Source organism: Gorillibacterium sp. sgz306347 (assembly GCF_059735245.1).
On the sequence record NZ_JCAPET010000041.1, the window covers coordinates 1 to 42,577 of the forward strand.

25 protein-coding genes and 4 CRISPR repeat arrays are annotated in these 42,577 nt (G+C 53.3%); of the genes, 21 read left to right on the forward strand and 4 right to left on the reverse strand.

Going from position 1 to position 42,577, the window contains the following annotated elements; translation table 11 throughout:
• Positions 1–180: 180 nt before the first annotated feature.
• A CRISPR array of direct repeats spans positions 181–1,497; the repeat unit is 33 nt; unit sequence GTCGCACCCCATGCGGGGTGCGTGGATTGAAAC.
• Positions 1,498–2,093: 596 nt separating this feature from the next.
• From cas6 to AC6I6H_RS18060, 15 genes are all read left to right on the forward strand, one after another.
• A complete protein-coding gene (gene cas6, locus AC6I6H_RS17990) occupies positions 2,094–2,999 on the forward strand; it encodes a CRISPR system precrRNA processing endoribonuclease RAMP protein Cas6 (protein ID WP_497955383.1) in 906 nt (301 codons plus the stop codon).
• A gap of 17 nt (positions 3,000–3,016) precedes the next feature.
• Positions 3,017–4,090 carry a DUF6602 domain-containing protein gene (locus AC6I6H_RS17995; RefSeq protein WP_497955384.1) on the forward strand — a complete coding sequence of 358 codons (1,074 nt, stop codon included), beginning with the start codon at positions 3,017–3,019 and terminating at the stop codon, positions 4,088–4,090.
• Between the two features lie 248 nt (positions 4,091–4,338).
• Entirely contained in the window at positions 4,339–5,781 is a 1,443-nt protein-coding gene (locus tag AC6I6H_RS18000; RefSeq protein WP_497955385.1) for a Cas10/Cmr2 second palm domain-containing protein, read from the forward strand.
• The gene (locus tag AC6I6H_RS18005) at positions 5,778–8,012 is read left to right on the forward strand and encodes an RAMP superfamily CRISPR-associated protein (protein WP_497955386.1); all 2,235 of its coding nucleotides are present in this window, start codon (positions 5,778–5,780) and stop codon (positions 8,010–8,012) included. Before AC6I6H_RS18000 ends, AC6I6H_RS18005 begins: the two co-directional genes overlap by 4 nt.
• The gene (locus AC6I6H_RS18010) at positions 8,009–9,502 is read left to right on the forward strand and encodes an RAMP superfamily CRISPR-associated protein (protein ID WP_497955387.1); all 1,494 of its coding nucleotides are present in this window, start codon (positions 8,009–8,011) and stop codon (positions 9,500–9,502) included. The genes AC6I6H_RS18005 and AC6I6H_RS18010 overlap by 4 nt, the downstream gene beginning before the upstream one ends.
• Positions 9,499–10,122, forward strand: a complete 624-nt coding sequence (gene csx19 / locus AC6I6H_RS18015; RefSeq protein WP_497955388.1) for a type III-D CRISPR-associated protein Csx19 — start codon at positions 9,499–9,501, stop codon at positions 10,120–10,122. The genes AC6I6H_RS18010 and csx19 overlap by 4 nt, the downstream gene beginning before the upstream one ends.
• Before the next feature lie 3 nt (positions 10,123–10,125).
• Positions 10,126–11,994 carry a TIGR03986 family type III CRISPR-associated RAMP protein gene (locus AC6I6H_RS18020; protein WP_497955389.1) on the forward strand — a complete coding sequence of 623 codons (1,869 nt, stop codon included), beginning with the start codon at positions 10,126–10,128 and terminating at the stop codon, positions 11,992–11,994.
• Positions 11,995–12,207: 213 nt separating this feature from the next.
• Positions 12,208–15,387: a CRISPR direct-repeat array (repeat unit 32 nt; unit sequence GTCGCACCCCATGTGGGTGCGTGGATTGAAAC).
• Between the two features lie 142 nt (positions 15,388–15,529).
• Positions 15,530–17,956 (forward strand): CRISPR-associated helicase Cas3', encoded by a 2,427-nt coding sequence (gene cas3 / locus AC6I6H_RS18025; RefSeq protein WP_497955390.1) that lies wholly within the window; start codon positions 15,530–15,532, stop codon positions 17,954–17,956.
• Between the two features lie 200 nt (positions 17,957–18,156).
• Positions 18,157–18,879: a type I-C CRISPR-associated protein Cas5c gene (gene cas5c / locus AC6I6H_RS18030; RefSeq protein ID WP_497955391.1), complete on the forward strand. Its 723-nt coding sequence runs from the start codon at positions 18,157–18,159 to the stop codon at positions 18,877–18,879.
• 1 nt (position 18,880) lies between these two features.
• Positions 18,881–20,818: a type I-C CRISPR-associated protein Cas8c/Csd1 gene (gene cas8c / locus AC6I6H_RS18035; protein WP_497955392.1), complete on the forward strand. Its 1,938-nt coding sequence runs from the start codon at positions 18,881–18,883 to the stop codon at positions 20,816–20,818.
• Positions 20,819–21,685 (forward strand): type I-C CRISPR-associated protein Cas7/Csd2, encoded by an 867-nt coding sequence (gene cas7c, locus AC6I6H_RS18040; RefSeq protein WP_497955393.1) that lies wholly within the window; start codon positions 20,819–20,821, stop codon positions 21,683–21,685.
• On the forward strand, positions 21,672–22,331 hold the full coding sequence (gene cas4 / locus AC6I6H_RS18045; protein WP_497955394.1) for a CRISPR-associated protein Cas4: 660 nt from the start codon (positions 21,672–21,674) through the stop codon (positions 22,329–22,331). Before cas7c ends, cas4 begins: the two co-directional genes overlap by 14 nt.
• Positions 22,328–23,359, forward strand: a complete 1,032-nt coding sequence (gene cas1c / locus AC6I6H_RS18050; RefSeq protein ID WP_497955395.1) for a type I-C CRISPR-associated endonuclease Cas1c — start codon at positions 22,328–22,330, stop codon at positions 23,357–23,359. The genes cas4 and cas1c overlap by 4 nt, the downstream gene beginning before the upstream one ends.
• A gap of 12 nt (positions 23,360–23,371) precedes the next feature.
• A complete protein-coding gene (cas2, locus tag AC6I6H_RS18055) occupies positions 23,372–23,662 on the forward strand; it encodes a CRISPR-associated endonuclease Cas2 (protein WP_497955396.1) in 291 nt (96 codons plus the stop codon).
• 3,601 nt (positions 23,663–27,263) lie between these two features.
• A CRISPR array of direct repeats spans positions 27,264–29,780; the repeat unit is 32 nt; unit sequence GTCGCACCCCTCGCGGGTGCGTGGATTGAAAC.
• A gap of 108 nt (positions 29,781–29,888) precedes the next feature.
• Complete coding sequence (locus AC6I6H_RS18060) at positions 29,889–30,848, forward strand: phosphotransferase enzyme family protein (RefSeq protein ID WP_497955397.1); 960 nt, start codon at positions 29,889–29,891, stop codon at positions 30,846–30,848.
• Between the two features lie 238 nt (positions 30,849–31,086).
• Here the strand turns inward: AC6I6H_RS18060 and AC6I6H_RS18065 are convergent, their stop codons facing one another.
• Positions 31,087–31,455, reverse strand: a complete 369-nt coding sequence (locus tag AC6I6H_RS18065) for a hypothetical protein (protein ID WP_497955398.1) — start codon at positions 31,453–31,455, stop codon at positions 31,087–31,089.
• Between the two features lie 266 nt (positions 31,456–31,721).
• Between AC6I6H_RS18065 and AC6I6H_RS18070 the strand changes: the two genes are divergently transcribed.
• Positions 31,722–32,405, forward strand: coding sequence for a hypothetical protein (locus AC6I6H_RS18070; RefSeq protein ID WP_497955399.1), 684 nt, complete (start codon positions 31,722–31,724; stop codon positions 32,403–32,405).
• Positions 32,406–32,581: 176 nt separating this feature from the next.
• Here AC6I6H_RS18070 and AC6I6H_RS18075 read toward each other — a convergent pair whose 3' ends face one another.
• The gene (locus tag AC6I6H_RS18075) at positions 32,582–33,010 is read right to left on the reverse strand and encodes an Lrp/AsnC family transcriptional regulator (RefSeq protein WP_497955400.1); all 429 of its coding nucleotides are present in this window, start codon (positions 33,008–33,010) and stop codon (positions 32,582–32,584) included.
• A 130-nt stretch (positions 33,011–33,140) separates the two neighbouring features.
• On the opposite strand from AC6I6H_RS18075, the gene AC6I6H_RS18080 reads away from it, so the two are divergent.
• On the forward strand, positions 33,141–33,899 hold the full coding sequence (locus tag AC6I6H_RS18080; RefSeq protein ID WP_497955401.1) for an MBL fold metallo-hydrolase: 759 nt from the start codon (positions 33,141–33,143) through the stop codon (positions 33,897–33,899).
• A 102-nt stretch (positions 33,900–34,001) separates the two neighbouring features.
• Here AC6I6H_RS18080 and AC6I6H_RS18085 read toward each other — a convergent pair whose 3' ends face one another.
• The gene (locus tag AC6I6H_RS18085) at positions 34,002–34,541 is read right to left on the reverse strand and encodes a GNAT family N-acetyltransferase (RefSeq protein ID WP_497955402.1); all 540 of its coding nucleotides are present in this window, start codon (positions 34,539–34,541) and stop codon (positions 34,002–34,004) included.
• A gap of 276 nt (positions 34,542–34,817) precedes the next feature.
• Entirely contained in the window at positions 34,818–35,039 is a 222-nt protein-coding gene (locus AC6I6H_RS18090; RefSeq protein ID WP_497955403.1) for a helix-hairpin-helix domain-containing protein, read from the reverse strand.
• Positions 35,040–35,827: 788 nt separating this feature from the next.
• Here AC6I6H_RS18090 and AC6I6H_RS18095 point away from each other — a divergent pair.
• From AC6I6H_RS18095 to AC6I6H_RS18110, 4 genes are all read left to right on the forward strand, one after another.
• Positions 35,828–36,691: an Rpn family recombination-promoting nuclease/putative transposase gene (locus tag AC6I6H_RS18095; RefSeq protein WP_497955404.1), complete on the forward strand. Its 864-nt coding sequence runs from the start codon at positions 35,828–35,830 to the stop codon at positions 36,689–36,691.
• 242 nt (positions 36,692–36,933) lie between these two features.
• Positions 36,934–40,356: a CRISPR direct-repeat array (repeat unit 32 nt; unit sequence GTCGCACCCCTCGCGGGTGCGTGGATTGAAAC).
• A 202-nt stretch (positions 40,357–40,558) separates the two neighbouring features.
• Positions 40,559–41,437: an aminoglycoside 6-adenylyltransferase gene (gene ant(6) / locus AC6I6H_RS18100; RefSeq protein ID WP_497955405.1), complete on the forward strand. Its 879-nt coding sequence runs from the start codon at positions 40,559–40,561 to the stop codon at positions 41,435–41,437.
• 47 nt (positions 41,438–41,484) lie between these two features.
• Entirely contained in the window at positions 41,485–41,721 is a 237-nt protein-coding gene (locus AC6I6H_RS18105; RefSeq protein WP_497955406.1) for a hypothetical protein, read from the forward strand.
• A gap of 133 nt (positions 41,722–41,854) precedes the next feature.
• A partial coding sequence (locus AC6I6H_RS18110; protein ID WP_497955407.1) for a response regulator occupies positions 41,855–42,577 on the forward strand: 723 nt, incomplete at its 3' end.

Genomic DNA, 42,577 nt, shown 5'->3' on the forward strand with positions numbered 1-42,577 from the left:
GCGAATGGGAAGCTCCCATGAAATTCCCGGTTCCTTCGCACCTCAAATTTTGTCGAAAACGGGAGTTTTTTCGTTAAAGTGCGAAATGTCAAGGAAAATGCTATGCTTTTTTGTTATCATAGAGACTGGAAGACGAGTTGAATTTATCTTGGTATAAGATGAATTCGGCAATTTTTCGCTGTCGCACCCCATGCGGGGTGCGTGGATTGAAACCCGTGATATCGCTGCAAAGAATCTCAATTTGCATGTCGCACCCCATGCGGGGTGCGTGGATTGAAACTGTTCCTCTTTACAACGATTTACCACGTTACATGTCGCACCCCATGCGGGGTGCGTGGATTGAAACGGGAACATGTAACGCTCTTCCTGAAGGTCCATCGTCGCACCCCATGCGGGGTGCGTGGATTGAAACATGAAGTACGGGGAAAAGAAAAACATCCCGCGCAGTCGCACCCCATGCGGGGTGCGTGGATTGAAACATCTTCAAGCACAATGCCATCCTGCGGGGGATTAAGTCGCACCCCATGCGGGGTGCGTGGATTGAAACATCCGACGATGATAGCGACGACGACGAAACGTCTGTCGCACCCCATGCGGGGTGCGTGGATTGAAACACGTGGAGCCGCTCTGGAATGGTCCGGGCACGGTTGGTCGCACCCCATGCGGGGTGCGTGGATTGAAACTGGACTCATGACATCCCCCACCCCCCATATACCCGTCGCACCCCATGCGGGGTGCGTGGATTGAAACTATCATGCAAACAAGGATCGGATTAACCCGGTCCGCAAGTCGCACCCCATGCGGGGTGCGTGGATTGAAACCATTTCTGCCTGCGGCGCAGCGACCGGCTCCTCGTCGCACCCCATGCGGGGTGCGTGGATTGAAACATACGTAAACCTCCGTTAAACGTAGTATAACGCTGTCGCACCCCATGCGGGGTGCGTGGATTGAAACGTGTGGGCGTTGCGATCAAGCTCATACCCTCGAGTCGCACCCCATGCGGGGTGCGTGGATTGAAACGTTGATTTGGTCGATCAGATCATTGTGGGATTTTGTCGCACCCCATGCGGGGTGCGTGGATTGAAACTCCGTTAATCTGCACCCTGTTATCAACCTTAATCGGTCGCACCCCATGCGGGGTGCGTGGATTGAAACCTTTTCATGGAAGTTAAAAAAGACGACAATTGCTGAGGTCGCACCCCATGCGGGGTGCGTGGATTGAAACTCGTTTAACGCCGGTGCCGCTCGATCGACGTACCGGGTCGCACCCCATGCGGGGTGCGTGGATTGAAACCCGGATGCAGGATCTTCGCTGCGGTCATATCGTATACGTCGCACCCCATGCGGGGTGCGTGGATTGAAACGTTAATATCGCGTTAGTATAGCCGACGAAAACCGTCGCACCCCATGCGGGGTGCGTGGATTGAAACTGAACGATGATGTTTTTCTTCCGGCTATTCCGGCGTCGCACCCCATGCGGGGTGTGTGGATTGAAACGATGCCGAGGATCTGGCCGAGCTTGCGCGCCGCGGGGGCGCACCCCGCGCGGGTGCGTGGATTGAAACACCTTCAGCGGTCTTTCGAGGAATTTAGGACGTGTGCGTCGCACCCCATGCGGGTGCGTGGATTGAATCCGACGCAGCTGCTCGACTGGCCGACGCCGAACCGGGTCGCACCCCACGCGGGTGTGTGGATTGAAACATCGCGCTCATTGTCTCAAAGTTTAGAACGAATTGAGTCGTACCCCTCGCGAGTGCGTGGATTGAAACCAAGTAAAGAATATGTTTTGGTCGCTCTCATAGCCTGAAGCCCCCCACACGGGAGCATGATTAATTTCTAAGTGAAAATAGTGGAAGACCAAATACCCCCTTTTTACCACATCATGTTTGTTGTCCCAACTAAATGTACGCATCTTTTGAACAGCCCCGCGAAATTTCTCGCAGGGTGTTTTTGCATTTGCAGATTTCCTCAGAACTAGGCAGGATATCCCAAAATGTTTGGCGAATACTTACATAACTGTGCGATTGCATCAAGAATCAGTCGAAATTTGCGTGTGGGTATGCAACTTTGTGCCTGGCAGATAGGATGAGGACATGTTTGAACACATCGAGACGTTGACCTTGCGAATTACATTTGCAGCGAAAGCCGAGGGGACTTTGCCGCCGTATCTGGGCTCTACCCTTCGCGGAGTGTTGGGGCATTGCATGCGTGAGTTTGTTTGTACGTTCCCGGATCTCCGTTGTCACCTCTGCCATCGAGCAGCGGCCTGCGCGTATGCGGTTCATTTTTGCTCGCCGGGCCATGAGGCGGGTGCGGTTAACCCGTTTGTTTTGCGAGTCCTGACACAAGGGAAAACCCATTGGAAAGAAGGGGACCTGTGCGAGTTTGAGCTGGTTTTAATCGGACGCTCAACCCAGCATACGGGTCTTTTTTTGGATGCGCTTCAGGAAATGGGGGCACGGGGATGGGGAGCTTCACGAGTTCCTTTTGAATTGGTTCAGGTCATCGATCCGCTCCGTGAAACGTTGATTTGGAACGCCGGAAAGGCCTGGATGCGAAATTGCCAATCTGAACCTCTTCTCGTTCAAGAGAAAAAAGCAACGGCCGCCATTGTTCGGTTCCATTCCCCTGTGCGGATTTTAGTCAGCCGCAAACTTTGCAATCGTTTGGCCTTTTCGGACTTGATGCAGTCGGTGATTCGGCGGATCGCATTGCTTTCAGCGGCTTATACCGATGTTCGTCTGAATTGGGACGAAGAGGCGGTTATCCAGGCGGCCCGAACCATTCAAACCGCGAGCGAATCCTGGAAGGTGGTCCCTTTCGAGCGTTATTCCATGACCCAAGGGGGGAAATTGCAATTGGCCGCCATTCAGGGATGGGCACGCTATGAGGGGGATTTGACTCCATTTACGCCTATCCTGGAGGCCGGGAAGGTGCTGCATGCGGGCAAGAACGCGACTATTGGATTTGGGCACTATTCGGTAGCTTATGATCGATAATGGAAGGAGACATTGTGATGGCGAAACACAAAAGCGCATCCAACCAAGAAGAGAAACTGATTAATAAACAAATCAAGACGATACAAAAAATAGATGAAAACTACATCGATTTAAACAAATCCATAGTGAATCAACTGCGTTTGAGTACCCCTAATCACCAACTGACAACAGGTACTTATCGGGAAGTTGTTTGGATGAATCTTTTCCAGCAAATCATTCCACGGAAATTTTGTATAGATCAAGGGGTCTTTATTATAGACTCATTCGGTCAAATTTCAGCTGAGATCGATATTGCGATCTTTGATGAACAATATACACCTTACATATTCAATTATGGAGAAATCAAATTCATTCCTATTGAAGCCGTTGCTGTTGTTGTGCAATGCAAAAGCGACAATTTAAAAGTAAAGAATCTCGTAGAATGGTCAAAAAGTGTGTCTCGATTGAAAACTGCTTATAACTCTGTTGCTCGCATAAACACTGGCTTGATTCGAAACGATCTTGAGAATGATTTTTTGAGTTATAAACTAGCGAAGGAGGCTGTTGCAGCTAAGGAAAAGGGGGCCAGAGAATTGCCACCCAAATCCCAAACGGCTACACGTCCGTTACAAATTCTTTGCACTACTTCAACTGATCAGGTTGTTAAAAAAATTGAAGAGCGCTTTGACATGATATTGCAAATTCAAGGAGATTCTCTATCTAAGATTATTAGAAATGAAGAAGCTTGGGACTACCTGGATTGGTATGATCAATTAAATCACTTTCACCATAAGCGCTATGGGCAAGACGAAAAAAAACTGCAGGAAGTAAAGCTTGATATCACAAAATTAAAAAATGAACAACAATCTCCAGCAGGTTCAGCAAAACAAGAGAATCATAATTGGAAACTTAGTGATTTGAAAGTCACTGACGTTACGAACGGTCAGGAAAATGTATTACTCTCTTTAATCTTTCAAATGAACCAATTGCTGATGCTAATCAATAACCCCATGCTATTTCCGCACAAAGCCTACGTGGAAATGTTCAAGAATAATTATGCGAATTACAGAACACTGAACCCACAAAAAGCGGAGGAAGGTGCAGCCAAATGAAAACCGAGCAATCAACCCAACTCCTTGCCATTTACGACGTCAGCGGGATTCAGGAGTACATTTTCTCTTCCAGCGAACTGAGGGAAAACATCGGAGCCTCCCGGATTGTCGGGTTTGTCCTTAAATATCATCTGGTTGAGGTTTTGCGTGAAACGGCCGAGCGGCTGGAGATGAAGGTTTGTCTGGATTGGGAGACCGAGGAGACGTTCCGTATCGCCGATCCCGATTCCGGGATTCAGGCGGAAATCGTGTACAACGGTGGCGGCAGCGCCGTCCTTGCGTTTCGGGACGAAGCCTTGTACCGGGCCGTGAATGTTGCGTTTGCCAAAAGGCTGATCGAAATCAGCTACTCCCTCTCTTTTGCTACTGCTGTTATACATACGGATTTTGCCAAGAACGGATATGCAGCGGATCGGGACGAGTTGAACCGTAAGCTGGAAGCGGCAAAAGCCAATATGCTGCGGCCTCGGCCAATAAACGGTTTTCCGATTTGCGAGCAGGAGGGGGTTAGCGGGCTGCCCATTACCCGATACGACCCGCACCTGGGCAGTCTCTCCACCGTTCAGGCTTTAAAGCGACAAGCGGCGGAAAAAGAGAGCGCCGGACCGAATGATCCCGATTCCTCTGCGACCTCCTTGCATAACCCATCTTCTCCAAAACCGCAAAATCGCTTGTTTTCTCCTCCGGTTGGTCTGGAAGCGTATTACAAGTATGCATTTGAGATGAGCGAGCTGGCGGATCAGCCGGGTGAGGACAGTTATGTGGCAATTGTGCACGTTGATGGAAACGGCATGGGGGTGCAACTAAAGGAACAGATTGCTGCATTCGCGCATGAGCCCTATGCCGAGCAAGTTAAGCGTATGCGCCGCCTCTCTTCTGCCATTACAGCGGAGTATCGCAAGCTTTTTGACGAGATGGTCAGGGAATTGGCAGAATCGGAAGACTTACAACTCAAAGAAGATCAAAAGGACGGAAAACGGATTTTGCCCATCCGGCCCCTCATTTTGGACGGAGACGATCTGACTTTTATTTGCACGGGTTGTCTGGGCATCCCCTTTGCTGCCCGGATGCTTCGGCTTCTGGAGCGTCAAAGCCGCTCGGAAGGAAGGATGACCTTATCCGCTTGCGCCGGAGTGGCGCTGGTGCATAGTCACTTTCCGTTTAACCTGGCTTACGAAATTGCGGAGGCTTGCTGTCAGGAGGCCAAGAAAGAGCGCCTGAAAAATGACAGTCAAACCGGCTACCTGGATTTCCATCTGGTCCGGGGCAGCTATGTTCGGGATTTGAAGCAGCTGCGCAGTACGGTGTACAAAAAGGACAACTTGCTGAAGCGGCCATACCGGGTTTCCGCCGAACGGGACTTTACGAATGCCGACTCGATGGATTGGCTGGATGCTTTTCTTCGGGAGATGGATCGCAAGAATGAATTCGGGGAGTATACATTGCCGCGTTCTCGTCTTAAAAGTCTGTACGAAGCCTACTTGTCGCAGTCGGAGGAGCAGGTTGGTGTATTGCTGGAGGAATCGGCGTCGCGCGGAATTCGCCTGTGCATTCCCAAAGAAGACCCTCGGGCCTCCGGTTTGAAGGAGGACCAGCCATTTTCTTTTGATGCGCTTGAGTTGATGGAACTGTATAAAGCAGCGGCTTTTGAACCGCTTGACGAACCGGTTTATGAAGGAGCGACACCATGAACAGAGCGTGGCTGAAAATTGAATTGAAAAGCGACTTGTGTGCGGCCTCCGGCGACGGAGTTGCGGGAATGGTCGATGCCGACCTGGCTCACGAATCCGGGTTGCCGATCATCCCGGCAAAGCGGCTGAAGGGTTGTTTGCGTGACGCGGGACTGGAGCTCTGCGCTTGGAAGCTGCTTGATGAAGACGTCATGAAACGATTGTTTGGCGAACCGGGTCAAGCAATAGGGGGAGCTATGCTTCTCTCGGATGCTCGCTTGGCGAAAGTGAACGGTTTTGGCGATCTCGCCGATTATAATGAATTGCTGCGGCAGGTAAAGCAGCCGGGAGGGTTAGCGCCGGATGAGCTGCTGCATGAGCTGACAGCCTTGCGCACGCGCACAGCCATTGATGATAAAACCGGCGGTGCCGCAGACGGAACCCTGCGAACCCTGCGGGTTCTGCCCAAAGGAACGGTTTTGCGCGCGGAAGTAACCTTGGAGGCAGGTGCAGCATTCCCTGAGCTTCAGCAGGCACTTGAGTATTGCGTCAAAGGGCTGCGGCATATAGGCCTCGGGCGCACACGCGGGTTGGGAGAGGTCAGTTGTGAACTGGAATGGGAGAGGGACGAACCCCGTCTGAAACTGACGGAGGATACTTCGCCGGTCGCGTCGTTTGATCCCGAAGAAGAAGTCGAGTGGCAGTTTCAGCTTCGGCTTGATTTTCCCGTGTTGATTGCCGGTAGCGATGGTATGTATCAATCAAGCGAAGACTGGATTCCCGGAAGCGCCTTGCTTGGCGCACTTGCCGGCATGTACATAGCGGATCATAAGCTTGGCGAACGCGCCCACGAGGATGACGGGTTTGCGCGTATGTTTCTGCGCGGCGGCGTCTCTTTTGGGTACGCTTATCCGCAACAGGACGGTGTTATATTCACGCCATGCCCGGTTTCCTGGCATCGGGTTAAAGGCGCCGATAAAGGGTTTGATTTGCGCGACGACAGACCGAAAGGGGAAGTGTTGCGCACGATTCGAGGGCTTGGAACTTTGCAGAAGAACGAAACGGGAAGCCTGAAACTCCGTCTGCACGAACCGTTAAAAGAAGTCCGGATGCACCATGCCCGCCCAATGGACCGGGGGATAGGACACGCACTCGGCCCGGACGGCGGACCCAATCAAGGGCAATTTTATCAATATGTCTCGTTACAGGCCGGGCAGCAATTCGGAGGTTCTTGGCGGGGAAAAGCAGGCGATATTGCATTGCTGGAGACGTGTTTACGCAAACGGGATTATCGTCTTCGCCTGGGGCGCTCGCGAACCGCGGAGTATGGGCAAGTGACGCTTTTGCCTGTTGGGGTTCGTTCTCTTCAAGCAACGTCTTCCTCCGACGCGCGGGAAGCAATGCTTTTCGATGTCGAATTGGTCTCCCCTATGCTTTTGCTAAACGAAATGGGACAAGCGGAACCGGACCCGCGTTGGCTGGTTCAGGAAATGGAGGCTGTCCTCAAGCCATCCGCCGGAGAACATATGGTTTGCCAATTGAAAAATGCTTTTGTCGCCTACACCTCGTTGTCCGGCTACAACGCCAAATGGCGCATGCCCAAGCCCCGGCATCAGGCGCTAGCCGCCGGTACGGTCATCCGGATTTCCACCACACAACCTGTAAAGTTGGCTGAAGTGGAGTCCCGTTCGTGGGGACTGCTTACAGGCGAAGGCAATGGCCGGATAAAGACGGTAGTGGTAGAGGCATCGGACGGAAAACAAGGACAGAAGCAGACGGACTTTATCATTGGGAATGAAAAAGGCGATGAGGTTCTTGCAAAGCCGGGGGCTACAGAAGAGCATACAAACGGTGAGCCCTCGCAGCTTCATCCTTTTCTCGTCCATGTTACCGACCAAAAAGCGGCGGAAGCGACACGCTTGAGCGAGATGAAGGCGGGGAGAGATGCGGCACAACTGGAGATCCAACAAACCCAAACGAATCTCCCCTGGAATTCGACCAAACTTCATCAATTGCTGGAACTGAACCGAACCGCGGAAGACGGCAAGGCGTGGGTGGAAGCGATTGAGCGCCTGACGAAGAAACAAGCGAATCAAGCGGAAATCGATGGGCCAACGCAACAAGACAACGATCCCTATCTGGAGCTGGCATTGAACTACAGGCATGTTAGCCGCGACTTCCGGACGGGCCTGCTGGAGCGCTTAAAATTGGCGGTACGCAAGAACAATCAGGAAAGGGGAGGCGCTCAATGAGTGCGGATAACGTCATGACTACCAATCCTATTGATTACCGGATGTGCCTCCAGGCGACAGGAACCCTTGCTTCTCCGTTGCTAATCGGCTCCGGTGAACAGGAAGAGACGGATCACGATGTAATGGTCCGAATGAATGGGGACCAGAAAGAGCCTTTTGTACCCGGCAGCGCTTTGGCAGGCGTGTTCCGGCACTGTCTTCTGGAACGGTTGCACAAAGAGCATGAGGAAAAGATACGGCCCATCATTGATACGTTATTTGGCGCACCGGTCAGCGGAACAAGCAAAGAAAACGAACACGCACGGCAAAGCCCTCTAATTATCTACGACATGGAGCTTGCCGGTGCCCGTTTCGGTGAACGGGACGGCGTTCGCTTGGACGAATACAAAACGGCTGACCATACCGGAAAATACGTGGTGCAAGTAGTCGAACGCGGAGCCAGGTGGACACTGCGGATGGAATGGCTTCGCCGGGCGTCTGATCAATCGGATGGCCGTCCTATTCTTTTTGAACTGGTGCGGGCTTTGGCAGATGGAACTGTAACGCTGGGAGCCAAGAGCCGGCGAGGGTTCGGGAAACTGCGGGTGGAGCAAGTTTCTGCCCGCGAATTTGACCACACCAACCCGGAAGACAGCGGAAAATGGCTGGATTGGCGATGGGGAGAAGATGCTTTTGCCGATGGCGAAACCTGGACCTTTGATGCCAACGGACAGCCAGTAGGAGCCTACTGGCCTGGTGAGACGAAGCTTTCTTTTTCCCGTACGATCACCGTGCCTCTCCGGGTCAACCAAACGTTAATGATCCGGCGTTATGCAAGCTTTGGCACCGACGACGTGGATTATGAGCAGTTGACTGGCATAGAGCAAGGCACGAACATCAAAGGCAACGGTGAGGCGCAACCCTTTGCCATTATCCCGGGCTCCAGCTGGATGGGGGCCATTCGCTCCAGAATAACGGCGATTATGGGAGATTTGGGTGTTCCTCTTCAACAAGCCAGGGAACAATTGCAGTCTATACTTGGCACATGGCTGCCAAAACCGGGGGAAGCAAGAGGCAACAACAGCAGCAGCAAATTGCTTGCCTCTAAGGTAAAGGTGGAGGAGTCCATTGTACGCGGCGGGCATCCCTTGCTCATGACCCGAGTTGCGATTGACCGATTTACCGGGGGGACGATAGATGGAAGACTTTATTCCAGCAAGCCATGGATCGGAGGAGAAACCGACCTGGTTTTTCATGTCATGGAGGAGAGGAAAGAGAGTGGGAACGTGGGGACGGAAGTCATTCTTGGACTCCTGCTTTGGGCAGTGAAGGATCTGTGTTCCGGGTTGCTCGCCGTTGGCGGAGAAACCGCCTATGGACGGGGCGTTTTTGAGGGGCGTGGAGCAATCATGGCGGACGGAAAAGAGCTTGCTCCCGAAGAGGAGACATTTTACATGAAGGCAGCTTTGAAATGGTGCCGGGATTTGGCGGAACCGGGGGGGACAGCATGAAGGTGATCGATCAGGATGGTCTGAGGATAATAACGGTAGAGTCCGATGTTATCCGCAGTGGAGTTGCCGAGGCGGCTGAAGTGGGTTCTCTTTACCACGCGTTGCTAGAGGAAAAGGCATGGGTGTATGCCGTGCTGGATGATGCGGTTTGCCTGGGCAAGTTGGCGGGTGGAGAAATTTTGCTTGGCCTTGGTCAGGAACAAAGGGTAGCTGTTTTAGACGACATGAAAACCGTCCAGGAATTGCGCATCTTTACGGCAGAAGAGGAGTTTCGAGCGATCCGGCTGTCCACCGGGCTGTATCAATGGCGGCATCGAGCTGACAAACCAGGTGCTCAAAGTAGCGGTGTGGATGTTCTGGATGAAACGCAGAAACTTTGGGGAGCTGCCAAGACAGGTCCCGATTCCAATGGGTGGTCCCTGCTTTCCACCGACCGGGGCAGCCGGCTTTATCTTCCCGAGCAGGTGAACAAGGGGGAGGAACGGGGCATTCGGATCCGGCATTATCTTTCTTTCAACGAGCAAAACGAGTCAAGCCGCTATCCCCTGTATCGTTTTTACGACAACCGGATGATGGATTTCACGAAATGGCCGCCGGAAGCGCCGGGAAAGGAGCAATAGAGTATGAGAAGCGATGGCTGGAGGGAAATAGAGGGTGAGCGCTTTGTGAACCCCTATAATTTTGTGCCATTAGAGAAGAATTGCGAGCGGCGAAATCCGGCGTCCGACGAGACCTCCGCTGAAAAACGCTATACCGGCTACATGGAGTGCACACTGGAGCCTTTGACGCCGCTTTTTATCCCTAACACCTCCAACGAACAAGCGTTGCACCGTGAGGGAGATAATGCGGAAGGGCGAAGCTATAATTTTTTCAGTTACGAAGATTTAACCCGTTCTCCCAAGGATGGCTATTATGAACCGGTTATTCCCGGCTCTGAAATTCGCGGGACGGTGCGCAGCGTATTTGAAGCGGCGTTTAACGGCTGCATGTCTTCGGTGATGCAGGACCGGCCGTTGCACAGGCGGACGAATGTAGTGAAGGAACCGGGTATTCTCAGAAAATCCGAAAGTGGATGGGTTATCATCCCTTGCAAGCGATACAAGCTTGAGACAAAAGGAAAACAAAAAAAACAGGAAGGAAAGTTTTTGTCTATATACATGCAGTCAAAAGAAGGCGAGCAGCTGCATCTGGAAGTAGACAGAAAGAGTAAAATTATTAATATAAGCAAGTCAGGGTATAGAAAAGGTTTTTTGCACAAAGGAGAACCTTTTGAGACCAAACGTTTTGAATCGGTCTTTGAAAATCCCAAAGAAAATAATTTTCTCCATGTTCCGAACGAAGAAATCCAGCGCTTGAGCGAATTGCTGTCTTTATATCGGAATGAAAAACATAATGGTCATCTTTTCAAAGAGCACGAAGGATATCCTGATTTCAACTTCTCAGAATCCTCGGAATCGTTTTATTTAGTGTACTATTCACCCGTTCGCATGAAGGGTGGGGGAACAGAAGCCAGATTCTTATCACCCGCGATGATGTCCAATGAAGTATTTCATCGGAAGATTGGTGATTTGTTAGGAGAGCATCAACCATGTACCAGTAGAGAATGCCTTTGCCCGGCTTGCTCGCTGTTCGGGATGATCACGACCGAAAGTACTGGGAAGTCGCAAGCCTCCAAGCTTCGCTTCGAAGATGCCCGAATCGTGGAATACCAAGAAGGAGAGGATTGGGGCAAACGATATCTTTCCGACACGACCCTGCCTGAAATGGGAGTGCCGAAACCGGCAACAGCAGAGTTTTATAGCTTTTTGAAAAGCAATCGTGTGCCGAATGCACGAAAGACCCTGTTGGATATGTGGACGTATGACTATAAGGTCTCCGGTGTAAGAACAATGCTGGAAGATCATGAACTTCAGCTGCGGGGAAGAAAATTTTACTGGCATAGCGATACTTGGAGAAAGTATGAAAACGTTCAAGAAGAGCTAAGCGCCATGAGGCAACGGATTCGACCTCTGAAAGATGGAAAAGCCAATGCTTTTCAATTTCGCGTATATTTTGAGCAAATCGGTGAAGAAGAACTTAAAAAATTGAGGTGGGCGCTTGGCTTTAACGGCGACCAAAGTCTGGCGCACAAGATTGGCAGAGCCAAACCACTCGGCTTTGGCAGTGTTCGAATTTCTGTCGCTGATATCATGGTGCGGTCTATTCAGCCGGATAAACCGTGGTCTTTAAGCTCACTTGAACTACCAGCAAATGAACCGAGTGTCCCGAAATCTTTGAGAATTATGCTGAATTGGGAGGGGAAGCCTCAGTTTGTCTCTTATCCGCTTGGAGAAGGGGATAACAAGGATGCAGCTAATAATGAAGCATCTCATCAATGGTTTAGCGGGAATCGCTCCCAAAGCAGCAAGTTTGCTAAGATATTGCCAACGCCAGAAGATGAAGTGGACAAAACCTGTTCGAATGGCTGGCTATATAAAATGAAGAAAAGATGAGATTGTAGATAGAATCTATGGAGCAACGGCGGTGCGAATGGGAAGCTCCCATGAAATTCCCGGTTCCTTCGCACCTGTCAGATTTTGTCGAAATCGGTAGTTTTTCGTTGTAGTGTAAAATGTCAAGGAAAATGCTATGCCTATTTGTTATCATTGGGATAGAAAACAAGTAGAATTTATCTTGATTCAAGATAAATTCGGCAATTTTCCGCTGTCGCACCCCATGTGGGTGCGTGGATTGAAACCTTGACGGGTGCGCATGTTCAATCCTCCTTGTTAGTCGCACCCCATGTGGGTGCGTGGATTGAAACTTACCCGAGGTTGACCGTGAGGCGTTACAGAAAGGCGTCGCACCCCATGTGGGTGCGTGGATTGAAACGCGACAACCAGCGGAAGGAGGCGTAATCACCGTGGTCGCACCCCATGTGGGTGCGTGGATTGAAACTTGGCGAAAAGCCTTTTGACGGAGCGCAAGTTAAGTCGCACCCCATGTGGGTGCGTGGATTGAAACGGAGAGGGCGTCCTCAATCAGTTCACTTGATACCGTAGTCGCACCCCATGTGGGTGCGTGGATTGAAACCTCCCGCACCACGCATTTCTTATGGCCTTTTATCCGTCGCACCCCATGTGGGTGCGTGGATTGAAACTCGGATTTCATCGAAATCACGTTCCTGCATAAAATGTCGCACCCCATGTGGGTGCGTGGATTGAAACGGGATGTGGACGGATAGTGTTAAACTTTCCGGGGCTGTCGCACCCCATGTGGGTGCGTGGATTGAAACACGCCCTCGCCAAACCCCAGCGGGTAGAGGCGCGTGCAAGTCGCACCCCATGTGGGTGCGTGGATTGAAACTGAAGCGCAGATTGTCAGCTTCGCGGCCGCGCTGTGTCGCACCCCATGTGGGTGCGTGGATTGAAACTTTGCCTAATTGGTCCTCGAATGTCCACGCCCGGTCGCACCCCATGTGGGTGCGTGGATTGAAACTTCGTCCACTGATGCCAAGCTTTTAGCGTCAGAAGTCGCACCCCATGTGGGTGCGTGGATTGAAACTGGCAAGTTCCCGAAGCTTAGGGCTGACCTTTTGCGTCGCACCCCATGTGGGTGCGTGGATTGAAACGGACGCCTCTTGCTGCGCATCGCTGATAATTGCTTGTCGCACCCCATGTGGGTGCGTGGATTGAAACGCCACCTCGATCCGGTTTTGGTCATTGGTGTCCGGCGGTCGCACCCCATGTGGGTGCGTGGATTGAAACCTTGAGGAAAACGGCCGGTTTTTGGCCAGCGTTCGTCGCACCCCATGTGGGTGCGTGGATTGAAACAATATTGCCTGCAGCATCGAGCGGTTTGACTGGAAAGTCGCACCCCATGTGGGTGCGTGGATTGAAACCGGAGCTGTTTCGTAACCGTGAATATTCTCGGGCGGTCGCACCCCATGTGGGTGCGTGGATTGAAACCACGACTTTGTCCCGAGGTCCATGGAGTCCCGGGTCGCACCCCATGTGGGTGCGTGGATTGAAACAATATCCGATTCAAACCCTTCATCTTTGCGATTGGTCGCACCCCATGTGGGTGCGTGGATTGAAACTCGCGGGTCATGATCGACATGTCCAGCGCCGTGCAAAGTCGCACCCCATGTGGGTGCGTGGATTGAAACCGGACCAAATGCCTCTCCATTTTGGCGTACGCCGTCGTCGCACCCCATGTGGGTGCGTGGATTGAAACACCGGAAATGGCATCGGCATGGACATGCACCAATACGTCGCACCCCATGTGGGTGCGTGGATTGAAACGCGGCATCCGCTGGTCCTCTTGCGGAAGCGCGAAGTCGCACCCCATGTGGGTGCGTGGATTGAAACATCAACAGATATCGAGATCATTGCGAACCCCCCGTCGCACCCCATGTGGGTGCGTGGATTGAAACAGATCGTCGATAAAATCGCGGTCGATTTCACGGCCCGTCGCACCCCATGTGGGTGCGTGGATTGAAACTCGACCGGCAGATCGAGAACATGGAGAAGACCAGTCGCACCCCATGTGGGTGCGTGGATTGAAACTTCACTCCTTCGCTATATACGTCTACCGCGAATCACGTCGCACCCCATGTGGGTGCGTGGATTGAAACTTCGATCCATTTCCGTTTTTCCGCAATCGGTAGCGTCGCACCCCATGTGGGTGCGTGGATTGAAACGTCCATGCGCGTCACCCTGAACTGGCGTGTTCTGTCGCACCCCATGTGGGTGCGTGGATTGAAACCGCATGTTGACGTATCCGCCCTTGGCCCGCTCCTGGGTCGCACCCCATGTGGGTGCGTGGATTGAAACCCCGCCTGTTCCCGTAACCTCGCCCAAATACTCGGTCGCACCCCATGTGGGTGCGTGGATTGAAACTAACCGAATCCTACCATGCCAGCGGCTGGAATCACCGTCGCACCCCATGTGGGTGCGTGGATTGAAACCTTTATTTCTTTGCCCTCAAAATCAAACGGCCGAAGTCGCACCCCATGTGGGTGCGTGGATTGAAACAGGCGTTTTCGATCTATGAGCGGTTGAGCCCGGGTCGCACCCCATGTGGGTGCGTGGATTGAAACTGCGCAAACTCCTTTTTGACCAAGCTGTGACATCGTCGCACCCCATGTGGGTGCGTGGATTGAAACATCCACCTCCGCCGTTGTACACCGGCATTTGATTTGTCGCACCCCATGTGGGTGCGTGGATTGAAACATAGCACGGGACACAAAACCCGGCTTGACCGCAAGGTCGCACCCCATGTGGGTGCGTGGATTGAAACATAGCACGGGACACAAAACCCGGCTTGACCGCAAGGTCGCACCCCATGTGGGTGCGTGGATTGAAACTGCCCGGCCCCGCAATCCATGCCCGCGCTGATGCACCGTCGCACCCCATGTGGGTGCGTGGATTGAAACAACCACGGAAGCACAACCGCTTTACGCTTGGGCTGTCGCACCCCATGTGGGTGCGTGGATTGAAACAGTAAGAGCGGATTACGACCCGTTTCCGCGTGTCAGTCGCACCCCATGTGGGTGCGTGGATTGAAACCGGTACGACAAGCACCCGTCGTTTGTTTGTCTTTTGTCGCACCCCATGTGGGTGCGTGGATTGAAACTAACCCTCCCTCTACCGTATACTCTCCGCCGCACCGTCGCACCCCATGTGGGTGCGTGGATTGAAACTTATGCGATTTTGTTGTAGGCGTCCCGGCGGACGCGTCGCACCCCATGTGGGTGCGTGGATTGAAACTGGGTATGTCCGGTGTTTTTTCTAAATCATAATCTTGTCGCACCCCAAGTGGGTGCGTGGATTGAAACTCTCGAAGATGGGACCATGATCGCCAGCAAGTTCCGTCGCACCCCTCGCGGGTGGGTGGATTGAACCCGCCTGGGTGACTGGCTGAATTCTAAATTCCTGTCACCCAACAAAAAAAGATCCCTATTCAGGAGGATTTTGTAAGCCCTTGTCGAACTTTCTACCTAAGTCTTTCTCCCCGGGGAAGACGTTGCGTAGGAAGGAGATCTCCATGAACTTTATTGCCCACATTCGAGAAAAGGACAAAGCGGAACAGCCGGTACAAGCCCACTTGCAGGAAGTCGAGGCGCTTTGCCGCCGATTCGGGGGGTCCATCAAGGCTTCAGCATTAGCCGCGTTGGCAGGCCTTTTGCACGATCTTGGCAAGTACACGCATGCATTCTATGTCTACCTACAAAAAGCAGTCGCTCAACCGGATGACCCTCCGCGAAAGGGGTCCGTCGATCATTCAACGGCCGGTGGGCGGCTGCTTTATTTGCGTTATCACCGAAAGACCGATTCTGTCGATGCCAAGCTGGCCGCAGAATGGGTGGCCAATTGCATTATTTCGCATCACCAAGGGCTTCGGGATTTTTACGGCCCGGAGTTCAAGGCTCCTTTTCTGGAAAGGGTGAGGGAGAAGGACCTCCCGGAGTTTGAGCAAGCGGTAGAGCGATTTTTTCAAACTTTCCCCGAGTCCGAACTGGACCGGCGTTTTGAGCAAGCTGTCACCGAGGTCCGTTCCATTCGCCAGAAGATTGCCGGAAAACTGTCTCCCATTGCGGCTTCCTTGCTCGCCAAATGCATCTTCAGTTGTCTGATCGACGCCGACCGGACCGACACCGCCCGCTTTGAAGCAAACGAACTCCCGCCGCCCGAGCTGGACTCTCAAGCTTTTTTTGAGCGGAGTTATCAAAAGCTGCTGAACAAAATCGCAGAATTGGAGCAAGGGGAGGGCGCCGATAATCCGGTCAATCGGTTGCGAGCCGAAATGTCCCGCCAGTGCGACGCTTATGCGGATCGGCCTTCCGGGATCTATACGTTGTCCATTCCGACTGGCGGAGGAAAAACGCTCGCAAGTCTGCGTTACGCTCTGAAGCATGCCAAAGTCACGAGGAAAGAGCGGATTATCTATGTGGTTCCGTTCACTACGATCATTGAGCAGAACGCCGGCGAAGTCCGGAAAATCTTACAGGAAGATGATCTCATCCTGGAACATCACTCCAACGTCATGGATGAAAAAGATCCCGAAAAGGGGGACGAGGCGGAAAGCTACCGAATGGAAAAGCTGAAGCTGGCTCGGGATAACTGGGATCGGCCGGTTATTTTTACGACGATGGTTCAATTACTCAATGCGTTTTACGCCAAAGGGACACGGAACACCCGCCGCTTGCATCGGCTGACCAATGCGGTAGTCATCTTTGATGAGGTGCAGGCCGTGCCGGTCAAATGCGTTTCTCTGTTGAATGCCGCGCTGAATTTCCTGCACTACCTGGGCAACTCCAGCCTGGTTCTCTGCACGGCCACCCAGCCAACACTTGATTTTGTCCGGCATAAGCTGAAGTTGCCCGAGCAGGCGGAAATGGTCGGAAACCTGGAAAATGTCATTAAAAGCTTTAAGCGGGTGGATGTGAAGGATTGTACGACCCCGGACGGTTATAAAGCGGAGGAGTTGGCCGGATTTATTCATGAAAAAATGCAAGACGTCTCCAACATGCTGGTGATTCTGAATACCAAAGCGGCTGTTCGCAAGCTGTTTGAAAGACTGAAAGACGAAGATTGGGTGCAGGAGTCCGCAACGCAAGTGCTCCATTTGAGCACCAACATGTGCGCCGAACACCGAAAAAAAGTGTTGGATGACGTGAAAGAAGCGTTATTGGAGGGCAAACCGATTATTTGCATCAGCACCCAACTGATTGAAGCGGGCGTCGATATCAGTTTTCAATGCGTCATACGATCCCTGGCTGGTCTGGATTCCATCGCACAGGCTGCGGGCCGGTGTAATCGTCACAGAGAAGTCCCGTTAAGAATGGTTTACCTAATCCGATCGGCTGATGAAGTGTTGACTCATTTGCCGGAAATCCGCATCGGGGCAGAGCAGACTCGCCGGATTTTGAATGAGTACCGCGAAAACCCGGCGTTGTACAACCATAACTTGCTGTCCGCTTGTGCAATGCAGGCGTATTTCAACTACTATTATTCCGCCATCAAGGAGGAATTGGATTATCCGGTTCCCAAGTTGGGGAAATCCATCTTTGACCTTTTGAATCGAAACGCGGACTATTTCAATGCATACCATAACAAAAGCGGTACGACTCCGGAATTGGTAAGCCGCCCCGCCTATGCAACTGCAGAGCAATATTTCGAGGCCATCACTTCTCCCGCAAAAGCCGTTCTTGTTCCTTATGGCCCCAAGGGGAGCGAACTGATTGCAGATCTGAATGGAGAACTAGACATCGCTAGCTTAGGAAAGCGATTAAGAGAAGCGCAGCCCTTTATCGTCAATTTGTACGAGCCGGAATGGCGCAAATTGGACAAGGCGGGTGACTTATACCCGCTGCTTCACGGACAAGTCTATGCTTTGCGCGAAACCGCCTATTCTGACGAGTATGGAGTGCGGTCGGACGGAGAGGGTGAGTGGGGCTTTACCGGAACTTGACCCAACATCGAAAAAACCGCTCCCTAGCGGTTTTTTCAAATAACGATCTATAAGTTTCAATCCGCGCTTTTGCAGCGACAGACCGAGTGTACCATATCCGTTATTTGGAGGCAATTTCAAAAATAGGTTGCTATGATCCATATAATGGGATAAACTCTAGATGTGCACTAAATAACTATATATAAGAAAGGAGGTTGCGAATGCGAAATCAAATTGAGTTTGAGGTTGAGGCCAAATATGCTCTGTTTACCGATCCTTTGACCAAAATCGGCGGGGAGAAATTCTCCTATCAGATTCCGACGTACCAGGCATTGAAGGGGATTGTTGAAAGCGTGTACTGGAAGCCGACTCTGTTGTGGTACATCGATGAAGTGCGAGTTTTGAACCCCATTCAAACCGAATCCAAAGGGATACGGCCGATTCAATATCATAAACCTGTGAATATGTTAGCCTACTATACGTATCTGAAAGACGTTCGTTACCAGGTCAGGGCTCATTTTGAATTTAACCCTTACCGGGAAGACCTGGCGCATGACCGGAACGAACACAAGCATCATAACATTGTCAAGCGGGCACTACAGGCCGGTGGCCGGCGCGATATTTTTCTCGGGACAAGGGAGTGCCAAGGATACGTGGAGCCGTGCGTGTTTGGAGAAGGGGTCGGCTTTTACGACGACAATCCGGAGATTGATTTTGGCATTATGGTCCATGGCATCACCTACCCGGATGAATCCGGCAAGCCGGATCGGGAAACCCGACTGTGGCGGGCCAAGATGGAGCACGGCGTTATCCGGTTTATTCGGCCGGAAGAGTGCACGCTTGTACGCAAGACGGGACAAGGCGCCGTAAAAGCATTCGGGCCGGGCAATCATCAGGCGGTAGAAGCGCTTTATGCGGATTATTTCCCGGAAGGAGAGGGATAAAGTGACCTGGCTGGCCAATTTGAATCGTACTTATGAAAACCATCTGCAACAAGTCGGCAAGGTGGAGAAGAAACGAAGCGGCCGTGAATTCGCGCTGATTCCCGTTTCCCATACCACCCAGACGGCTCATATTGAAATCCACTTGAATGAAAGTGGAACGTTTTTATGGGCTAAAGTCGTTGACAAGAATGATGCGAATACCATCATCCCTTGCACCGAAGCATCCGCCAGCCGGACCAGTGATCCGGTACCTTACCCCCTTTTTGATAAATTACAGTATGTTGCCGGGGATTATACTCGGTTTGGAGGTGAAATCAAAGAAGGAAAAACTCCATACGAAGACTACTTAAATCAACTCCGGGACTGGTGCGATTCCCCGATGGGATTGCCAAAGCTGCGAAGCGTACTTGAGTATGTGCAAAAAGGAACGATGATCGAAGACCTGGTGCGCGAAAAAGTCCTTTGGGCGGACGAACGGAACAGACTCCTCGACAAATGGACACCCGAGATGGAGAAGCTGCATGGGGAACGGCCGGATATTTTTAAAGCGATTGCATCGGATCAGAGCGCTGCGTTTGTCCGTTTTGCTGTGGAGATTCCAGGCGATCTTGAGCCAAGGCTTTGGCGCGATTCCGCCGTGCAAGAATCGTTTATCCGGTTCTATGATCAACAACTGGGCAAATCCGGCAGCGAGCTATGCTATGTGACGGGAAACCGGCTCCCCTATGCGGAGAAGCACGCCTCCAAAATTCGTCATTCCGGCGACAAATCCAAGCTGATCTCCGCAAACGATTCGAGTGGCTTCACTTATCGCGGCCGCTTCAAGAGCAGTCTGGATGCGGCAACCGTTAGCTACGAAATTTCCCAAAAAGCGCATAACGCGCTAAAGTGGCTGATCGACCGGCAAGGCTTCGCTATCGACGGAAAAGTGTTTCTGGTATGGGGAACGAATCAGGTGGACATGGCGGATCCCTTCGAGGATACCTTTTCCTTATGCGAGGGAGAAACCGTACAGGAGTCGAATCAGGGGGATTCCACGCAAGAGGAGTTTGCCCGGCAGGTTCATCGTGCGCTGGGTGGATACCGGCATGACACAGACTATGCGTCCAATGTCATCATCATGATTCTGGATGCTGCCACACCAGGCCGGATGTCAATCGTTTATTACCGTGATTTGAACAAGGAGTTGTTCTTAAACCGGCTGGAAAACTGGCACACGACTTGCTTCTGGCTGCATCGCTACCGGAAGGAGGCGGAGAAGCCCGCTTCGTTCCTGGGTGCGCCGGCAACCCGGGACATTGCTTATGCTGCTTACGGTCCCCGGGCCAACGATAAAGTAATCAAGGGGTTAATCGAGCGGCTGCTGCCTTGCATTGTGGACGGGCAAAAAATTCCGCTCGATATTGTGCGCAGTGTCGTCAACCGTGCTTCCAACCCGGTTGCGCTGGAGGAATGGGAGTGGGAGAAGACGCTCAGCATTGCATGCGCACTTGTTAACAAAACACACGAGAAAGAGGGGTTGAAGGTGCCGCTGGATGTGGAAAGAACCGATCGGGATTATTTGTTTGGGCGATTGCTTGCGATTGCGGATGTACTGGAGAGAAGGGCGCTCGGCAAAGAGGAGAAACGGGCGACGAATGCCGTCCGGTACATGAATTCTTTTTCGCAGCGTCCGTTAAGAACCTGGAAGGTTATTCAGTCCGCCGTACAGCCGTACCGGGCCAAAATGGGCACCGACGCCGGTTACTACGACCGGCTGGTGGATCAGGTCAGCAGTCAATTCAAGCCGGAAGAATTTACGGACAGGCCATTGGGCGGCTTGTACCTGCTTGGTTATTACAGTCAGCGCAATGATTTGTACACCAGCAAGAAAAAAGAAACCGATACAAATGACGGGCAAACGGAGCAAGACGATACCACGGAACGGGGAGAGAATTAAATGAACGCATTGGAGCGTAAAATTGATTTTGCTGTTGTGTTATCTGTACGTAACGCCAACCCGAACGGCGACCCTTTGAACGGAAATCGTCCGCGGCAAAATTATGACGGGCACGGGGAAATTTCCGACGTGTGCCTCAAACGGAAAATCCGCAACCGCCTCCAGGACATGGGGGAGTCCATTCTGGTCCAATCCGATGAACGCCGCAACGACCCGTATCGCAGCATTAAGGAACGAGTAGACGCGAATGCGGAATTGCAGGAGTTCGCTTCCGGTAAAAAACAGAACAATGAGTTGTATGGAGAAGTGGCTTGCAAATCATGGATTGACGTTCGCAGCTTCGGGCAAGTGTTTGCCTTTAGCGGATCGGACGTGTCCATCGGCATTCGCGGACCGGTTTCCATCCACACGGCTACAAGCATTCACCCGATTGACATCTCCAGCATGCAAATTACCAAAAGCGTCAATGCCGTCACCCCCAAGGACCCGAACAAAAAAAGCTCCGACACCATGGGCATGAAGCACCGGGTCGATTTTGGCGTCTATGTCTTTTATGGCAGCATCAATACGCAGTTGGCCGGAAAAACGGGGTTTACCGGGGAGGACGCTGAAAAAATCCGTCAGGCTCTCGTAACGCTGTTTGAGAATGACACTTCTTCTGCTCGCCCGGACGGAAGCATGGAGGTCCACAAGGTGTACTGGTGGGAGCACAATTCGGGACTGGGCCAATATTCTTCGGCTAAGGTTCACCGTTCGTTGCAGGTCGAGTTAAAGGAAGGTGTAACCGACCCCAAATCATTTGACGATTATCTCTGCACGCTGCAACCGCTTGAAGGGTTGGAAGCGCAAGTGTATGACGGTCTATAACGAAGAGGACTACTTGCTTTTATCGGGTATCCAGCATTTTCGCTTTTGTCCGAGACAGTGGGCGCTCATCCATATTGAACAGCAATGGGAAGAAAACGTCCGTACCTTGGAAGGTCAATATCTGCACCGCGTGGCGGATCAACCCTTGCTTCGGGAGAAACGGGGAGATAAGCTCGTCGTCCGGGCGCTGCCGGTGCATTCGCGGGAATTGGGCATTACCGGGATTTGCGACGTCGTGGAATTTGTTCGAGACCCGAATGGTGTTCCGCTGAATGGAGAGGAAGGCCTTTACCTTCCTTTCCCGGTGGAATACAAACGCGGCAAGCCGAAAAAGGATGATTCCGACCGCTCCCAGTTGATCGCACAGCTCATGTGCCTGGAGGAGATGCTGGGCTGCAGCTTGTCGCTGGGGTATTTATTTTACGACGAAATCAAGCATCGGGTTGAGGTTCCGGTAAGTACCGCTGATCGGGAGGGGGTAAAGGCGGTTTTGAGGGAGATGCACCGCTATTACCAAAGGGCCTATACGCCAAAAGCCAAAACCGGGCCGCACTGTGAAAGCTGCTCGCTCCATTCGGTCTGCGTTCCGGAGTTGATGGACCGAAGAACCGTTGCAAGCTACATTGAAAGCAGGGTGGCAGAATGAAGAAGCTGCTGAATACGTTGTTCGTCACCCAACCGGACACGTACCTTTCTCTGGACGGAGAGAACATAATCGTCAAGCAGGAGGATCGTACACTTGGCCGATATCCGCTTCATAATTTTGAAGCCATTTGTACGTTCGGTTATGCGGGCGCGAGCCCGGCCCTGATGGGTTCCTGCGCGGACCGGAGCATTGGGCTCACGTTTTTGACGCGCCATGGCCGATTTGTGGCTCGGGTGGTAGGAGAAAGCCGCGGCAATGTGATCCTCCGCAAAGAGCAGTACCGGATTTCCGATGACGAAACAAAAAGCGCTTTGGCAGCGAGAAATTTCATTCTGGGCAAAGTGTATAACGCAAAGTGGATTCTGGAACGGGCGACCCGGGATTATCCTTTGCGAGTAAATGTCAGCAAGATCAAACAGGTCACCGCTTCTTTGTCCGAGACCATGAAGTTGCTGCGTACGGTTCAGAATCTGGAGGTTTTGCGCGGTCTGGAAGGGATGGCGGCTGTTCAGTATAATTCCGTTCTGGATGAGCTGATTTTGCAGCAAAAGGACCACTTTTTCTTCAAAGGACGCACCAAGCGGCCACCGCTCGATAAAGTGAACGCTTTGCTGTCTTTTGCCTATACCTTGCTGGCGGGCGATATGGCTTCCGCTCTGGAAACGGTCGGGTTGGATGCATACGTTGGCTTTTTGCATCGCGACCGTCCGGGACGAGCCTCTCTTGCACTCGATTTGATGGAGGAACTGCGCGGTGTTTATGCCGATCGCTTTATAATCTCCTTGATCAACAAGCGACTAGTGAATGAAAAAGGATTCACCACCAAAGAGAACGGCGCGGTGATCATGGACGATGAAACAAGAAAACAGGTTTTAAAGGCTTGGCACGAGAAGAAGCAAGAAAAGATCCTTCACCCCTACCTGAACGAAAAGATTTCCTGGGGACTTGTTCCTCATGCACAAGCATTGCTGCTGGCCAGATACATCCGGGGCGACCTGGATGAATATCCTCCCTTTTTGTGGAAGTAAGCAGGTGAATCCTTGCTGATTCTTGTTACTTATGATGTGAGTACATCCAATTCGGCGGGAAGAAGACGGTTAAGCCAGGTTGCGAAAAAATGCCTGGATTATGGACAGCGGGTTCAAAACTCCGTGTTTGAATGCATCCTCGATTCTACGCAGTATCGGCGGCTGCGATTTGAACTGGAGGAACTGATTGATCCCGAAACCGACAGCCTGCGTTTTTACAACCTCGGAGACAAGTACAAAACGAAAGTAGAGCATGTGGGCGCCAAAAGCCCCTATAATATGGAGGGGCCGCTTATCTTGTGAAAGTCTGGTGCGAATGGGAAGCTCCCATGAAATTCCCGGTTCCTTCGCACCTCAGATTTTGTCGAAATTGGCGAATTTTTCGTTATTGTGAAAAAAGCCAAGGAAGATATCATACTTTTTGTTATCATAAATAGGGGAAGGGCGTCGAATTCATCTCTTGGCAAGATGGATTCGGCCCTTTTCCGCTGTCGCACCCCACACGGGGTGCGTGGATTGAAACACGAATATCCTGCGCGGTCGCTTCCACCGAAACGGTCGCACCCCACACGGGGTGCGTGGATTGAAACGCAAGCTTTTTGCAGCCGATCCGGTTCGTTTCTGGTCGCACCCCACACGGGGTGCGTGGATTGAAACCATTTCCCTGCAGCTTCGGGAACCGCCGGATGCGTCGCACCCCACACGGGGTGCGTGGATTGAAACACCATTGCCCATGCAAGCCCGCGAATGCTCTTTTTCGTCGCACCCCACACGGGGTGCGTGGATTGAAACATCTGGGCAGCACTAGACTGCTGCTGCTGCTGCATGTCGCACCCCACACGGGGTGCGTGGATTGAAACATCTGGGCAGCACTAGACTGCTGCTGCTGCTGCATGTCGCACCCCACACGGGGGGCGTGGATTGAAACCGCGACTATCTCCGTAACCCAAACGGTCGCATCATCGTCGCACCCCACACGGGGTGCGTGGATTGAAACAACGGTACCGGCAGTTACTTCGACTCCCAATGAGCGTCGCACCCCACACGGGGTGCGTGGATTGAAACACATTTACCGCAATAAAATAAGTTTATGTTATCTGGTCGCACCCCACACGGGGTGCGTGGATTGAAACCCTCATGCCGTGGGTAGGGGGTGGGGGTGTCGTGGTCGCACCCCACACGGGGTGCGTGGATTGAAACCTCACTTCGCCGCTCATTGTAAATCGTCACAATATGTCGCACCCCACACGGGGTGCGTGGATTGAAACTTACCTGGACTGAATAATCCCCGTCGGGCAGCGGTCGCACCCCACACGGGGTGCGTGGATTGAAACGGACCGCCACGCATCAGAGATTGGTTGATCATCCGTCGCACCCCACACGGGGTGCGTGGATTGAAACAATCCATCCCATCAACTTCGCCAGCGCCCGGTTAAGGTCGCACCCCACACGGGGTGCGTGGATTGAAACCTATCATTTTGGTCCTCCTCGCGTAAGCCCGCCGTCGCACCCCACACGGGGTGCGTGGATTGAAACCATAGCATTCACTCCTGTATAGTTAGTACGGTTCGCACGTCGCACCCCACACGGGGTGCGTGGATTGAAACTGCCCGCTCAACATATCCCTGCACGGCCCCTTTTGTCGCACCCCACACGGGGTGCGTGGATTGAAACTTACTCGCTTGGTGCTGCCAAAGGCTGATGCGCCGTCGCACCCCACACGGGGTGCGTGGATTGAAACCGAACGTCTGGATCGGCGTAACCGTTGAGAACCAGGTCGCACCCCGTGTGGGGTGCGTGGATTGAAACTGTTATCGCCCCTTTTCTCTTGCGCACGGAATAAGTCGCACCCCGTGTGGGGTGCGTGGATTGAAACTTTCCAGTACAACACATACATAAAAAGGGTAAAAGGTCGCACCCCGTGTGGGGTGCGTGGATTGAAACAACGGTAACGATTGTCGATGACAACGAGAACCCGGTCGCACCCCGTGTGGGGTGCGTGGATTGAAACAATTGGTCGAAGGACTACAACAACCCGGATAACGTCGCACCCCGTGTGGGGTGCGTGGATTGAAACTGCCAATGTCGCCATGGTCTTATCGACCAAAGCGGTCGCACCCCGTGTGGGGTGCGTGGATTGAAACATTTTTGCGGAAAGAATGTTGTTTGTATCACGTAGTCGCACCCCGTGTGGGGTGCGTGGATTGAAACACCTTGATCCCGGCCATGTTGTTGTTTTTGCGCAGCGTCGCACCCCACACGGGGTGCGTGGATTGAAACCCGGCTGTTAGCAAATGTTAGCGTACAAGAGGCTAGTCGCACCCCACACGGGGTGCGTGGATTGAAACAGCGCCATGCCGACATTGACCCATTCCTGGTAACTCGTCGCACCCCACACGGGGTGCGTGGATTGAAACATTCAGGGAATAACGGATAAATTCAACAGCATCAGTCGCACCCCACACGGGGTGCGTGGATTGAAACAAGTCAGTGAGCTGGCTGACGGTGCCGTCCGACGTCGCACCCCACACGGGGTGCGTGGATTGAAACTTATTAAATGGGCGACGGGCTATGAAGTCCCGGAAGGTCGCACCCCACACGGGGTGCGTGGATTGAAACTGCCACCACGGCGACCAAATGACCGAGAGACGTTGTCGCACCCCACACGGGGTGCGTGGGTTGAAACCTCCAAAGAGCGCATCGAGTACATCCCTTTGAAAGTCGCACCCCGTGTGGGGTGCGTGGATTGAAACACTTCCGAAAAACGCTGGAATACTTCAGAGAGCGTTGTCGCACCCCGTGTGGGGTGCGTGGATTGAAACAACTTGCTCTTTCAGTGTGAGGATGTCCGGCGCTTGTCGCACCCCGTGTGGGGTGCGTGGATTGAAACCAATACACAATATGTAAAAAAAGCGTAAAAGGCAGGTCGCACCCCGTGTGGGGTGCGTGGATTGAAACAGATAGGCGCGCACCCCTTTTTCAATCAACTCGGTCGCACCCCGTATGAGGTGCGTGGATTGAAACAAGAAGTTCCGATCGAATTCCTTGATCGGAAAGGAATGGTCGCACCCCGTATGGGGTGCGTGGATTGAAACAAACACGCCATACAGCGTGCATAGGTGTCGGCTAAAGTCGCACCCCGTGTGGGGTGCGTGGATTGAAACAACATGGCATATTACCGCGCCACTTGTGTTTGTAATGTCGCACCCCGTGTGGGGTGCGTGGATTGAAACACTTGGTAATCCACTTTACAAGTGCTTTGTCCGCGTCGCACCCGTGTGGGTGCGTGGATTGAAACAAACCAAGGCCATAGAAGTCCGTTAATGCGTCTGCTACGTCGCACTCCGTGTGAGTGTGTGAATTGAAACTTGCGTGGCTTCCTCATAAAACACCGGTTCAAGCGTCGCACCCAGCGTGGTTGCATGGATTGAAACGCTTTAGGGGGTTAATATGCTTGATGGAAGTTGTCCCAACCTATATGGGTGCAACTGAATCGGGCCAAGAAAGTGCGAACGGTAGCGATTAGCGAATTTGTGGAATAAGGTTAGCGTGGTACACTGGTAACAAATGGGCATTTCAGTACGGGACTTGCTCGTAGAAACTATTGTAAAAAGGAACTGGGTTATCCGAAGTGGAGATTCGTTCTTTGCGCTCCATACATTAAAAAAGAGCATCTTCCAAGTGACAATTAAAAATGCTGCATGCAACTTGGCAGATCAGTGGTGCGAATGGGAAGCTCCCATGAAATTCCCGGTTCCTTCGCACCTCAGATTTTGTCGATATCGGAAGTTTTTTCGTTCAAGTGGAAAATGTCAAGGAAAATGCTATGCTTTTTTGTTATCATAGAGATTGGAAGACGAGTTGAATTTATCTTGGTATAAGATGAATTGGGCGATTTTCCGCTGTCGCACCCCTCGCGGGTGCGTGGATTGAAACCGGTTCATTTGCTGGGCTGTGCGGTCCTTCCTCGTCGTCGCACCCCTCGCGGGTGCGTGGATTGAAACGCCTAAACAAAACCCGTATGACCAACCGGGTGCGCGTCGCACCCCTCGCGGGTGCGTGGATTGAAACCGCCTACAGTATGTACTTGTGAGCCACAGAAAAGGGTCGCACCCCTCGCGGGTGCGTGGATTGAAACGTCCCGAGGCTGAGGGAGACGGAGTCGAAACCGAGCATGTCGCACCCCTCGCGGGTGCGTGGATTGAAACTCCGTCAGGGTCATCTGCAGGCCGCGCCACCAGTAGACGTCGCACCCCTCGCGGGTGCGTGGATTGAAACCGTTTTTGTTCCTGGCGATCCTCGAATTTATTCGTCGCACCCCTCGCGGGTGCGTGGATTGAAACATTTTTGCGGCGACAAACGTTGCGATAAAATCAGTCGCACCCCTCGCGGGTGCGTGGATTGAAACCCTGTATGGAGTGAAGATAAACTTTTGTCCGGTGTGTCGCACCCCTCGCGGGTGCGTGGATTGAAACAGCACGGCGATACGTTCCTCTCCCTGACTGCTACTGTCGCACCCCTCGCGGGTGCGTGGATTGAAACTTCTTCATCGATATCGACTTTTTCCCTATCATCGTCGCACCCCTCGCGGGTGCGTGGATTGAAACCGTCTCAACAAAACCCGGATGACCAATCGCGTCCGGGTCGCACCCCTCGCGGGTGCGTGGATTGAAACAGCAAGCTCTAACGTAAAATCGTTATCGTGGTCAAGTCGCACCCCTCGCGGGTGCGTGGATTGAAACACTCCAAGAATAGTAGTACGGCTCACGCCGTCCATGGTCGCACCCCTCGCGGGTGCGTGGATTGAAACAGCCAATAGTTGGTTAACAACATCCAGCTTCCTCGTCGCACCCCTCGCGGGTGCGTGGATTGAAACTGACGCAACAGGAACAAATGACTTCCTTAGCCCCGTCGCACCCCTCGCGGGTGCGTGGATTGAAACCGTGGTGACGCAACGGTTAAAATCATCCAGTCTATCGTCGCACCCCTCGCGGGTGCGTGGATTGAAACTGTCATTAAGCCCTTTGACCGTTTCACGAAGTTCTGCGTCGCACCCCTCGCGGGTGCGTGGATTGAAACATCCGACGATGATAGCGACGACGAAACGTCTGAACGTCGCACCCCTCGCGGGTGCGTGGATTGAAACGATAGCACGGGCCGTAGACCCGGTTACCCCAAACAGGTCGCACCCCTCGCGGGTGCGTGGATTGAAACTTTGTAAGAGTAATCGAAGCGCTTATACCTCGTCCGTCGCACCCCTCGCGGGTGCGTGGATTGAAACGATTGACCGGAATCTCGCCTCCGTTGCATCCAGGTCGCACCCCTCGCGGGTGCGTGGATTGAAACATTACGGCGAACAAAGACCTGGGGGATTTTGAGGGTCGCACCCCTCGCGGGTGCGTGGATTGAAACATAAACACACCTTAACTAACCCCATCGGTTGGGTGTCGCACCCCTCGCGGGTGCGTGGATTGAAACCGTTCCGGGGAACAAAATGCTTGGCCGCTTTCCCTGTCGCACCCCTCGCGGGTGCGTGGATTGAAACGCTCTTTGAGGAACCACCCGGAGAATGGAAGGATGGTCGCACCCCTCGCGGGTGCGTGGATTGAAACAGTTTTGTTGCCCGTGTGCCGCACATATGGGCGCAGTCGCACCCCTCGCGGGTGCGTGGATTGAAACCTCCTTATGACGATCACGGCAATCAGCGCGACGACCGTCGCACCCCTCGCGGGTGCGTGGATTGAAACTCGACGTGAGAGAGGATGTCGTCCGCTTTTACCGTCGCACCCCTCGCGGGTGCGTGGATTGAAACGGTGCTTTACATCATATCCAACCGGAGGGATCGCATGGTCGCACCCCTCGCGGGTGCGTGGATTGAAACTGCTGGTACCAGTGCGCCGAGCGATTCCAGCGCTTTGTCGCACCCCTCGCGGGTGCGTGGATTGAAACAGCTAGCTTGAATGGACAGTTGGTTTTGTATTTCCTCGTCGCACCCCTCGCGGGTGCGTGGATTGAAACACGGTTACGAAACAGCTCCGGAAGTGCGGTGTTCTGGTCGCACCCCTCGCGGGTGCGTGGATTGAAACCTCTATGGTGACTCCAGCTTGCATTAAGGTTCACCGTCGCACCCCTCGCGGGTGCGTGGATTGAAACTTTTCAGAAATTTCACGATGCCGGCGAAGAATGCGGTCGCACCCCTCGCGGGTGCGTGGATTGAAACTCCCTCGCAATCTCGGGATGCTGGATGGCCGCTATGTCGCACCCCTCGCGGGTGCGTGGATTGAAACAACTATACGCAAATCTTCAAGACACCGTTTGGTGTGTCGCACCCCTCGCGGGTGCGTGGATTGAAACTGGTAGCTACGGACTTGGATTCTTCCAGAGACAGCGTCGCACCCCTCGCGGGTGTGTGGAGTGAAACTTCGCTGCGAAGATCCATTTAGGAATGTATTTTGCAACATGCCCCCACTCAGGGGGCCCATAGACTTGTATTTACGGTCCCCACCATTCAAAACCAAGGAGCCAACCAATGCCCCATCTACTCGCATCCATCCTGGCCCACGCCGAAAAAACCTTCCAGACCGCCTTTACCAACATCACGCCCGTCCAAGGCGGCTGGCTGAATCAAAAATGGAGGGCGGACACCCGCTATGGTCCCGTTTTGCTCAAGCAGTTCAGCACCGAGCGGTTTACCGCCGCGAAGCTGGCGGGCATCGAGAAAGCCATGCAGCGGAGCCTGAACCTTCCGGCCGAGATCAAGGCGCCACTGTATTTTTCAGCCAACGGGACTGTCGTTCAGCATACGCCGGAGGGCGACTTTTATATGGTGATGGCTTTTTCCGAAGGGTGGGAGGAGTCTCCGGATTCGATCACGGAAGCGCAAATGCACAGCCTGGGCGAGCAATGCGCCGCACTGCATCGGCATTGGCAGTCTCCGTCTTATCGTACGGTTCCTTTTGAATTTGAAGGGGCTTTGGATTTGCTGAAAAGCCAGCGGCAAAAACGCCAAGAAGAAGCGAGGAACAGCGGCAATCGGCTTTTTGTAGAAGCGGTGGAGGCTCAGGAGAAGATCATTCGCACATTAACGGAGGATAGCTTCGAGGGGGTGCCGGTCGGGATCACGCATTGTGATTTTTCGGCGGACAATCTTCTTTTTGATTCGGATGGGGTTACGGCTCTTCTGGATTTTGACCGCAACCGTCGCTCGTACCAGTACCAGGATGTGGGGCGGGCGCTGATGTCGTTTGCTTTTGTGGAGGGGCGTTTGCATCGTGCTCGGGCGGAGGCGTTTTTAAAAGGATACCGGCAGCATCTTTCGCTTACCCGGCAAGACCTGATCCGCGCTTTGCGGCTCACTTGGTGCGTAGAGGTGAACTGGTGGATACGGGCGGATGTTTTTTCGGGGGAGGCGGTGCCCAAGATCAAACGCTTTGCCGAGGAGCTGCTGTGGCTGACCCGGCATTGGTTTGATCTGGAGGACGACATCTAGAAGCAGCTGCCCCAGCAGAAAAAAACGATCTCTTTTTCATCCGAAAAAGGATCGTTTTTGTTTTGTCCATTATGCCGATCACCGGCTACTTCACCTGATCAATCGACAGGCTCAGCTTGTAGCTGGCAAATGCCGTGAGCCGGTCGAGCAGGGCGTTCAGCTCGGCGGAATCCGTCGTGCGCACCCGCATCCAGTAGCAGCCCTACCTGCTGACCCGCTTTATGGTGAAGGTTGCGGGTTAATCAACTGCTCGGTTTGAAGATTTGTACTTCAGCCATTCGTTGATTTCTTCTCGGAAGAATAGAATGGTGCCATCTGACAGTTTGGCATAGGGGATCAGGGAGTATTTATCATGAATCGTAGAATGAATTTGTCGTTCGATTTCCCCGTCGTATGCTAATTGGTCCTTAATGACTTTTGTATCGACGTGAAGATAATCAGCCAAATCCTCCAATGTCATAACGGAACGCTCCACATAAGGGGGATAACTTGCTTCTGGTTTTGTTGACTGAACATTCCCATCTCCCCTCAAGATAAGGGAAGCGACAATGAGAGACAGTCCAATCATGAGACAAGATAAGGCCAAAAATAAATTTGATTTATTCATTTCATCCTCCTAATGGAATTTGTTAACAAACATGATCTAGTATACACTATAAACCAGTAAAATATAATTATTTACATATAAAGTAATTATGTGTATAGTTATGGTATAATATAACTGCTTTATGTCGGTGATTTTGTAGTTGGTTTTCTTTAACTATTATACGGAAGGAGAGGATGGTGGGTGTCTCTGTTCTTGTGAATTTTTGAACTTGAGTGCAGTGACTAACTATGTAGCTCTGGATTACTAAAATATGGAGGATAAATAAAATGAGAATAGTAAGTAAGTTCGTAGTATTTTCTTTGTTGTTAGGATTAATTATTCCTAACGGTGCATTTGCAGAATCTGAGCATGTTATACCTAAAGATGATGAAATAACCTTAGTGAATACATTTGTGCCTCAGATATTAACGGGTGCAAAAGTAATCGACGTAGATCCTGAGCGAGTACAAAACAATAAAATCATACCCCTAGCAGGCGAAAGTTATATATACAAGTATAGTGAGTATCAGGTTATATCGAATCAAATCACCGGTTATAACGTTGGACCAAGAGAGAAAGATATTTTTTTGCTTAGTGTCCCCAAAGGGGTTACCAAAACAATAAGCGGTACAAAACAAGTGAGTGGTTCGGTACAAATTGGCGGCACCTATAAAGGGGGAATTATGAGCGTAATAAAACTCGAACTTACAGGCAACATTGAGGGTTCTTTTAGTCGTACGTGGAGTACATCTACCCTTTATTCTGGTCCGGATGGGAATTATACTACTCGTGATTACTATGGTGCTATTAATTATGATCAATATAATACGGTTGTAAAAGAAATAGCTATTTATGACTATTACGTTGGAGGGTATTACCAAGGAGAGGCGAGAAGAGACGCAGGAAACACTTATGTAAATGGAACGAAACGCCCGAAGGATATTGAGTACTATCGTGACTTTAACAACTAGTGCAATAGAGGCGATGCCCAAGATCAAACGCTTTGCCGAGGAGCTGCTGTGGCTGACCCGGCATTGGTTTGATCTGGAGGACGGCATCTAGAAGCAGCTGCCCCAGCAGAAAAAAACGATCTCTTTTTCATCCGAAAAAGGATCGTTTTTGTTTTGTCCATTATGCCGATCACCGGCTACTTCACCTGATCAATCGACAGGCTCAGCTTGTAGCTGGCAAATGCCGTGAGCCGGTCGAGCAGGGCGTTCAGCTCGGCGGAATCCGTCGTGCGCACCCGCATCCAGTAGCAGCCTTCGCCGCTGACCCGGTGGACTTCGGTGACCGATTCGTTTTCCTCGGCGAACTTGCGGAAGTGGGTCATGGCCTCGGGCGTCCGCAAAAATACGACGACAAACGCATGCACCGCAAGCCCGAGCTTTTCCGGGTTCCAGCGCACCGTGTGGCCTTCGATGATGCCCAGCTCCTCCAGCCGTTTGACCCGGGCGCCGACCGCCTGACCGGTCAGGTGCACGAGCTGACCGATCTCTTTGTAGGAGCGCGATGCGTCTTCAATCAGGTGTTGCAGGATCCGCCGATCCGTTTCGTCCACGGCAATGGGAGCCATTTTGAGGCGCACTCCTTTCAGGGTGAAAAGAAACACCGGGATTTCCTTTCAGCAGGTTATGTATGCTCGCCTGCACTCTCTCTATAATAAAAGGCAGAAACCAAATTGCAAAGAGACGAGGTGCCGAACCATGAAAATCCGATTGATCCGCAACGCGACGCTTTGGCTGGAATACGGGGGAAGCCGGTTTTTGATCGACCCCATGTTTAGCGAAAAAGAGGCCAACCCGCCCGTTCCCAACACGGCAAATGAACGGCGTAATCCGCTGGTCGGGCTGCCTTTTCCGCTGGAGGAGCTGCCGGTCCCGGACGCCGTGCTGTTGACGCATCTGCATCCGGATCATTGGGATGAGGCGGCGGCGGCTTTTTTGCCGAGGTCGGTTCCGGTGTTTTGCCAGCCGGGGGAAGCGGAGCGCATCGCGGAGCCGTACGGGTTCGAAAAGGTGCAAGCGGTGGAAGAGACGGCCGAGTTCCGCGGCGTAACCATCCACCGGACGGAGGGGCAGCATGGGACCGGGCAGATCGGGGAGCTGATGGGCCGGGTATCGGGCTTTGTTTTCCGCGCGGAGGGGGAGCCGGTGCTTTATGTCGCCGGGGATACCATTTGGTGCGACGAGGTCCGGGCGGCGCTGGACCGGCATAACCCCGAGGTGGCGGTCGTGAACGCGGGCGGCGCGGAGTTTGTGCAGGGCGGGCCGATTATCATGAAGGAGGCGGACGTTCTTTCGCTGTGCGAGTATGCGCCCGGGGTCAAAGTGGTGGCGGTTCACCTGGAGGCGATCAATCACTGTTATACGACGCGGGAGGCCCTGCGCGAAAAGGTGGAGCAGGCGGGGCTTGGCGGCCGGGTTGTGATTCCGCAGGATGGGGAATGGGTTACGGAAGGGTAGTACGAATTAAAAAAAGGCGCAGCCTTCGCGTGGATGACACTTCACGGCGGGTTGCGCCTTTGGATTTTTTGCTTGGCCTTTTGGACGTCCTTTGGAGCGAGCTCACCTGTTCAACCCATACCATTCCGCTTTCAAAATGGCGTATTCGTAAGTATCAAGCCAAATGGGCGCTCCTTTGCGATCCGTTTTAAAATAGACGTTTTGCAGCAGCAGCCCCTCGCGCCTCATCCGCAACCGTTCGAGCAGCTTCCAGGAACGCTCATTCTTTGGGCTGCACATGGCGATCACTCGTCTTGCTCCCAGGTGCGCGAACGCATAGTCCAGCAATGCCTTTGCGCTCTCGGTGACATAACCTTGGCCTTGGTAGCTCCTGTTAAATACATATCCCAATTCCCATGTGTCAAAGTCGCCTTTTCCCAGGTACAGGTTTCCGATAACCTTGTCGTTACTGGGTAAGCATATGGCATAAAACGAGTCGTTTTTCGATCTTGCCAATGCTTCTTCTTTCGCCTGATTTTCCGAGAAGACATCATAGGGCTCGAATTTCACCACTTCTTGATCCGACAAGTATTCATGCAGATCCCGCCAATCCCTTTGCTCGAACCTTCGAATGGTTAATCGGTCTGTGAAAATGGGGTTCATGGTTGTCTCCTTAAAAAGGTTATATGACTGATATTGTTTGGCGGAAAGAAGTCGCACAGGAGTTGCCAAGCCAGCCGGGCGCAAATGGGTCCAACCTCAACCGTGCATTCAAGGGAAGGGAGTTGGCTATGTCCCAGCATTCGTCAGGTTCAGTATAGCAAAAGGCTTTCTGGCAAGAGAGGGGAGAGAATGGGGAAAAGCGTTTTTTCCTCCCGGCGGGAGGGGCTGGCGTGTGCTTGCCCTTCTTTAAGGGAGTACCGGCGGCACCCGGAAGCGTCAGTCGGCAAAAGAGAGCCCACGCGCGGCGAGCGCTTCGCGAAGAATGGGGATGGCTTTCGGCCCCATTCCGTGGAGGGCCAGGAGCTCGGCTTCGGAGTGGCCGGCCAGGTGTTCCAGCCGCTCGAAGCCGGCGTTAAACAAGGCGCGCAGCGCGGGCTGGCCGAGGCTGCGGGGAAAATCGCTTTCCGGGTGCTGATCGAGTACATGCGGTTTGGGCATGATGGGCGGCTCCTTTCCGGTTATCGGATGAGGGTAGTATACCATTTTGCGAGGATTGGAGCGGCATTGGAGGAGGAGAACGCGGGCGTTTGGAGAAGTAGAAGGGGAAAAGTAGCTAATGTTGGTGCTTTTGGCGGCAAAAAGGGATAGGCACACTTTGCGCTCCGCGAACCCCAAGCGCCCACAAAACCCCCGGGAGGTTCGCGCCCCGCGCCAGCATTGGGCGGGAGGCGTTTTTCGGGTTATGGTGAACCACTCACGAGAGGGTGAAAAAGGAGGTTCGCGGAAACAGTGCGAAAAACCCTTGCTGGATAAGGGGGGTTCGCACCTGCTGTCGCTCCCCGTGCGGGGGCGTGGATTGAAACTGTGGTAAGCCTATTTCCAAGCGGAGCACCGAGGGGTCGCTCCCCGTGCGGGGGCGTGGATTGAAACGTGTCGGTATCGACGGCTAGTTCCTACTTGTCCTGTCGCTCCCCGTGCGGGGCGTGGATTGAAACGTGTACAGCTCGATTTGATAATTGCTGATTTCCGGTCGCTCCCCGCGCGGGAGCTCGAATTGAAGCCGTGAAATAATTCGTGTCGGAGATCCAACAATTCGGTTGCACCCCGCGTAGCGGTATGGATTGGAACGCTTTAGGGGCTGAATAATATGTCTGACGGGAGTTTGTCGCACCCTACCATAGGTAAAAATCGAATCGTGTCGAGAAGTGCGCAGCGCAACAGTAGGAAAAAGCGGATTTGTGGAGCAACGTTAGCGTGGTATACTGGTAACAAAAGGGGGGCTATCCGTGCAGGACTTGCTTGATCCGAGGGTGGATATCATTTTCAAACGCATTTTTGGCAGCGAACACAACAGGGATGTCCTGCTTGCGTTTCTGAACAGCACGTTTCGGGCGGCAGGGGAACCGGCATTGACCGAGATTGTTCTTTTGAATCCGTACACGGAACCGGACAGCCCGGACGACAAAGTATCCATCATGGACATCAAGGCGCGTACAGCCAAAGGGGAATTGCTGAACATCGAGATGCAGTTGTTCAACCCGTACCATATGGAAAAACGCACCCTGTTTTACTGGTCGGAAATGTACTATCACCAGATTCCCAAAGGCGGGAATTATAATACACTCCAAAAATGTGTGACAATCAATATACTGAATTATAGCTGTTTGCCAAATGACCGGTATCATAGCGTATTCCACTTACGGGAGGACCAAAGCGGAATTGCGTTGCTGGATGATATCGAAATTCACATCATGGAGTTGCCAAAACTGGACCGGCAAGCGGTACCGTTGGAGGAGGGCGGACTGGTCAACTGGCTGCTTTTTTTGAAAGGTGCGGATCGAACAAACTGGGAGGTGCTGACGATGAAGGAGCCGATGCTGAAAAAAGCGATGGACACACTGGAGTTTTTAAGCCAGGATGCGGCGGCACGAATGGCATACGATGCCCGGATGAAAGCGCTCAGTGACGAAAAGTCCCGGATTGAAAGCGCATTGGCAACTGGACTAGAGAAAGGGAAGGCCGAAGGGAAAGCGGAAGAAAAAGCTGAAACGGCTGTCAAGTTACTGGAACTTGGTGTTGACGTGGAAACCATCGTAAAAGCGACTGGATTATCCGCCGAGGAGATTCGTTCTTTGCGTTCCATGCACTAAAAGAAGAGCATTTTCCGAATAACAATTAAAAAATGCTACATGCAACTTGGCAGATCAGTGGTGCGAATGGGAAGCTCCCATGAAATTCCCGGTTCCTTCGCACCTCAGATTTTGTCGATATCGGAAGTTTTTTCGTTAAATTAGAAAATGTCAAGGAAAAAGCGATGCTTTTTTGTTTTTATAGAGATTGGAAAACCAGTTGAATTTATCTTGGTATAAGATGAATTCGGCAATTTTCCGCTGTCGCACCCCTCGCGGGTGCGTGGATTGAAACATTAGTCGTTAGGTAGGCAGCCCCTTTGCTGCCCGTCGCACCCCTCGCGGGTGCGTGGATTGAAACGATTTTTATCCATGACGATGCCCGGGCGCTTGCAGTGTCGCACCCCTCGCGGGTGCGTGGATTGAAACTTAAGATACCTTTACCTTTTGGAGATATTCGGGGTCGCACCCCTCGCGGGTGCGTGGATTGAAACACGGCAGACGTGATCGCGTCGGACAGCGAATCGATGTCGCACCCCTCGCGGGTGCGTGGATTGAAACGGTAATTGCCCCCGTTGTCCGGTCGTGCATGGCGGTCGCACCCCTCGCGGGTGCGTGGATTGAAACCCCACGTACTGCGTTACCTCAACTCCTTTAATTTGTCGCACCCCTCGCGGGTGCGTGGATTGAAACATCGTGGATACGAATATCGGAAAGGCGAGCTGGGGTCGCACCCCTCGCGGGTGCGTGGATTGAAACCGTTGCTTCCATATTTGACTCCTCCTTCGTCATGGTCGCACCCCTCGCGGGTGCGTGGATTGAAACAATTCAAATTCCATGGGTATTTTCTCCTTTTTCGTGTCGCACCCCTCGCGGGTGCGTGGATTGAAACAACCCAGATCGCTTTCGGGATGGCTCCGTCCATGGTCGCACCCCTCGCGGGTGCGTGGATTGAAACCGGGTCCCACATGCCCGGAGCAACCTCCCGGGGAAAGTCGCACCCCTCGCGGGTGCGTGGATTGAAACTCTCTCGGCCAGAGGATCATATTTCGCAAGCTCGTGTCGCACCCCTCGCGGGTGCGTGGATTGAAACAGCCAATTCCATGAGGTTTTTCGAAGCCTCGAAGTCGCACCCCTCGCGGGTGCGTGGATTGAAACCACGGTGGCAGGGTGTTGGCCGCCTCGACCGGACGCGTCGCACCCCTCGCGGGTGCGTGGATTGAAACACCATGATAGAGGAGCAAGCGGTCATTGACCAGTTGTCGCACCCCTCGCGGGTGCGTGGATTGAAACAGCCATATAGGTTTTGGCTATACGCCTTCCTTCGTCGCACCCCTCGCGGGTGCGTGGATTGAAACCGGCATCGTTATTAATGACTGTTACGCTATTGAACGTCGCACCCCTCGCGGGTGCGTGGATTGAAACTAATCGGGAGGTTAACGCAAAGGAGGCGCTAGCGTCGCACCCCTCGCGGGTGCGTGGATTGAAACCTCATGTCTTGTCGTGGTTGTAATCCACTGTGACGTCGCACCCCTCGCGGGTGCGTGGATTGAAACTCCGGGAAAGTGGAGCGGATTTAAAGACGATCCAGGTCGCACCCCTCGCGGGTGCGTGGATTGAAACAGGTTGTAATGGAGTGCATGACGAAGCTGCCAAAGTCGCACCCCTCGCGGGTGCGTGGATTGAAACACCGCGATTAAGCAACGATTCATTCAGCTCTTCCGTCGCACCCCTCGCGGGTGCGTGGATTGAAACTTCACGGTGCAGCTCCCAAATGGGCGGAAGCTCGTCGCACCCCTCGCGGGTGCGTGGATTGAAACATTGCTGGTATTGCCAGCGGGAATACGTACGGTAGGTCGCACCCCTCGCGGGTGCGTGGATTGAAACGGATGGCAGCACCTCATCGAGTCCGCCAATTCCCCGTCGCACCCCTCGCGGGTGCGTGGATTGAAACAGTTTATGGGGGTGGTGATCGTGTAATGGCAAGGGTCGCACCCCTCGCGGGTGCGTGGATTGAAACAGCGCATTTTCCAGACAACCTCATATCCCTTTCAGTCGCACCCCTCGCGGGTGCGTGGATTGAAACGATTCGATACGTTTTCTTTTTTTGGACAACAGCCGTCGCACCCCTCGCGGGTGCGTGGATTGAAACTTGCAGAGGAATTTAAAGTGACTCAAGAGCTGGCCGGTCGCACCCCTCGCGGGTGCGTGGATTGAAACAACAGCGCGGTCAACTGCGTGCTGTGTTACGTTGTCGCACCCCTCGCGGGTGCGTGGATTGAAACCGGATCGAGACTCTGCAGTCCGGCGATTTCCCGGTCGCACCCCTCGCGGGTGCGTGGATTGAAACCTTCCACGAGGGAGCAGAGGATAAGGCCACGCTCACGTCGCACCCCTCGCGGGTGCGTGGATTGAAACCTTGCACTTTTAAGAGCAAAAGACGGGTGGAGGGTCGGTCGCACCCCTCGCGGGTGCGTGGATTGAAACAGGTTGACTACTCATCCACGCGAGCGGCGAGACAGTCGCACCCCTCGCGGGTGCGTGGATTGAAACCAGCCATTCGCGCTTTGTATCAATGGTCTTATCCGTCGCACCCCTCGCGGGTGCGTGGATTGAAACTCGATTGGGGATTCACAAACATTGAAGTGCTGTGTCGCACCCCTCGCGGGTGCGTGGATTGAAACTTATCATCTGGGGAAACACGCAAAATCCACAACGGTCGCACCCCTCGCGGGTGCGTGGATTGAAACCAGCTCCCAAAGCACCTTATGGCAGCCTGGACAGTGTCGCACCCCTCGCGGGTGCGTGGATTGAAACGCCGGCATCGTCCCGCGTGAATTTCAGGCAGCTAGTCGCACCCCTCGCGGGTGCGTGGATTGAAACCGGACGTAGCGCAGGATAAGCTCGCGCTCATTTCCGTTGTCGCACCCCTCGCGGGTGCGTGGATTGAAACAGACTCTTTGAAGCCGTATTTTTTGCACATCCAGGTCGCACCCCTCGCGGGTGCGTGGATTGAAACAGCGCAAGGTACACACGCTCGTAACGAGGGAACTGTCGTCGCACCCCTCGCGGGTGCGTGGATTGAAACCGTTCGAACATTGGAACGTTGCGACCGTTCACGCGGTCGCACCCCTCGCGGGTGCGTGGATTGAAACCGCAATCGGTAGCGAATCGAACGTTGTTTTGTGGTCGTCGCACCCCTCGCGGGTGAGTGGATTGAAACCTCGAAGGGCTGGCGCTAAATGATCCGAATGTAGTCGCACCCCTCGCGGGTGCGTGGATTGAAACAATACACGGAACACCTCGCGCCATAAATTCGGATGGTCGCACCCCTCGCGGGTGCGTGGATTGAAACCGCAGGTGTGCGGAGTCTAACGTAATATAAGCGGCCGTCGCACCCCTCGCGGGTGCGTGGATTGAAACGCTACATGCTCTCAATGCGGGCATGTAAATGAGGTCGCACCCCATGCGGGTGCGTGGATTGAAACGCTACATGCTCTCAATGCGGGCATGTAAATGAGGTCGCACCCCATGCGGGTGCGTGGATTGAAACAAAGGCAAAAAGGCAGACCTGCACGTATTTCCGCGTCGCACCCCATGCGGGTGCGTGGATTGAAACAAACCATGATGCTGAACCCACTCCACGCCGTCCCAGTCGCACCCCTCGCGGGTGCGTGGATTGTAACTCTTGCGTTTTGTGTGACGCGGGAGTCAAACAAGTTTTTGCCCCCTGCACAGGAGCACGGACTGAAACTAAGTTGGATGGTGATAAGCACCTGTTGTGTGTTGGTCAACACCCGTTCTGGAATGGAGTGAAACATCCGCCAGCATGCTTCTTGCAACTCCGCCCCAAAAAGCCACTCCCCACCCCAAAGGAGGAACCGCGCCATGAGAAGCGAACAAGAAATGCTAGACCTGATCCTGAGCTTTGCTGAAAAGGATGCACGCATCCGGCTAGTCACGCTGGAAGGCTCGCGCACGAATCCGGCCATCGCGCCCGACGACTACCAGGATTTTGACATCTCTTATTTCGTGACCGATCTCGAATCCTTCAAAGCGCAGGACGACTGGCTTGCGGTGTTCGGGGAGCGCATTATGCTGCAAAAGCCCGAGGCGATGGAGCTTTTTCCGCCGGAGTGGGAAGATTGGTTTTCTTACCTGATGATTTTCGAGGACGGCCGCAAGCTGGACCTGACGCTGATTCCGATCGAGGAGACGGAGCAGTATTTTGCCGGCAGCGACGGGCTGGCGGCCGTTTTGCTGGACAAGGACGAGCGGGTCAAAAAGCCCCCCGTGCCTACCGACCGCCACTACTGGATTCGCAAGCCCACGCCCCAAGAGTTCGACGACTGCTGCAACGAGTTCTGGCTGGTGTCCACTTATGTGGTAAAAGGACTCGCGCGGCGGGAGTTTCTTTTTGCCGTGGACCATCTGCACGGGATCGCCCGCCCCAACCTGCTGCGCATGATGGCCTGGCGGATCGGGATGGACGAGGGTTACACGTTTAGCGTGGGGAAAAACTACAAGTTCATCGACCGCCACCTGCCAAAAGAAGACTGGGACGCCTTGCGCTCCACCTTTGTGCAGGACGATTATCCTCAGCTGTGGAACTCCTTGAACACTTGCTACGCCCTTTTCCGAAAATACTCCAAAGCCGTGGCCGAGGGGCTCGGTTATCTGTACCCCGACTACGACGAAGCCATTACGAAATACACCGGAAATGTTTACGCAGCGGCGGAAAATGGAGAGGCAGCCCGCTCCGAGTAACGTCCGCCCACGGCTCCCGCCAGTGACTGCGGAAGTGAACCGGGGAAATGAACCCCACCGGACAAAGCGAACCCGCGATTGCTGCAAATGTGCAGGATTCAACGGTTAAAGGGGCCAAAACTACGGGCAAATCCTGCGATTATGCAGGATTTTTTCTTTTTGTCGCCCCTTTTCTTCTCGTCCTTGCCCAGAATGCTGCACAATCGCAGCATTTCCGCCAGCAGAGGCCTTTTTCGCCAGCCATTCCTGCATTTTTGCAGCAATGTGCCGGGTTCATCGAATGACAAATGTTCGTAAGAATGTGCCGGGTTCATCGTAAGTCAAATGTTTGCGGCAACTTGTCCGGCTTCTCCGAAAGACGAGTCAGCTCGCCCACTGCAAAATATTGTATGATAAGGGCACGAGGAGGGAGATGACATGAGTCTTTTCCGCACCATTGTGGTCGACGACGAGGTGTTTACGCGCAAAGGGATTATCAAGTTGGTGGATTGGGAAGCCTGCGGGTTTCAGGTGATGGGGGAGGCGGATAACGGTGAGGACGCGCTGCGGCTGATCAAGGCGGAAAAACCCGATCTGGTGATCACCGACATCCGCATGCCGGAGCTGGACGGACTGGAACTGATCGAGGCTTGTCAGAAAATGGGGGACAACCGCCCCAAGTTTATCATCATCAGCGGGTACGACGACTTCGGGTATGCGCAAAAAGCGGTTCGCTACGGCGTTCAGGATTTTATCCTGAAGCCGGTGGACGAGGATGAAATGGGCGAGGCGCTCCGCAAGCTGGGCCGGACCCTGCGCACGGAACGGGAAAAAAGCGACCGCAGCCGCCGCGAACGGTTCGGCGCGCTGATCGAAGCGCTCATCATAGGCGAAGCGGACGCCGCTTTAATCCAGGCTTGGGAGGACAAGCTTGGTCTCAACGGCGAGCGGGCCTGGTACGTCTTCGCCGAGCTGAATGACCAGCACCCTTGGCGGCAAGAAGCGGCGGGCGGTCCGGGGGCCGCGGAACGGTCCCGAAAGTCGGCGGATGATGCATCCTCTATCCGTGAGCGGGGAGTTGATTCGCATTCCAGCCCGCCCGCGGCCGCTGCGCCTCCGGGCCCGCCCGCGGCCGCCGCGCCACCGGGCCCGCCCGCGGCC

Coding starts and splice junctions, on each gene's coding strand:
- csx19 (WP_497955388.1), top strand. CDS start 9,499: ATGAAGGTGATCGATCAGGATGGTCTGAGGATAATAACGGTAGAGTCC.
- AC6I6H_RS18020 (WP_497955389.1), top strand. CDS start 10,126: ATGAGAAGCGATGGCTGGAGGGAAATAGAGGGTGAGCGCTTTGTGAAC.
- AC6I6H_RS18105 (WP_497955406.1), top strand. CDS start 41,485: ATGAACCCCACCGGACAAAGCGAACCCGCGATTGCTGCAAATGTGCAG.
- AC6I6H_RS18085 (WP_497955402.1), bottom strand. CDS start 34,541: ATGAACCCCATTTTCACAGACCGATTAACCATTCGAAGGTTCGAGCAA.
- AC6I6H_RS18005 (WP_497955386.1), top strand. CDS start 5,778: ATGAACAGAGCGTGGCTGAAAATTGAATTGAAAAGCGACTTGTGTGCG.
- AC6I6H_RS18065 (WP_497955398.1), bottom strand. CDS start 31,455: ATGAATAAATCAAATTTATTTTTGGCCTTATCTTGTCTCATGATTGGA.
- cas5c (WP_497955391.1), top strand. CDS start 18,157: ATGCGAAATCAAATTGAGTTTGAGGTTGAGGCCAAATATGCTCTGTTT.
- AC6I6H_RS18060 (WP_497955397.1), top strand. CDS start 29,889: ATGCCCCATCTACTCGCATCCATCCTGGCCCACGCCGAAAAAACCTTC.
- AC6I6H_RS18010 (WP_497955387.1), top strand. CDS start 8,009: ATGAGTGCGGATAACGTCATGACTACCAATCCTATTGATTACCGGATG.
- AC6I6H_RS17995 (WP_497955384.1), top strand. CDS start 3,017: ATGGCGAAACACAAAAGCGCATCCAACCAAGAAGAGAAACTGATTAAT.
- AC6I6H_RS18075 (WP_497955400.1), bottom strand. CDS start 33,010: ATGGCTCCCATTGCCGTGGACGAAACGGATCGGCGGATCCTGCAACAC.
- cas7c (WP_497955393.1), top strand. CDS start 20,819: ATGAACGCATTGGAGCGTAAAATTGATTTTGCTGTTGTGTTATCTGTA.
- cas4 (WP_497955394.1), top strand. CDS start 21,672: ATGACGGTCTATAACGAAGAGGACTACTTGCTTTTATCGGGTATCCAG.
- cas6 (WP_497955383.1), top strand. CDS start 2,094: ATGTTTGAACACATCGAGACGTTGACCTTGCGAATTACATTTGCAGCG.
- AC6I6H_RS18070 (WP_497955399.1), top strand. CDS start 31,722: ATGAGAATAGTAAGTAAGTTCGTAGTATTTTCTTTGTTGTTAGGATTA.
- cas3 (WP_497955390.1), top strand. CDS start 15,530: ATGAACTTTATTGCCCACATTCGAGAAAAGGACAAAGCGGAACAGCCG.
- AC6I6H_RS18080 (WP_497955401.1), top strand. CDS start 33,141: ATGAAAATCCGATTGATCCGCAACGCGACGCTTTGGCTGGAATACGGG.
- AC6I6H_RS18090 (WP_497955403.1), bottom strand. CDS start 35,039: ATGCCCAAACCGCATGTACTCGATCAGCACCCGGAAAGCGATTTTCCC.
- cas1c (WP_497955395.1), top strand. CDS start 22,328: ATGAAGAAGCTGCTGAATACGTTGTTCGTCACCCAACCGGACACGTAC.